The sequence below is a fragment of the Mesorhizobium sp. L103C105A0 genome, assembly GCF_000502215.1.
Taxonomy (GTDB): Bacteria; Pseudomonadota; Alphaproteobacteria; order Rhizobiales; family Rhizobiaceae; genus Mesorhizobium.
The window spans coordinates 969,750-1,025,343 of the sequence record NZ_AYXF01000001.1 but is presented as its reverse complement, the minus strand read 5'-3'; the positions used below and the strand labels follow the sequence as shown (position 1 = coordinate 1,025,343).

Here is a 55,594-nt window from a genome sequence, read left to right as displayed (position 1 = left end):
ACCCAAGCAATCGCCGCGCTCGTTCCCCGATCCGTGTGTCGGCTGATCCCAGCACCATGACACACAGCAGAGCGCCCAGCGCCAGCTCCCATATGCGGGTGTGGGTGACAAAATAAGCCCGCGCCGGGTCGACAAGCGTGAGCCATACCGAGGCGGCAATCGAGATGATGAAGATTGCGCCTAGGACGGCGACGAGCAAGGGCCGCCAGGGCCTGCGGAACTTTCGAGAAAGCCACAGGACGCCGATGATCAGTCCCGGCCAGACAACGTAGAACTGTTCTTCGATCGACAACGACCAGTAATGTTGGACGGGGCTCGGCGCGCTCGTCATCGCCAGGTAATCAATCGCCTTCGCTGCGAGCCGCCAGTTCTCCAATTGAAAGGCGCTATGCACCAGTTCATTCGTGCCGTCCCTCCATAGCGCGGAGGGTAGATAGAGCGGGGTCGCCAAGCCCACCAGCAGAAGCACAAGCATCGCGGCAGGCAAGAGGCGCCGCGCCCGGCGAACATAGAAACCAAGTAGGTCGATTCTTCCGGTGTCCTCCACCTCCCGCAGCAAGACGCCGGTGATCAAGAACCCAGAAATGACAAAAAACACGTCAACGCCGACATAGCCGCCGGGGACCAGCCACGGCCAGACATGGAACAAAGCGACTGAGCAGACAGCGATAGCACGCAGCCCCTGGATCTCAGGCCGGAAATTCGACTTGCTCAAATACTTGCTTCCGGTTGCTGCTAGGCTCGCGCTTATACAGAATGAAACGAATGGAACAAGTAGCCCCCAATAACAACCTCATGGCATCGGCTGGGACCAGAAAAGCGAAAAGCCCCGGACACCGTTAGGCGCCGGGGCGAAGTCGGATATTGGTTTCATGTCGTCGCCAATCAGCCGCCGCGCAGCGCCCGCCAGATATCCGACCAGTACGCGGTGACAAGGGAGGCTAGCGCCGCTGCGGCCATGCCGGTCACACCAAGCGCCCCGAGCCCCATCAGCTTCCACCGGGTGACCTCCGCTGTCACGGCCTTCACCTCGGTCATGTCTTCACTGAGGGATTTCACCGAGCCTTCGGTCTGGGAAAGACGCTCCACCAACTCGTCGGTCTTGGCGTACATCTTCGATCGGCTGGCGGCGGCGCGCTGTTCGGATTGCTCGTAGCTCAGCGCGGCCCGGGCGTCGCTATCTTTGATATCGCGCCGGATCTCGGTGACGTCCCGCTGGACGCCCTCCATAGCGGCGACGAGGCCGCCTACCATCATCTCTAGGCTCTTCGTCGCCGATGTTGGCATGTCAGGCTTTCCAGCCGCAGAGCTGGGCGCCCTTTTCGTTGTGGGCCAAGACCTGATTCACCTCGCCGTCCGAAAGCGCCGCGATTGCTTCGGCGGACAGGCGGATCGGGTGCTCGACCGCGCAAAACGAGCCGCCTATCGTCGTGCAGCCGGCAATCGCCATGAAAACCGCAAGAGCTATTGCTTTGGTGACCATTTGCCCAGCCTCTCCCGGTTGACGTCCGGCGCGCGGCCGGCGACAGCATCATCGATCTTCTGGCCTTCGGTTGCCGCAGCTGCGTTGTCGGCCGCCTGCTTGTTGCGTTCGGCCTTGGCGCCGGCAAGCCGCTGTTGAAAGCCGAAGGCAAGCGCGCCGATGATGGCCGCGCCAATGGCTAGGACGGTCGGGTTGCTCAGGAACCATGCGATGACCGCGCTCATAGCGGCCACCAGAACCAGACGGCAAACCCGGCGATGATAGCTAGGCTGACAGCGCCGACGGTGCGCAGCAGCCGATCGAATGCCGGGATGAGCAGTTCGCGGAAGCCCTCCATCACTCAGCCACCTCTTCCTTGATCTGGCGCACCGCCGCGACGATCTGGGAGCGCAGCAGGAGCAAGATCAGGATGAAGACGATGAGGACGCCGCCGCCCGCAAGAACGGCCTTCCAGTCGATGCCGGCAAGCCAGCCAAGACCAAGCGCACCGGAGCCAAAGAGGCCAGTCAGCCAGGACAGGAATCCGGATTTCTCCTTGACCTTCTGCTCCACCTTTTCGGGGACAACAGGCTTAGGGACCTCTACCGGCACCCTGATCGGCGGCGGCGCTGCGGGCAGTGTAGAGATCAGCATTGCATCGCGACGCACGGCTGCCATGCGGGCCGTCCAGCCTTTGCCGAAGGTCGGCCACAGCAGTTTGCCGGTCTTCTTGTTCTTGGCCCGCCTCATGAAGGCCAGACGCGCATCGCAATAGGCGTCGATGATGACGCCGGCGGGCTTGGCGCTGATCGCCTTGAGGCTGTCTGGTCCCAGTCGGCCGTCAACCGTTGCACCAGCCACGCGCTGCAAGTATTCGGCGGCGCGCTTAGGGCCGGAATTCACCGCGAAGTCAAATGCGGCATAGTCGACACCGCCCGGAAGCTCGGATCCGTGCACCGCATCCCAGAACTGCCGGCGGTAGACCGTCGCTATCTGGGCATCGGTGATAATCTTCAGGTCGGCCTTGGTGCCGGCGGGTTTGATGTAGGCGCGGAAGGTCGCCAGCGTCACGCCCTTCATGGTGGCGCCGCCCGGATCGGCCGGATTGTCCGACCAGCCGCCTTCGGATTTTAGGACGAGCGTAAGCGCCCGCGCGAAATTGCGGTCCATGTGTAAGCCTCTTGAGGTTGCATTTGAAAGAAGGTAACCGCTATTTAGCGGCAGGGCGGGATGTCTAAATGTCAGTATTTTCTAAGTGGTTCAAAGACGCGCGCGCGAAACTGCCCGATAATGTGTCCGTCGGCCGCCACACCTATGGCGTCACTTGGCGGAAGGTGCTTTTCCCGACTAATGAAGCCCCCCTAAATGTCGGTAGCTTCTGCTCTGTTGCTGGCCAAGTGCTGTTCATGTGCACCGGCCAACACCAGACGAAGAGTGCCACTTCATTCCCGATCTATAGCCGCGTCCTGAAGCAGCCTGAGCCTTTACCCAACGCTGGGAAGCCTGGGGGCATCACGATCGGCAACGATGTTTGGATTGGCCACGGTGCCATCATATTGCCAGGCGTGACAGTCGGCGACGGCGCTGTTGTGGGTGCCGGCTCCGTCGTCGCCAAGTCTGTCGAGCCCTATGCGATAGTGGCCGGCAATCGCGCGCAAGTTGTCCGCAGCCGGTTCCCTGCTGATACCGTTGTGCAATTGCTGGAAATACAGTGGTGGTTGTGGGACGACGATAAGATCAAGAGCGAGGCAGCTACTCTCAGCGGTCCGATCGAGACTTTCATTGCAAAGCACGCCACTCGATGAGGGACGTTTTCGGTTATATCGCGTATGGCGAAAACGAATTGTACCATCGCGGCGCGTTGCTGAGCGCACTCAAGCTTTTGTATCATTGTCCAGAAGCAAAGATCATTGTTGCGACGGATAGGCCCGAATTGTTTGTCGGCTATCCCATGGAGACGTTGCTTCTGACTGACATGCAGAAAGAGGCTTGGTCCTTCAGCGGTCAATATCATTTTGGCATCAAGGCCCGGGCGCTGATCAAACTGCTGAGGATGACCGACCGCCTCATCTTCATGGACTCAGACCACTACCCAGCAGGATTTCTATCCCTTGGCTTCGAAAGCATTTCGCCTAAGCATTCAGTGATGCGACGCCTAGAGAAACCCCACAAATGGACGCCTGTGCTGGAAGGGGAAGGCCTTCGAATCGGCGAACATGTTATCACGGGCCGCGAACCTATGTGGCAAAGTGGCATTCTCGGAGTGCATCGAGACAATCTTCCCGCTCTGATGGACGCGTATCCACCGATGCTTGCTGTGCATCAGATATCGAAAATTGACGCTGCGGAGCAGTTCTGCATCGGCATAGCCTTGTCCTTGGGGGGGCGGACGATCAGCCCGCATAAGCTCAAGATCAGGGACTATAATACGCGAGGGAAGAAGGCGTTCGCAGAACCTCGTGTACATCGCTTCTTCGATGCATACGCTGCCGAGCCCGTTGCACGGCAAATCGTCGAAGCTGGCCGATATCGAGTGTGGCGGACGCCGGTGGATATCATTCGCCAAAAACTCAAGGCGCGAGGATGACTGCAGGATCAAGCCCAAGAGCACGGACTAGCCCGACTGCGTCAGGATCGTCGCTGTAAACTTCCGGCCGATCCGGCGCGAACCAGCGGGCAAAATAGATTGGGTTGCCCGCCAGGGCGGCATAGGCCTGCGACATCTTGCCAGCCTCAATAATCCGAGCCTGCACAACCGATTTTGGCACCATGCGACGCTCAGCAGGCGGCGCGCTCCACGCTTTGCCATCCCAGAGTTGGCGGGCATCTGCCGGGGCCTCCAAGACCTCAATGCCATTTTGAGGCAGACCGACGTTTTCACCGTCAAAGCCGCCGAGATAGACGCCATCCGCGTCGACGAAGAATTTGGTCATATCTGCCGATCCCTTTACTCAGAATTTGTGATAGGTGTATGCCTTCGCCAAGCATGGTTTTCGCCGTGAGGCAGAGATGTTTTATTTGGGGTTGGCGGTCGGCTTTGCGTTGGGCATCGTGGCAATGTCAGCTGCCGTTTATTATTGGACGCACCATGATGATTTTGAGATCAGGCGGGGGGAAGAGCGTTAGCAGCATAGGCCTTCCGCCGGCTAGCGGCGCACGCTTTGAGCTTTGGCGAAGTATTTTGTCATGGGAAACCTCCGGTTTGGGCATTGCCGCCCGTCCGGAAACTTACGGAAGCGTTTCGCCGTCAAGAACGCGCTGGTAGAGGGCCAGGTAGGCTTTAGTGGTCTTTTCGATTGGGAATCGGTCAGCAGCCGATTCGCGGCAGCGGAGTGCGGACATCCCGCTGATCTCGTTCAGGCCGGTCGCGAATTCATCGTTACTGTCGAAAAAGCGTCCGGTCTCTGCGTTAACTGTTTCAGGTAGCGCGCCGCGTCGAGTAGTCAGTACTGGAGTTCCGCATAGCATTGCCTCGACCGGCGCCATGCCGAACGGCTCATCCCAAGAAATCGGGTTGAGGAAGGCTTTTGCCTCGCCCAACAGCCGCAGCTTTTCGTCACCGTCGACAGTCCCCGTGAAATTGAAACGACGCGAAAGGCTTTTGAGGAACACGCCCCGAGTCTTGCTACGCCCGAGCAACTTCCAGCGAGAGCCGCCGGCAACGTCGAGATCGAAGTCAAATCTCTTGGCGAGGTCGACGGCGCGACCGAGACCCTTTCCCGCTCTTGCGATACCGCCGAGAAACAACAGCCGACCGGTCTTCTTGTCGGTGAGCCGGTAGGCATCCACCGGGAACCCGTTGTAGACGAATGTCTGCCGGCCCTGGTGCCGGGCGTGGCTGGCGCTAACGAAACTCCAGTTCAGCCCTTCCCTTGGCGTATTCGGCACATAGCCGTGCAGCGTGTAGAGCGCTCGGTGACTGGTCTCGGCCTCGTACCAGCCGTTGAAGTGCACAATGTCGGTATCTGGCGGGATTGCCGCCACGCTTTCGGGCGCAGATGCAGCGTGTCGAACCTCACAGAGGGGATGTGTAGAGCCATGGGCGGCAATCAGCGTGACCCGATGCCCCAGACCGACCAGCGTGGTGGCCAGCCAGTCTACTTGGCGCTGAGTGCCACCGTAGCCTTTGCAGGGTATTTCGCCTTGAACCACGACAGTAGCATGCATTTCGCAGGTTTAGACGGATTCCTATTCAGCAAGCTAGGCCCACGCCCTGAATACCAGCCTCCAGCTTGTGTTCGTTATGTTGGTAAGGCTTGCTCCGCTTTTGGCCATAATTCGAAGTGAACTGGAATTGGCGCCAATTCGAACATTCAAATTGGTTGTATCCGGAACCATGCTGATGGCCTGCACGGTAGCGTCAGTAGTGTTCAGCATAGGATTGATGGCGACTTCATCGCCGATCGAATACGCCAAGTCCGCAGTCGTGCACTGGATGACGGCGATGTAGAGCTTCGGCTTCACCCCTAGCCCATGCGCCAGCGTCAATGTGCCGCCGGCCGTGATGGTCTGCTGGGCGCTCTCGTAGGCTTTCTGCAGAAGCGCCGTGCTCGACTGAACGTAGCGGGCGTCTTGCTCGGCCTGAGACCACTGGATTTTAAACCAAGCACCCCACACGCCGCCGTTCTGGTAACGGCGCCAGATGGTGGTGTTGGCCGCCGTGGCATTCACAAAATCGTAAACCGTTTGGGTTCGGTAGCCGGCCGCCCCGTGTGCCTCGACCGTGCCGATATTCCACCCGGTGTTTGCCGCAGGGGCGTTGGCCGCCCCACTGCCCATATACCAGCCGTTGTCGAGCGCAGTGTTCCAGTCGGTGATCGTCTTAGCCACCACACCGAGGCGCGCGGGGAGGTTGGCATCAGAGATTACTGCGACTGGTTGGCCAGACGCGCGGATGTAGGATCGAACACGCCAGTTGCCACCACCCAGGGACTGCGCCACGGCGGTATCACCGGCTGCGGCAACGATGTTGGCGGCCCCCGGCAGGATGAGCGTGGCGGCATTATGGGTAAGCGTCGCCGCTCCGGAGAAGGTCAGGAAACGCAAGACGCCGCTGGGCAGCACGCCCAAAGCGGTGATCACCGCCGCGCCCGACACCGTGACGGAGACACCGGTTGCCGCGGCCAGATCAGTCGTCGCAGCTGATGCGATGACACTGCTGGTCGTGTGCAGAGCATCATTGCCACCGACCGCCGAGCTCGCGCCCGTGCCGCCCATCGTGATTGGGCGCGGCGTGTTCATGATCGACAGAAGATCGGCCAAGAAGGCGTTGTACTTCCCGCTCTCGATCGTCGTGTTCGGAATCGCCGTTGTGTTCGGCGGCCATGACGTGACGCCGGCTCCATTCATAGGCATTGGCAGCACCTTTTAATATTTGGGGTTTGCTCGTATGTTCCGCGCCTATGCGCGTCAGAATTCTTCAGATCATCGCCGCCGTCGTCACGATCGGGATTATGGTCGTGCTGCACGACGTGATTGGAGGGTTTCTCCGAAGCTTGGAGCCCCAATTCGTCATCGGTCTTGCCGTTGGCGTTATGGGAACGACGGCGGTTTTCGTTGCGCTATTGCTGTGGGAGCGCCGATCGCTGGCCTTGCGAGAGGAGCAGAGAGCGCGCGACCTTATCGACCTCTGAGCCTGACACACCGGAACCACGCCCAGCACGAAGAAGGGCTTCAAGCACATCCGGATTGTTGCTGGTCAGGATGCGGGCCATGGCGGTGCGCGTAGACTCATCCTTTATTCCTCGAAGAGCTTCGACAACGGCATCAACACCCTTCATGGCAGTGGCCCGGGTCGCTCCCGCTACTCCGCCAGCCATGAATGCTTGCGGCACGCCAAAGGCTTCGGCACCTGAGCCGGTAAGCTCTTGCTGGGAAGCCTGGCGGGCGGCGGTGAGTGAATTCCGCGTCACGATGTCCGTGGTATCGGCGAAGTGTTTCTCGCGATCGAGAAGACCGATGATGCGGTCGGCTCGGTCCTTACCGAAAAGCGTTGCAAGACGACTGCGGTTCCAATCGCCTTCGCCCTTGATGAGGCGCTGAAGGGCAACGCGGTCATTTGCGTTAGTCCCCACGATGCGCTCAATCTCGGCACGCGCCCCCTCGCGCAGCCGCATAGGGACAGCAGACGGGCCGATCTGCATGCCTTGCGGCAACGCACCTTCCTGCACTTCTTGGGCGAGCTCGGCGGGCCTCGGCGCTTCCCGGCCGCTGGACAGCACCTGTTGGCCGCGTCCGACCGCCTCCCGCTGGCGGGCCAGCTCGGCAAATTTGCTGTCGACTTCTTTGATGCCGGGCACGGAAGCGCGCAACTCGTCATCAACAGCCTGTCTGGCCGTCTGAAGCGCGTTGCGGGCGTTCGTTTCCACCGTCGTTTCCAGCATGCCATCAATAGCCTTGCGGGTTTCAAGCAACGTAACGGGATTGCTTTCCAGTTCTTGGGTGCCGGTGCGGTTCAGCATCGTGCGAACACGCTGTAGACCGCGCTGCGCCTCACCGCGAAGGGTCTGGAGTTCCCGATCAAGATAGGTGGCGATCGGTCGCGGATTGGCCGGCGAAGCGTTGGCAAAGGCCGCCCGATATTCCGGTGACAGGTTGGCCTGGTTCACGTCGATGCCGGCATTGATGCGCGATGGGATAGGGGCTGGGCCAAGTTCCTGGTCGATCGTGCTGGTGATGCGCTGGTTTGCACCGGCATTGCGCGCGTCGACGGCCCCGCGAACAATGGCTTTGCCTTCTCCGGGCAACGCTGCCAAGCCGCCGGCCTGCGAACGAAGATTTTCGCCCAGATCCATGATCATTCCGCCGGGGCCGAGCTTGTCCATCTGACCCAGCGCGCCGGCATCGAGCGCGTCGCGCCCTGCCGCCCTTGACAGCATCGCCGCGGCAACCTTGTCGATGCCAAGTTCCTTGGCTGCACCGCCGAGGTTCCAGCCATCGGCAACATACTTGACGCCTCGGCCGACGAGAGGCCCGATAGCCGGGGCGAGCACACCGAGGCCGGCTCCAGTAACCGCGCCAATGCCTGTTGCCGTAGGATCTCCACCAGAACGGATTGCCGCATCGGTTCCGTTGATAAGTCCGCCGGTCAAGGCACTGGCGCCGAAGCGCAACGGCGCCGACGCCACGCCAATACCGAAGGCCCCAGGCGCTGCCGCCATCGCCGGGATAGTGCCCGCGACAGCGCCCGTGACTTGTGACGCCTTGTCGAGGTTTGGGTTCATCGACTTTTCGGCGACGGTGCCCGCTTGGATGCGCTTCAGAACTTGGTCATAGGTCTCGTCAGACGCTCCCGCGATTGTCGCAGCAGCTGCACGATCGACGCCGCCCCGGATCATTGGGCCCAAGATCGGGATGCCCTCCAGAATCCCGCCCGAGGTGGTGCGCAGTTTGCTCAGAGCATCGTCGCCCTCGATCCTGTCGGTGAGCGCATTGTAGCCAGGTGGTGCGAAGGCAGGAACGCGGTTCGGCTGCAACGTCTCTTGATCGACCCCGGCAATCGCGCGCTTTTGCTCGGGTGACAGCGCATGCATCTGTTGGGCGAGCCCAATGCCCGCTTGAGCGCGGGCATCCGGACCCGAGGATGCGCCCGCCTGTCCGAGGGCGCTCAGTGCGGTCTTCTCGTCGGGCGCATCGACTTCGTAAGTCTTGCCGTCTGCGCCTTGAATTTCGAATGTTGCCATTATGGTTTCACCCTGATCCGCACGCCGTTTCCTACATCTTTCCAGCCATCCGGATTTGACGATGGTGCCGGAGCGTTCGGCTCGGCCGTCGTCCGGTCGACGGAAGCCTTGATGCCTTCCAGCATGCGCTTCAGCTCTTTGACGCTGTTGGCCGCCCTATCACCAGCACCGCCAATTGCGGCGGTGTAGACCTGGCTCGGAAGGTTCCATGCGCCGCCGTCCTTGGTCACGTCGACAACCGGGTCGTAGATCATGTTTTCCATCAACTGGAGATCAGGCCCGTTGAGGACGCCCAGATTGAAGAGTTCCTTCATCTGCAACATGATGCCCTGACGGACGGTGTTCAGATTGTCCTTGGACGCGCCGGGCATTACCTCGATGCCGGTCTTGGCGACCAGCTCCGAATAGCGGTCGAGTTCGCCGGTGATGGCATCGAACGCCTGGTTGACCGAGGAAACCCGGTTCCGCTGTGTTTCTGTCGGCTTCATTGTGCCGGGGATGACGGCTCCTGCAGAAGGAGCGGCCGAAGGCGGCGCAGCGACGGCGGGAGCCGGTGCCCCAGCAGCAGGAGGCGCTACCTGAGCGGGCGAAGTCACTCGTGGTGCGGCTGGTGCGGCAGGCACGGCACCACCACCGGGAGCCTGTAGCCATGCCGGAAGGTTGGGCGGCACCTGAATAGGCACCATGCCATCAGGCGTCTGCACCATCTGCGTCTTTGGCTGCGAAATGATGGCGTAGGCAGTCGCATATTCTCGCGAAGCGGGATCGGCGGTCGAGAGGATGTTCCAAGCCTGGGCATCGAGGCCGTTGCCTTCGAACTTCGTCGGGCCGCCGCCTGAAATGCTTTTCGTCTCGCCGCTGGCCGCATCGAACAGAGTGTCGTCGTCCAGCTTCTGCCACTGCTTCGGCGGGACGGCCAGAGACTTGCGCGCAGCCTGAATTTGCAGCTGCCGCAGAGGATCGGCATCCTGCATTTTCTGCTGGAGCATCATGTTGGCCATCGCCTTTTGTTCGGGCGATGCCCAAGGGTCAGCGGCAACCTGCATGATCTGCTGAAAAGACGGACCGCCCTGACCGGGCTGGATAGCGCCGCCAGTGCCGCCAGCCTCTACCGGGATGCTGGACAGGTCTTCCTGCGGAGACATCGCCTGAGCGACCTTCTGGACGCCGGGAGAGGCTGGTGCAGCCTGCTGGGGCTGCTGAGCGCCGGCGAGAGCCGCAACGACCGGCGACGGGGCCGCTGCCGCCGGACCGGGCTGCTGAGCCGCGCTGAGGGCCTGCACGACGCCACCGCGACCGCTGAGGGGCTCCGAGCTCATCATCGTTGACAGGACGCGCTGGCCGGCCGGCGTGGTCGCGGCAGGATCACCGGGGCCGGGATTGGGCAGCGGCGCATCGGCATTGACCGGGATCCATCCCTGATCACCAGTCGCGCCGGCCATGCCGGTCGTTTCGACAAACTGATAGGTCTTGCCATCGGCGCCGCGGCGAACTTCACCAGCTTTTCCAGATCCTTGCGGAGCGCCGGGATAAGTCGGACGCGTTGCGGGTGCCATCGGGTCGTTAGGATCGAGCGGAGGAAGGCCGCTGGGATCATACGCAGGAGCCGTGGTGCCGGGCGACATGGTGGCGAGGCTCGGGGCCGGTGTCATACCAGCGGAGCGATCGAGCGAGGCAACCTGAACTGGGTCTTGTGACTGCTCCTGCTGGGCCGCCTGCGTTGCCTGTGCGGGCGTAGCGCCGGCGCCAAGCGCCTTCTGATAGGTCGCAACGAACCTGTTCGTGTTTGTCCCCTGTTCGATACCACCGGGAAGGCTCGTCCACGTCCCGCTTAAGACCTGGCCGACGTTGGCGATTGCGTCAGGATCGCCGGACTGAAGAACGTCATCAAGCACTTGGCCCGTCCTGGCCTTGTAGGTCTTGGCGGCGAGGTTCCATGCCGCCTTGTCCTGGTTGACTGGCGAGAAGTCGGGCAAGCCAAGTTCCTTCGCCTCATCGTCCCATGTGGAGCCCAGAAACTGATATTTGCCAGCGGCCGACGAGGTGCGGCCAGCATTCGGCCCTGTTTGGATGCGCACCGCCTGGTTCGGATGGTGGGAGAAATCATCGAATTTTCCGCCGCCATAGATGACGTTGTAGCGACCGCCGCTTTCTGGGCCGGAAATCGTGTTGAGCAGCGCCTTCTGGTAAGGCTTTGCGTCCTGCCATGCGAGTTGGTCGCCGCCGTAGTCGGCCGCGCCGCTCGCGGAGGCCGCAACTGGAGAGCCCGGAGCCGCCGGGAATGTGCCAGCGTTGATCATGCCGCCAAAAGCATCGGTCGCATGGGCTTGTCCAGCGGTCTCTGCCGCGTCGGCGCGCCTGTTGAGCACATTCTGCACGATGCCATCGCCGAGCGCATTCAAGCCCTCGCCGATGTTCTGCGGCGCGCGCTGAGAAGACATCAGCGCCTGGACAATTGCCCGCTTCTTGGCGACTGACGCAGGCGTCTCGCCCTTCTCGGCATCGAAGATGAATGACAACGCCATGTCTCAGGCCCCCAGCGACAGAGCTTTGCCGTAGTCGACCTGGCGATAACCGTCAGGCCGGCGCGAAACAGCATCGGGTCGGACCTTCTCGACTTCGCTGGCCATGAGCCCAAGCCGCATCGGAGCGCCCTTCGCCTCGCCTTTGTAGTGGAACTTCCACAGCCCCATTTCCGGGGTGATGTCGGCGAGCCGTTCCTTGTCCTTTTTTGCGTCGTCGTCGGACAGTCCGATGAGCTTGCTGCCGAGACCAAAAAGACCACCGACCAAGCTTCCGGTCTGCGCGTTTTTTGCATTCACTGCGTCGACGCGCTGCTGGTAATTCTGGTTGATCAGCCCAGCGTTGTCGGTTGTCGGAATGGTGCTGCCGGTATAGCCGGCGGCCTGTGGCGAACTGACCTGCGATCCGGAAAGCAGCGCCGTGATTTCGTTGATCGGCTGGTTGCGGATTGCCTGGCCCTCCGCGAACGCCTGCCCATGCCCCGAAAGGATTAGCTGGTTGTTGGCGTCATTGACGTTCTGGCCCTGCTGGGCCATCGCACGGTCATAGGCGGCCGAGCCGAGCTTGATGCCCTGATTTGAGAGCTTTGTTGCCAAGGCATCCTGTTGTTGAGCCAAGATCGGATCGAGGCGCGCTTTCCCAAGCTGCAGCAGCCGTGCTTCGGTGGCGTCGTTCGAGCCGTCGAACGGCTTCGACATATAGTCTTGCAGGAACGCGGATTGAGTATTGGCCAGCGTCCCAAGGTTCAGCTGGGCCTTGTCGGTTTGATCCTTGATCGCCTGCTGCGCGGCGGAAAGCGTCGTCGTCGCGGTGCGCGTCGGGATTTGATAGGTCTTGCCCGTATAGGGGTCAGTGATCGATTGCGTGCCGCTGTTCGTATAGGTGATCGTGCCATCAGGCCCGACCTGATTGGCATTGTTCAAATATGAGTTGGCAATAGCGGTCGAGATGTTCGTCCCGGTCGACGCCGCGGAAGTTTCCTTGGGATCTGGCGGCTTAGGTGCTGAGGCTTTACCCATTTGTCTTCCTCGTGAAACGGCCGTTGCGCCAGTCTTCTTCAGTGAGCGTGAAAACGTAGCCGTCTTCGTCGCGGCCGCGCATGCGCTTGATCAGGTAAGGGGTGAAGCCGAAGGCCTTCGCGATCCGAACCATGCGCTCGTTCTTTGCGGAAACCTGCAGAACGACCATCTGGCAACCGATCTGGTCGAACGGATACGAAAACATGATGTGGCGGACATCCGCCGTCAGCCATCGCGGCGTTTTCGAAGCGCTCGAAATCTGGATCAGGCCCGGTCCTGGTTGAAAGTCATGAAACACCATGCCGGCGACTAGTTCGCCGGTTTCGTCATCGCCCACGCCGATCGCCTGGCATTTGCCGAAGCCGGTTTCGCAGCCCGGCGTCATGTCGGCCACGAACCGAGCGATCGCTTCGCTATGGCCGAAAATCAGTTTCAATCGACCACCGAACCGACTTCATAGGTCATGTCGATCGCGACGAGCTCGGCATCAGGGGTCGGAGTGATACCGCATGTGACCTGCACCTGAGGCGCGATGGCAAAGCCCGTCAGGCCGACAGAGACCCATTTCGTGGAAACCGTCTTCGTTGCGCTGGCGTCCCACTTCGCAACATCCCAGAGGCCCAGATCCCATTCATCGAAAACGACATCGTCGGCAACCGACGACGGCGCCGACGGCAGCGAGACCTGATAGTCCTTCGAGACTGAAAGCTTGGCGATGAATTTGCGGCTGGCCAGAAAGACCGTCCGCGCCATGTGAACGATCTTGCTCCGCGCCGGCGACTTCATGTGATCGAACAGGCCAACATAGGTGCAGGTATAAGGCGAGCCATCATCACTGCCGCTGACCTCGCACTGCATGATCTTGCCGTCCGACGTCCCGAAATACGCCCAGCCGTCATGCAGGACTAGGCATCGCGTATCCCAGCCTGTGTAGTCCGCCCATGCACCGGTTTGCAGGTTGACGACGAAGCACCTCGCATCCTGTCCGACATCCGCCGGCAGCGAGACGATTGCCATGTTGAACAGCGGCCACTTCAGGATTTCCCAAGGCAGGTTGGCGCGAGCTGCAGCTTCCCTGCGCCAGTCCGGCTCGATGTTGCGCGAAACGCTGATCATCGAAAGCGCCGCACGGTCTTTCTGGATAGCTTGGGAAATCGGAATGATACCATCATCCATGCCGATCAGCAGTTCGCCACCGGCTTGCATCACTGCGCGCTTGCCGCGAGGCGGCGACATGTCATAGCGGCCGACGAGCGACCAGCCATTCGGATCGGCGGGGTTTGCACCCTCGTAGACCGCTACCTCGCCCTTGGTTGAAACGAATACGCATTTGTCGTCGACGCCGTCGCCGGCATCAAGCGACCAGGTGCCGCCAAAAAGCAGCGATCCGCCCTTCTGGAAGACACCGGCAAGTGAGAGATCGACGGCGGCGCCGGCAATGGTATCGACTGGTAGGAACCACGCCGTAAGGCTGTTTTTTTGGATGAAAAATTCGCGGTTGCGATAGGTCCAGACGTGCGAGAGCTTGTTCGTGGCAATGGTGCCCAGCGCGGCCACCGTGGTCCATGCCGTGCCGTCGAATTGGCGCATGCTGTCCGTGCCGTTCACCGCCGACAGATAGTCGCCGCCAGCGGTCTCGAACTGCACATAGGAGAAATAGCCGCTGGTCAGCCCGGAAACGACGGGAGCCGGCGCTACATTGGGGTTGGCAGGGTTCGTGACATCGAAAATCTTCGTGCCATCCGCCGCGAACATGAAGCGGCCCGGCGACGCGTCATAGGACATCATGCTGACCACTGCGGTAGTGCCGATCGTCGCCTTCTTCTTCTCGCCGCCACGCAATCGGATGCCGGTTGTCGTAGGAAACCAGTTCTCGAGGACGCGGGCACCCTGCGGCTTCGACGCAGCGAGGTTTTCGTTCGAAATCTTGCCCCGGATCGGTGCCGGAAATGTGAGCGTGCTGTGACGCTGCTGCGATTGGGCAGCAACAGGAACGCGCCTGAAGCCGGCCCTCATGGCGTGATTACTCCCGGAAAGGCAAAGTCGGCGTCAATCGTCGAGCGGCGCCGACCGACGGCCAGGATGTTGGAGCCCTTGTCGGCGCCAGCTGAGACCGCGATGGCATCCTCGTAGGTCGCCATGTCCTCGGAATAGGCTTGCCCTTTGTTGGCCTTCCATTGCCAAATGATGCCGAGCTTCAAAACGCGCTCATCGAGGCGGAACACGTCATCGTCAGCCGTGAAAGCTGCCTTTGTGGCGCCGTCCTTGTCCTTCACGATTTTGTTGGTCAGGTAATAGAATTGCGCCGTGGCCAGGTTGGGGGTGGCGGGCTTGATCTGGATCTGATCCCCGATCATCGTCCATGCGCCAACAAGGATTTGAAAATTCTGCACCGCCAGGCCCAGCCACTCGTCGCTGTCGGGATAGTGCGTGAGCGACGTGTAAGGGCTTGCCGACGGCCAGACACGCGCTTTCTTCAGCATGCGCTGGTAATCGGCCGGGAGATTGAGGCCGGTCGAAACGCCGTCGCCAGTGAGCGTGGCAAGCGTCTTGAGTTTCGTCCAGTCCCGTGTGTCGAATGCGATCCTCTGCGCCATCTCGTTCGCGAGCGACTGCAATTCGATATGCTCGCGGTCGGTCGACGAAAAGACGGCGGTCGGCACGGTCAAGCCGATGACCGTGCAGACATCCTTGATGACGCTGAGGATCGTCATTGCGATCAGTCCACCATCGCCAGTTCCTTGGCCGCAGCGACCAAGGTGTCGTGGTTCGGATTGCCGCGTGGCCGGGAGCCGGTTTCCTTGGCGATGTAGACCTTCAGGGCTTCATCATCCATCGCCTCGATCTCGGCAGCGGTTGGCGGCGTGGTCTGCTCGGTCTCTTCGTCGCCGTCCTCGTCCTCGCTGGTTTCCTCATCCTCGTCGCCGGGTTCATCGTCGGCGGCGGTATCTTTGGCCGTCGCAGTGGCGCCCTCCAGTGGCTTTCCTGCCTGCATGAACTCCTCGCGCAGCCGGCGTTCATCCGCCAACTGCTGGGTCAGGGCCGCGACCTGGGCCGCAAGGTTGACGATGTCGGCGCTGCCGGCCGCATTGTCGAGATAGGCCTGCGCCTGGTTCTTCAGTTCGCGGCCGCCCATGCCGAGCTGCTTGAGCGGGGTGCCGTCCAGCGAAGCCAGCTGCTCGACTGTGTGGACGCCGAGAGCCTTCAGTTCGCGGCGCTTGCCTTCCTTCAGGAACGGCGCTTCGGAAAGCGGCGTGCCGGAAAGCGGCTGAGAGGTGCCGTCTTTGAAGGCGAGATACTGCTTGTTGTAGAGCTGCGCATAGGTGATGAGACCGCCGCCGGCCGCGATGCTCTCGCGCGTGGCGTTCGGTTCGGCATCATGTGCCGGATAGGTCGCCTTGGTCTGGCGGTTTGCCGGGAATGAAAGGTCGCAGACCTCCATATCGGTGAAGATCGGCCGGCCGGCGGACCTGCTGGCCTGTTCGTTGGGAATGACGTGATTTCGGAAAACGACGTTGACGATGTTCTGGTTCGCGCTCATGGCGAAACTCCTGTCTGAGAGGGTGCAAAGAAAAACGGGAGCCGAAGCCCCCGTTTCAGTGTCCTGTTGGAATTGGCCGGGTTACGCGGCCAGAGCGTCGTCCACGTACGGTCGATCGATCTCGAACTCGGCGAGACCGGCAGACGGTACGCCGACCGCAGAAGCGCCCTTGGCGTTCTTGACGCGGTCCCCCGCGACAACAGCATCGTCAACGCTGCCGGCGGTTGCCGTGGCGTAGACGTTGGCATTGTCGAGGAAGCCGACCAGAGCCTTGCCGATCGCCTTGCCCTTGATCTGATACCACCCGAACTGGCTGGCGACATTCGCGGACATGGCGACAGCAACGGAACCGATCATGTCGGGGCCGAGGAGCACCGTCGACCAATCGTCAGGATTGTAGAGCACCCACGAGCCGAGACCGGTGGTGGCGACGCCAGCGAGATAGATGAACTCGCCGACGCCGTAGACCGGATCTTGCGCCTGGATGATCTGACCAAGCCAAGGGCCAGGAGTGGAGCGCCCGGCCGCCGTAGAGGCCGGCAGCGTTGCGGCGATCGGCGGAAGGCCGAGATGCGGAGTGTGAGGAACGTAAGCCATTTTTCTGGATCCTCCTTTACGCGGCCGGGTTGCTGTCGATGAGCTTCCACTGGAACAGCGGATTGTTCATCGTCAGTTCGCCCATGAAGCCGATGTACTGGACATTCGCGTCCTGATTGATCGGCATCATGGATTTGCCGATCTTGTTGAAGTTGCGTTCCGGGTGGTAGCGGAGCCAGAGCGTGTCGGTGTCCAGACCATAGGTCGTGTTCGCCGGCATGTTGGAGCCGATGCCGCCTTCCTGGACGATTTCAGCGGAGCGACCGGCGCCGAAGTATTTCAGCGACGTAAAGCCGAGCTTGCCGAGCCCAGAGACATCGTTGACGCGCTGGATTGCCACGGTGGCCGCGTCATAGGCCGCGTAATGCTCCGGCGACATCAGCAGGAGATCGGCGGCCCTGGTGCCACGCGAGCGCTGCGTCATGATCGAGTTGAGCATCGGGCGGATGGTGGTCGCCGTGACCTGCGTTCCGATAGCCGGGAAGGCAGAATTCGCGTCGAACACCGAAGTGCGCCAGATCGCATTGGCGCCGCGATCGATACCGGCATAGACGCCGGAATTGACCACAGTCGGAACCGCCAGCTGGAGGCCGCCCAGTTCCTTGCCGCCGAAGCGGGTGCCGTTGCCGTGGAGCGAGATGTCGACCTCGTCCTGCAGCTCACCTTCCGCAGCCTCGATATGAGACTCCAGAATGTCCATGAGCTGGTTTTCGCCCTCGTTGTTGAGGATGTCCTCGTTTGCGAGAGTGACGGCGACGGCGCACATTTTCGGCGAGTATTCGGCGTCGTTGAACAACTCGGCCGGAACCGGGTTGAGGAAGTCGAAGCCGTTATACCAGACCGCCGAACCCGTCTTGGTATAGAGCAGGCGCTGGCGGATCTTCGGGCCGGAGTATTCCTTGAACTTGCCCTTGCGCTTCAGCACGTTGAGCAAGGCGTTGGAATTGGAGACCAGGTCCTGGTAGCCCGAGGCTCGATCCTCAAGCGCCAGAGACAAAATCTCCTGGTTCTTTTCTACGGAAGTAAGAGCCATGTCGGCCCTCCTTTATGACGGGGATCACCCGGCCTGAGCGACAGCTCGGCGGAGCGAATCCTTGATTGAGGTTGAAGCCCGCTTCGTTGCCGGGTCTGAGCCAGCCGAGGGCGCGCCTGTGATTGATTTCTGGCCCTTCAGGGTCTGAGCCTGGGGGTCTTGAGCGGTGCGCGTCTGAGGCGCTGCTGAAACTGTGGTGGTCGATGCGGCCGGGTCGGGATTGAGCATTTCCGCAAGCTTGTAAGCTTCGGCCAGATCGGCGGTTTTGCCTGATTTCAGGAAAAAGGCGATGTCTTCGGCCAGGTCCTCGAAACGGGGATTGTCAGCCGCGAACTTCTGCACCTGCGCATCGATCGTTGCGACGTGCTGCTGTTGCATCGTGTTGGTGACGCCGCCGACGCTATGCTTCAGCGTCTCGATCTCGCGCTTGAGCTGCTGGATCGTCGCGTCATTCTGGCCCTGCACCTCGTCGGGCTTCTGGCCCATGACATGCGCAGCGAGCTGGCGAAGCGAGATGCCTGCATAGTCGCAGACGGCCTCAATGCCCTTCAGCGGGTCCGAGAGTAGCGTCCGCTCCAGATTGGTGTAGCGCGTCATCGCATCGCGCATGGTCGTGTTGTTCTTGGTGGCCAGTTCGTGGAAGTCCCGGACCTTCTCGAATTCCTCCGCTGGCACGCGGTGCTTTTCGATGCCGGCTTCAAGCTCGCGGATCGAGCGGTGAACGGCCGCCTTGACCGGGTCGGGAGCCTTCTCCCATTCGGCCATCGCAGCGGCGTCGCTCTTGAAGCGCGCGGGAGCCTCGGCATGGCTGGTTTGAGTGGCAGGCTTGCCGGGCTCAGTCTTGGCCGTCTCTGCCGTCTTGGCAGGCTGCTGGGTGGTGTTCGGGTCCTTGGTCGGCTTCGGATCGGGAAGCGTCTTGTCGGTCTTGTCAGCAGCCTTCTCGCCCGGCTTGGGCTGGGCCTCCACTGGTTTCTTGCCGGTGTCGGTCTCTTCGGCCTTGGCCTTCTCATTGACCTTTTCGGCCGCAGCCTTCAGCGCTTCGCGAGCGGTCGGCGCCTTCTTTGCTTCCGGTTCGGGCTTGGGCTCGGCGGTGTTGGGTTCGGTGCTGATCGGATTCGGCGTCTGCGCGTCGTCGGCAACAGTCGAGATTTCGGCGGGCGCCGAAGCGCCTCCGTTCAAGTCTTCCATGGGATTGCTCCGTCTGAGGGATTGCTGGTTACTGGTGGTCCTGGCGCATCAATTCCAGCGCCTGGTCGATGTGCTCGCGCGTGATTCCGCGCAGCAATTTCTCTTCCATCTTCGCCCGAATGTCGTTCGGGATGATGAGGGACAGCGCGCCCTCAAGCATGGCGACACACAAGACAGCCTGCTGGCCAATATCGAGGCGACTGGCTTTGAATGATGCCTCGATCGCGTTGGCGAGGCCGGCGCTAATCACGGCGCCCGGACCCGTTCGCCGCGGTCAAATCGGGCTTTTGCTTTCAGCACTGTTTCCTTGATCGCCTTACGGTCGATCTTCGGACGCTTGCGGGGCCGCAGCCGTGCCGGATCGTTGCCAACTTCCTCGAGCCCGGCGGCGCGGTAAGTCGCGCGAAGAGCCGATTTCGAGGTGTAGACCTTGCCGTCGTGCATCGACTGGACTTCGGACATGGTGTCCGAATTGATCATTGGCGCCGATAGATGCGAGCGCTTCGGCTTGGCGGTATCCACCTTGTGGAAAACCTGCCGGCCGTCGCCGAGATTGATCCACGTGTAAGCCATCACAGGCCGCTGGTCCGCTTCAGCAGAGTTGCAACGCCCGGGTTCACATTGCTTAAAGCAAGCTTGTGCGCATCGAAGACACCGGCGTTGATCTGCTTGGCCAGTTCCTTTGCCTGCTCGCCAGGCACCCCAACGGACATAAGCCGGTCGACGTTGCCATTGGTGAGGCCCGCGTTCATCTGGCGGGCAACCTCGATTGCCACCGGATAGCTCATGCCGCCCCGGCAGAGTTCATCAGCACTGACTGGCATGGCATTGTCCTTTTCAAAGTTGAGCAGCAGCTGGCAGAGGCGCGGCGTTCTTCTGTGCTTGGCCGAGCACCTGAAGGCGCAGCTTTTCGATTTCGAGCTGACCCTTCTGCATGTCCTGCTCGTGCTTCTGAGCTGCGGCGGCCGCGTTGGCCTCGATCTCGCGGATGCGGATATCGGCCTCGCGCTGCTTTTGCGCGGCATCAGCGTTGATCCGGGCGATATCGGCCTCCGCCTTGGTTCTGGCGATTTCCGCGTCGCTTTGTGACTTGGCCATTGCGGCGTCAGACTTGGCCTTTTCCACCGCCATCTTGCCTTCGTTGGCCTTGGCGTCAGCTTCCGCTCTGCCGGCACTGGGATCTGGCCTAGGCTGGGAACCCATCGCCTTCATCTGCTCCGCAAACTCGTCAATCGTCGCATCCATGCTGCGACCGGGACGGAACGGCGCCATGGCGAATTTCAGCACCTCGGCAGCGAAGGGAGCCGTCTCAGGTTGTGCCTGCACCATCGGGCCAAGCTGGGCGAGCGTGCCAGCAAGCGCAGTCAGGAACTCGCTGCGGCGCTGCTTCTCGGCATTTTCGTCGGGCTGGATGGTGCTGTCGGTCTCGATGTCGAGACTGAACGGCCGGATTTTCTGATCGTGCAGGAAGTCCATCACCTGGTCGATGGTGACGGTCTTTTTCAGCTCCTCGATCTGCTTCGTGATCTCGGCAATCTGGCCCTGAGCCTGCTGCATTATCTGCTGCGCGGCTTCCGGGTTCTGCTTCGCCATCGCGGCGATTTCGGGATCACGCGACGCGCCCTGCAATTCCTTCTCGATGCTTTTGGCTTGGGCCTCCAGCGGCTTTACCTGCTTGGCGATATCGGCCTCGCTCGGCAGTTCCATCTGGCTCATTTCCAGCAGCGTCTTCGACTGGAAATTCTCTGCCATGACCTCGGCGATGATGCGCGCCGCGTCGCGAGCGATGCGCACCAGCTCGTTCTGCCGGTCGCGAATGCGGACAGAGCCGTATTGCGTCTTGATCTGCTGCGCGCCGAGCGTTTCGTTCGGGTTGCTCTCGCCCCGCATGATGTCCGACAGGCCGCTGATCTGGTAAATGTCCTCGATGAGCTGCTTGCGAAGCGCGATCAGCTGCGTGATGGTCGACGCCACCATGTCGGTCGGCAGCCAGACAACCGTGTCCTTGGCCGATCCATTGCCGAACGCGGCCCAATTGCTGACCGGGACCATGATCTGGCGCGGATCGCGCGTCTTAACCGCGGCCTCGATCGCATCGCCGATTTCGCCGGCGCCGGCCGGATAGAAACCACGCACCTGAAGCGCTTCGGTCAATGCCGAAATGCGGTTGGTGATGTCGTTGATTTCCTCGATCTGGTCTTTGTAGAAGACGTAATCGGGAACCGGGATAAGGCTCTCCGGCTGCAACGTGCCATAGGCCGGCTGCGGACACGGGAAGAAGTTTTCCAACGTGAGGTGCGGCGCGCCCTCGTCCAGCACGACATCAACGCCCGGTGACAGCCACACCACCTTGTTTTCGGACTTCGACCACAGTTCCCAGACCCGCGCCTTCAGCTTGCCGTCGGTGTTGTTCTTGTCGTCCTTGCGCTTGGCGAACTCGGCATCCTGATAGGCGTTGCCTGACGTCGCCTTGAAGCGCTTGCGCATCTCTTTGCGCGTCATCCATGCGCCGCCCGCGACCCAGTCCACTTCCTTCCAGTTTCGGGCGGGATCATGCACGAAGTCGCGACGGTTCTTGTGCTCGATGCAGACGGTTTCGGTGTAGCCGTTCTCTCGGCTCTTGGTCTCGTACCGGATCCACATGCAGCCGCGCGCAATCGTGGCCAGGTCGTCTCGCACCAGCCGCATCACGCCGTCAATGTTCTGCCGATCGAACGTCACCGCCGTCGAGCGCTCGACAAGCTCCGATGCCGTGCGCGGGAGCGGCCGACTGTCCTGAAAGCGCGGCGCGACCACCGGAACCGGTGGGCGGGAATACATGGAAGGCTTCAGGACTTCGATATTGGCCCAGAAGATTTGAAACTCGCGGTCGCGGGTGACGTTCGCCAGGCGCTCCAGATCGGCATACCGCTTCTGGATGTTGGTGCACCGTGTCTGATAGTCGGCAAAGCCGGCCTTCTCCTGATCCGTGATCAGCTTCAGCCAGCCCTTGGAGGCCTTCGGCTTCAGCGACGGGTCGACCGCATCATCTGCGGTGTTGTCGATCTCGTCTTCAGTGTCGTTGATCATATGCGAATCCTTCGACGCCCGTTGCCGTCGTCAGGCACGCCGGGAAGCTGGACATGGCCCTGGGGCACCTTGGGAGCCGGCGTCTTGGTCTTGGCCGCCCATGGCCGCGACATGCACGCGTAGCGCGTCTCGTCGGCCGCATGGTCTTCCTGGTCGCTGTTGAGGTCTTCCGGGTTCGCCTCGTCGTGCTGCAGCGCCGGCAGGGTCCGAATCGTGTGTATGCAGGTTTCGAAGAAGAACAGCATCGCCCGGCCGTCCTCGTCGCCAGTCAGTCGGCCGCGCAACTGATCCCAGCCGCCCATTGCGCCGCGTCCAGCCGTTCGCTTGTTGTCCGCGCGCCGGAAGGTCGATCCGTTAGCGTTCGTCCCGTTCGCCATCCTCTCGGCCAGCGATGGCCCGCCGTCCTGGCTGAACGCAGCAGGGTCAAGGACGCCGTAACTGATCGTGTCGTCATAATCGCGCTGGCGGACACCGGCCCCGACCGCTTCTGCATGCAGCTTCAGACCAGTGTTGGGCAGATAGCGACCCGATTTGTCGATCTTCACGCCATACCATTCGCGGTACTTGATGAGCGCGCCGCGTGGAATGACGATGCCGGGCGCGCCAGCCACGCCAGACGGCACAATCGTATCGTCGGACGCCACCGCATACCAACCAAAAGAGAACGGCTTGGCGCTGCCCCAGTCGCCCGCCCTGAAGCGTGCCCAGTGGTCTGGAATGGCGAATGGTTTGACGACGTGCCGGCGTCGTTCGAAGTTGTCGAAATAGGCGCCCTCAACAACGTCCCAGTCGCCATAGCGCATTGCGCGCACCAGGCTCTCCGAACCGAGACCCATCAGCCGGCTTTCATAGCCGGGATCGTTGTCGTTCATTGATGGGTTGTCTTCGAGCTGCGCAGGGATGAACTGCCGCTGCATGCCGCCTTCGCTGACTTCGGCCTTGTACACCTTCAGCGGCAGGACGCCGTCAATGAACGTTGCCTTGACGAACTGGTGACCGATCCCGCCCGGATTGGCTCCACAGAGGATGCGCGGGAAGCGGCCGGCGTATTGCGGCGGAACCTTGATCCCGACCATGCGCACGCGGTTGCGGAGGAACCGGTAAATCACTTCGGTGAAGTGGGTCAGCTCGTCGATCAGCAGCACATGGATTTCAGCGCCCTGATATTTGAAACGGTCCTTCTCGTCTTTGCAGTGGCAGAGATAGATCCTCGATCCGTTCCAGAACCGAATTTCATCCTCTACGATGGTGACGAACCCGCATTCCACCCAGCCGGCGAGCATCTGGCGAAAGCCTTGGGGGCCTTCCATGTGGTTCTTGATCAGGTCGTCGCGGATGCGGCGGAAGAGATAGACCTGAAGGCCTGGGATTTCCGCGCACCAGGTTATGGCGGCCGCGCGCATCAGGTGCGACTTGCCACCGCCGGCAGCACCGCCATAGAGCGCTTCGGTTGCTTCCGTCTCGAATGCCAGCGCCTGCTTGTCGTGCAGGTCGAGATTGATTTCAGCTGCGGCTGCGGAGGCGGACATTGACCACCGGGACGAGCGCGGCGCCGTCCTTGCCAGTGAGCTCGACGCGTTCCTTGAACATGCCAAAATGCTTGCCCAGGTCGACCAGCGCCGATTTCTTGTCGTGCATCTTGATCTTGATGCCCGTCTGGGTAAGCGAGACTTCAGAGACCGCGGCGGCCGTGTCGTCGTCAATCTTGTCGCTGCCGACCAACTCGACCGGATAGATGCCGAGACCATTCGGCTTGGCGTTCTCCGATTCCGTGTCGATCGGGCTGCGGCCCCACTGCACCGCCTTGCGAATATCGGAAAAGGCAATCTTCGCCAGCTCGGCCACGATGCGTTCCTGAGTGACGCCGAGCTTTTCAGCGATGGCTGCTTGCCGCGCTGCGATGGCCTCGCCAACCATAACATTCGATAATAGGCGCGATCCTTGCACCTGGGCTGTCAATTCGCTGTAGCCGGCCCGCTTTGCCGCCTGTGTGGCGTTCAGGTCGATCATGAATTCTTCGATGAAGCGCGCTTGCTTCGGGGTCAGCTCTGTTGCGGGCATTGAGGCACCTTGCGGTCTGAGCGCATGCGGAATTATACGTTTGAACCTTGCGACTGAAATGGTTCGTTGGGGCTCGTGTTTGGGAGTGGCGACCGTGGACGAGAGTACAAATGGTGTTCGTGTCGAAAGGATCGACGGCCAATGGGCGGTGCAGATCTTTGAGAACGGCGAAACCACCCAGCATCTTTTCGAGAACGAAGAATTTGCCAGGAATTTTGCGGCCGGTCAGCTGATAAGGCTTAACTCCCCGCCTATCCAGCCAAAGCGCAGGCAGGAGCTACCCAGCGATTCGTAGGTGCGCCGCACCTCTAAAGCGAAAGCCGCCCGGTTGGACCCGAAGCGGCTCTAAATAATATGCAGTTTCTGCGCTTTTCGGTTGCGCGATGCGCAGTTTCTGCGTCTATTCATTTCGCCGAAGCAATCCCGCTTCGGCAACGGACTGGAGGACACCATGAGCTTCAAGCTCACCTTCCACGTCCGGTTCGGCAGATGGAGATTGGCTCTCTCCATAGGCCGGTAACACCGGAGCCGGGTGGGGGTCCAAACCTCACCCGGTCCCGATATAGCGCAACGCAGGGCTCAATTCAATGGAAGCGATGAACGCACAACAATTGGAATGGCTCCGCAATGATCTTGGCTTGACGCAAACACAGATGGCCGAAGAGTTGGGTTTGAAACTGCGTGCCTACCAAGAAATCGAGGGGGGCAAGGCGACCCTTCGTAGGATGCATATCCTTGCTGCAGAACGGGTTGCATTGGCGCACGGCGCGAAAGGAAAGATCGGGGAAGGATCGATGTCGGATATTGTGTCATTCGACTGGTATGAACAGCTGATGGCAGACGCGAAGGCCTTTACCGATCCGCTTGTGTGATAAAAACCGATGCGCAACAAAAAACCCGCCTCATTCGGGCGGGTTCCGGCGCAAATCGTCACCGTGCCCAAATCTCTACCATACGTGACGGCACGTTTCAACTGTTGTGACGGGTTGCGGACTGCGACCCGTAGTGAAAAACGAGACGTTCCAGACCCATGCGCAAGAGCTGGGCCGGAATGTCTCGGACCACGTTCTCCCGCTGCGCCACTTCCTTGATCGACATCCCGAGACCGCATACCGCATCGATTACAGCCAGGATCTCGGGATAGACCAGAGCTTGCCGCGCCCGCGCCATCACCGCGTGGTTGTCGATCAGCTTGGCCGGGACACTCGCACCGGATCGGCCGCCGTCGACGCGCTCGCCCATGCCCATGGTCTTCAGGCCCTCGCGCGTCGCCAATTCGAAGTCAGCGCGATAGCGAGTACCCGCGTCCCGCTGCTTGTATGTCAGGCTCGAAATGCCCTTGAGGGGATCGACATTGCGAACCCGGGCTATGCCACCCGTGCTGATATAGCCGCCATTGCTGACATCGTAGACGCGCCTTGCGTCGGCGGTGCCGGCAATGAGCCGGTCGCGACCGTGATCGTCCTTCTGGACAGCGAAGTCATGGCCAAGGTCTCGCCGAATCTTCGCCTGTTCCGCTTCGCCTTTCCGCATCTTCGGAACGGTCAGCTTGCTGTTCCTGCTTTTCGTCATACTGGTTGTTGCTCCGGGTTGCGCTTCCATAGTCTGTCCATCAGTTGATCGTACCGCTCCGGCCCGAGGTGCTTGAACTCACATTCGTGGAAAGCTTGCGCCAGCATCTCGTGCAGATCGTTGCGGATCGTGTCCCAGAGGATCGGGCTTACACCCTTCCATGCCATTTGCTCTTGCCGCAGCTTGAAGGCGCGACGGATGTAATCGGACAGCGCCTGGTCACAGTCGAAGATCGCGTGATGGTACGCGTCATCAAGTTCAGCCTGGGAGAGCGTTTGCATCATGACGCCTTCCGCTTGCCGAAGGGCAGAACGTTCGAGCCAGGATTATTCTTACCGGCCCCTTCTTTCCTTGGGGTACTATCTGAGGGGTACTTGTCTGCAATGGTTGCAGTGACAGGACTGCAAATTTTGCAGTGACAACCGGGGTTATGTCCCTGCAATGGTTGCAGTGACACATCGCTTGTTTGCGACGTTATCTTCTTCAGCCGAGATTTGGCCTTTTGTTGCCTCAAGCGCTCTCGATGGAAAGCCGTCATGGCCGCGACGTGCTCGATTGCTTCATCCCGCCAGGGATTGATCAGCTTGAACGCGTCAACGGTGCCGGAGCCGCCGGCAGCGATCATGTACGGCCTTTTGGCTTCATTCTTGCCGGCGAGACGCGTTCGGCTTGTCCAATATTGCCGTTCGCTCAGTCCGGTTTTTGCGCAACCCAGCGTGATGGAAAGCCATGCTTTACCCGAAGGCCATTCCATGACCGACATATATGCCGCCAACAGTTTCAAGTCGGCAGCAGTCATCACCGGGTCCGCGTTGGCTGTCTCGATGAGGTCAAGTTTGAAAGAAGCTTTCGAGGTGTCGAGTTCCTTTTTCATGAAGTGCCTTTCTTGCGCGCTGCGTTCGCCATGACGGCTGTCAGGGCTCGCTGCACGGCAAAGATGCTTGATCGTTGGTGAAGGTCGTTGAAGTCCGTCCCGATATCGGGCGGCATGCCAAAGGGCAGCGACGTTTTGCGGGCGTAGTATTCGCTGGCGCCGAGGCCATCGAACTGCTTCAGCGGCTTGTCATTCTCAGCCGCGATGAAAACCCGCCCGCCGCTGTGGCCAGCTACAGTGACGATATTGGCGGCCGAGAAGCAGCAGAGGACGGTCGGTTTGATCTTCATCCCCTGCAGAGCGGCGCGGACGGAGAGGCCCGTTGCATAGCCTTCACAGAGCCAGGTATCGACGCCGGTGCTGATCCGGTGGGCAGCGCCCCATGTGGCCCCGCCGAAAAGAAACTTCTTGGTGCCGTCTTCCCAGATCAATTGTGCAGACGCCACTTGGCCGCCGATGCGGGCCGGTATGACCATCGCGGAAGAACAGCCGGCATCGGGCACGAGGTAATCGCCGCCGATCCGACGCACATCTTCCACCCGGATCACCATGGCCTTTTCGTCACGAAACCCTTTCGCGGCCAGGTAGGGGTGCGCGGCGATCTTGGCCGTGGCGATCATGTCCGACGCTAGTCGGGCAGCGCGTGCCGCGTCGGCCTGCTTCTTGCGCTTTGAAAACTCGATTTGCTTTGCGATTTTCTGCCGATCGCGTTTCTCGACCTCCCCACCCATCCCGACGGTTACAGTCTCACCGGTTTGCCAGTTGAAGGCCGTGACGTGTGTTTCGTTGATGATGACGCGCCCGTCGCCCTTGCCGTTCTTCCCGGACAGCGTGTCGGTGTGAAGCCACTTGCCGTAGCTGCGTTCCTTTGGCGGAATGATGCCGACCGAAGAGCATGCGTCGTCGATCGCGTCTTCGATGCTCATGCGGCGCGCCTCGGCTTGTTGCGGAACTGTTTGATTTCGCGTTCGACAAGCTGCCACTCGTCAACCTTCACCTGGCTGTGTTCGCAGGCCGCATCGAACAGGCCATAGGGCAGCTTGCTGCCGGGGTAGATGCCGCGCCAAACGCCATAGGCCCACTTGCGAGACGATTCCTCCCCCTTGCGCCCATTGGACAGGCAATAGGCCAGCGCCGTGTTCCAGATCGACTTCGGATCTTCCAGGCATTTCGCGCGCAGACCTTTGCGCGGCGTGAAGGCGTTCTTGATGCTGAAATCGACATCGATCAGCTCGCCTTCAACGACTTGAATTTCGCCATACTTCGGCCGCTGCCAGCCGCAGGAAACGCAAGCAGCGTGGTGGGGCTCCATTTGAAGCCCGCACTCGCCGCAAAAGTATTTCTGTTTGACTTTCTGGTTGGGCTCCCGAGCCTCGCCGTCTTTCTTTTGAGCGCTCGACAGGCTGTGGACGCCATGTTCGAACAGCCAGGCAGTGTCTTCAGCGAACGTGACGCAGTTGCCGGAGTGATCCAGCCACAGCCCGAAATCTTTGCCTTCGGAAATGCGCATCACGCGCCCAAGCTCTTGGATATGGGACGAGAAGGATTTTCTGTAGGGCCTGCAGGAGATGCCGCACATCACGTCCGGCACGTCGAAGCCCTTGGTCAGTACCGCGCAGGAAACGAGCCCGTGGATCGCGCTGTCCGGCTTGCGGAATTCTTCGATTTTGTCGCGCCGCTCTTTGTCCGAGGCGTCCAGGTAGCTGATTTGTTGAAAGTTGAAGCCAGCCGCGGCGAACTGCCGGCAAAGCTCTTCACCGTGGGCAACGGACGGTGAGAAAACGAGGGTCTTCACCGGACCCCCGAAATGCTTTTGTGTCTGTTGAACCCATGTATGGATCACGTCGCCAATGATTGTTATCCCGCGTTGGCCGGCGTCGGTTTCGTCGTACTCGCCGGTGAACGCCTTCTTCGCGCCCTTCATGTCAGGCGCGACGCACGCTTTGATCTTGAGCGGGGTCAGCCAACCATCCGCGAGAAGCTGATTGGTCGTCGCGCCGTTGACGAGGGCGTCCCAGTGGTCGGCCATACCGTCGGTGAAAGGCGTCGCGGTCAAACCGACGACGATGGCGTCTTTGGCGCGTTCGACCAGCTCAAGATTGGATTGGTATTCGCAATGAGCCTCATCAATGATGATGAGCTTCGGCAGCTCGCTGTCCAGATATTTGCGCCGTCCTAGCGTTTGCGCCGATGCCACCTGCACAGGCTTCGTCGGATCGGTCAGCCAGTGATCGGCCTGGATAATGCCGTGGTCGATGCCGTATTTTGTGAAGCGCTCGCTGGTCTGGTCGATCAGCGTGACGCGATCCACGATGAACCAGGCTCGAGAATTCTTGGCTTGGTTTTTGGTCACGAGATCGATTGCGGTCTCTGTCTTCCCGAACGCCGTCGGCGCCACCAAGATGATCCGGCGTGCGCCTTCGCGGATACGCTGCCGCAAAAGCTCTTCCGTTCTGATCTGGTGAGGACGGAGCGATATCTGGTGATGGGCTGGCGGAAGCGCGTTCATACCGCTACCCCCGGCGCTTCGTCGATCATGCGACCGCACGTCGTCAGGAACCAGGACCAGTCCATTTCCGAAACCCCGGCCGGCTTGGTCAGGGACAGATAGCGGGCGAACTGTTCGGCCCATTCGCGAGGCGCGCCAGCTTCAAACTCGACGATCGCGGCACGCTCTTCGAATTCGATGTTCTCGTCCGAGCGCAGATATTCGGCGACGGCCTGACTGTTCTTGGTGATGTACGTTTTCGCGGATGCAGGCAGCTTCTTCGGGTTCACGATCCGCAGGGAGTTGCCGTCCAGCACGATGTTTGCGCCAAACGACCGCACTCTGCTGAAGAGATCGGCCACGTCAGCCAAGGGAAATGACCTCATCATCCGAAGATCGCGGATCAAGGGGAATGACCACGTCGCCGGACCAGCCGAGATCAGTGGCGCGCTTCTGCCACCCCTTTGCCCGCTTCATCCATCCGGCCTTGTCTTCGCTCTCCTGGATCAGCCGGGCGTTGAGGGTGCGAATTTCTTCGTCCTTCCCAGCGATCACAGCTTCGAAGCCGCCTTGCTGATACTGCACCCACATGTCGGCGAACTTTGCGTTTTCAGCCTTGAGCGATGCGTTGTCCGCTTCCAGGCCGCGCACCCGTTCTTCCAGTTCAGACACACGGTCTACAGTCTCGACATTCGAGCCGTCGGCTTTGGTCTTAGCGACTCCGCGAGTGGTAACGTGCTGCTTGACTGCATCGGGCAGGGCAGCGCGGGATTGTTCCCGTTGGCGGTCATGGTCGACCTTCGCTTTATCCTTCGCGGCGCGCTTCTCCGCTATGACATCGGTGGCGGCCTTTGCAGGCTCAGCACCCCTATCGATGCGTGCGACTATCTCGGCCTTCACAGCCGGCAAATCGTCCTTGATCGCAGCGGCGTCGCGCTGCGTGATTTGTGCCGCATGCGGCACAAAATCTTCGATCTCGCGGACGACGCGGCCGAGGTCGAGAAGCCGGTAGGAATTACGCCGAGACATTGCGAATTCGGCCTTTACATAGGCTTCCCAGGTCGCATGGCGCAGCGCCTTCCATGCCTCGCGCTCCTGCGCCTCCAGGAGAAGCGCCCACACATTGTCAACGGCTTTGCGGATGCGGACTGTAAGCGCGGCGGCCTCCCGTTCGGTAAGTGAGCGGGTCGCCGGAGCTGTCTTCGCGGTTTTACGGATCATCATGCGGCATCTTTCATAGCGAGCAGTCGGCGAAGTTCCGCCAAGGCTTCGTCAACGGTAAGGGCGGATGCCGTGATCCCGGTCGACGGGTCGCAGGCGATCACCGTGCCGTCGCAGGTGCGAACAACAGTGAACGCTTTCTCGCGGCAGGTTTCAGCTGGTGCAGCAAGCGGCGATGGGCGCCGTCGATTGCGATCTTGCCATTTTCCATGCGCCAGACGGTCGTGTAGTTGCAGCCGAGGTAGGCCGCCAGGTTCGAACGCTTCCAGTTCCGGGCGTTGCGGATCGCCACGATGTCGGACGGCGTTATCGGTGCTGCTTCTGCGATGTCGGGCGTTTCGGTCATCAACGTTCCTATGCGTTCGGCAGCTATCAATGCGTTAAGCATAGCACATCATCGGCAGAAAACAATGCAGCGCGCATCACTCTTTTCATGCATAATGCATCGGAATTCAATTTTCATGGGGATTTTCTATGCCGTCCGAGGATAATCGCGCCAGCCGCCTACGCAGTGCGCGCCTATACGCTGGCTACAGGTCAGCCACTAAAGCAGCGGAGGACCTCAAGGTGCCGGTCGGCACCTACGCCGGCCATGAAAACGGCTCGCGTGATTTCGACACCGAAACCGCTAAGCTCTATGCGTCATTTTTCAATGTCCGGCTTGCCTGGCTAATGCTCGGCGAAGGACCACGTTCGGACGCCGGCCTGAGAGAGCCAGAGCGGATTTCGATTGATGAATGGGACCCAGCCGAGCCTGACCACGTCAGCCACATCGACAGCGAGAATATTGGCGATGACGGCGGCGTCCTGTCAGGTGCGCAGCGCTACACGCCAAAGACGCCAGGAGCTACGCCGGAGATTGATGTAAGGCCCGGTGCCGGTCACGGACAGGCAGGGGCCGAGGTGGTGGCCATATCGAGCGCAGGGACGGTGACCGGGCACAAGGTCGTGAATGAATGGCTGATTCCGGACAGCTTCTTCAGGCACGAGCTGCAGGCGTCGCCCGCCGGCTCGATCTTCATGGCGGTCGTCGGGGATAGCATGGTTCCGACGCTCTATCCCGGCAACCGGATCATCGTTGACACCAGGCAAAGCAGCTTCGGCGCCGACGGCATTTATGTGTTCGATGACGGAGACGGCGAGCCCAGAGTAAAGCGGCTGTCGAAGGTACTGTTCAGCCAGCCGCCGGCGGTCACAATCCTTTCCGACAATCCTGCTCACCCTCCGCAGAACGCATTGCTTGAACATGTCCGAATCATCGGTCGCGTCGTCGGACAGGTCTCGCGCCTATAATTTTTTTCTGCGCGCGATCGCATAAATCAGTGCGCAATGCATTGACTTGGTTAATGCAGAATGCATTAATAGCTTCATCGATAGAGGAGCCATCCCATGCACACAGCCGCTCATTCAATCTTCGCCGATCTCGCCCGCCCGCTCAATGTCGATTCGGACGGCTCGTGCCGCCGGCTATAACCCTGGACGATCTGCCGATGTTCGCGACCGATTTGCAGATCGCAGAAGCCATCGTCGGCAGGGAAAAGGCTGAAAAATGGACACGCGAGCGCCTGCCAACCCTTGCCAACAAGCCCGGTTTCCCGGCTATTGATGAATTTCACGGAGGGCGCCCGGTCGCCTTGGTGCGCAGGTTCTACGAAAACTATCTCGGAACCGGCCCAACCACGGCAACGGCGCCACCCGGCAAAGCGGACGCAAGCCAATGGAAGTCGAAGACCAGACAAAGGCCCCAGGCCTGAAATGGATCAAGCGCGCCGGCGGGCGCGTACCGCACTGGATTGCCGATGAGAACGACGTCAAGAACGGCTATATCCCGAAGACGGTGAACCTCTACTACCTCGCCGATCAGCCGGAGATGCTCAAGGCAAAGTGCGATGCGCTGCAGGCCGAGATGCTGCTGTGGCGCACCGGCTATCGCGCCGATCCGCTGAAATTCGATGGTGCCATCAAGTCACTGCTGACCATTTACGAGACCCACAAGCGCAGTCCCTATCGTAAGCTGAAGCCTGGGTCGCTCCGGCCTTACAATCACTACCTCAAAAACCTCAAAGCCCACGTCGGCAGCGTCCGCCTCGATGAGACAACCGGGGTTGACCTCATAGACTGGCACGACGTGTGGTCTGAGAACGGGCGATACCTCGCCGCAGCGTCAACTGCCCGTGCCGTGCTCTTCGCTGCCGTCAGCTTCGGAATCATGATGCGTCTGCCCGGTTGCTCGGAACTGGCTGTTGTCATGCGCGAGACAGCGAAAAAACTCCCCCACCCAAAACCCCGCAAGCAGTCTGCCACCGCCAACCAGATCATTGCGGCGCGCGCAGCTGCGCATCAGGCCGGACGGCCTTCGTCGGCACTCGCCTATGCCCTGTGCTTCGAGACAGTGCTTCGCCTGTGGGACGTGATCGGCCAGTGGTGGCCGATGGACATGGGCGGAATTTCCGAAGTGCTCGACGCCGACCGGGATCTGAAATGGTTCGGTCTGCGCTGGGAAGATATCGACGCCGCCATGGTGCTGCGCTACACGCCATCCAAGACCGCCGACAGCACTGGCATCAGCATTTCGTATTCGCTGAAGAAGGCGCCGATGGTCATGGAAGAACTGCAGCATTGGCCGATCGAGAAGCGCAAGGGGCCGATCATCGTGGCCGAGGAAAACGGGTTGCCCTGGCGCGCCAAGATATTCGCGCAGCGGTGGTCGGTCGATCGCAAGGTCGCGGGCCTTCCCGTGGCCCTTTGGGCTCGAGACTTGCGAGCTTCAGGCATTACCGAGGGCAGGGCATCCGACGCCAGCCTGGACGATGCCAGCAAGGTCGCCGGCCATAGCGCAACCAGCACCACCAAGCAGTATGATCGCGCCGTGTTGGAGGCCGCCGACCGCTTTGCTGACGCGCGCGTCAAGCGCCGTGAACAGAGCGGTAACGGCAGCGGTAACGCGCGGTAACGGATTAAGAAGTTCGTAAGGAATTTCAACGGCCTGCACGAGCCCTGCTTTAACGCGCCCTTAAACCGCCGCATCTACCCTCCAACCCGAGCGCCATTGACACCGGGAAGACAGCGCAACGCATGGCGAACCGCAGAGACAGTCGCATCGAACCCAGCTTCGAGGGATCGCCAAAGGCGAAATCCGCGGCCGGTTTTTCGGTGAACGAGGAGGATCGGGTCGTGCCGGCCAATCGCAAATCATCTTCGGCGCGCAAAACCTCCAAGGCAAAATCATCGTCACGCGGCAAGCGCGGCAAACCCCGGCGCGGGCTGTTCGGCGTGATGGCGCGGATGTTCTACTGGTGCTTCGTGCTCTGCATCTGGGGCGGCATCGCCGTGGCCGGCATTGTCGTCTATTACGGCGCCAAGATGCCGGCGGCCACCACCTGGTCGATCCCCGACCGCGCGCCCAACATCAAGATCGTCTCGGTCGACGGGCAACTGCTTGCCAACCGCGGCATGAGTGGCGGGGAGGCGGTCGGCCTGCACGAAATGTCGCCCTACATTCCGGAAGCCGTCATCGCCATCGAGGATCGCCGCTTTTATTCGCATTTCGGCATCGACCCGATCGGCCTATCGCGCGCCATGGTGACCAACGTTCTGGGCCGGCGTTTCTCGCAGGGCGGCTCGACGCTGACCCAGCAGCTGGCCAAGAACCTGTTCCTGAAGCCCGACCGCACGCTGGAGCGCAAGGTGCAGGAAGTGCTGCTGTCGCTCTGGCTGGAGCACAAGCATACCAAGGACCAGATCCTCGAAATGTACCTCAACCGGGTTTATTTCGGCTCCGGCGCCTATGGCGTCGAGGCGGCCTCGCGTCGCTATTTCGGCAAGAGCGCGCGCGATGTCACTCTGTCGGAGGCGGCCCTTCTCGCCGGCCTCTTGAAGGCGCCGTCGCGACTGTCGCCGGCGCGGGATCCGAAGGCGGCGGAGGAGCGCTCGCAACTGGTGCTGGCCGCCATGCGCGACGAAGGCAAGATCAGCGCCAAGGAACTGGCCTCGGCGATGAGCGCGCCGGCAACGCGCGCGCCATCCTATTGGACCGGCTCGGAAAACTATGTCGCCGACACCATCATGGAAGAATTGCCCGATTTGATTGGTGACGTGCGCAGCGACATCGTCGTCGACACCACCGTCGACCTCAACCTGCAGAAGCTCGCCGAACAGTCGATCCGCCGGCTGATCGACGAGAGCGGCAAGAAGCTCAATGTCAGCCAAGGCGCGCTGGTCTCGATCGACAATTCCGGCGCCGTGCGCGCCATGGTCGGCGGCTACGACTATTCGACCAGCCAGTTCGACCGCGCCTCCGAAGCACGCCGCCAGCCGGGCTCGGCGTTCAAGCCGTTCGTCTATATGGCCGCGCTGGAAGCCGGCCGCACGCCCGACAGCGTGCGCAACGACGCACCGATCAAGATCGGCAAGTGGACACCGGACAATTACGGCGGCAAGTATTTCGGCAAGGTGACGTTGGCGACCGCTTTGGCGAAGTCGCTGAATTCCGTCGCGGCACAGCTAACCATGGAGGTCGGCCCCGACGCGGTGGTCGAGGCGGCGCACCGCATGGGCATCCAATCCGATTTGATCGCCAACACCTCGATCGCGCTCGGCACTTCGGAAGTGACGCCGCTGGAGCTGACATCGGCCTATGTGCCGTTCGCCAATGGTGGCTACAAGCCCGACATCCATTTCATCCGCCGCATCACCACGACCGAAGGCAAGGTGCTCTATGACGACAATGGCGGCAGCGCGCCGCGCGTCGTCGTCAAGCAGAACATTGTCGGCATGATGAACTCGATGATGACCGGCACGGTCGAGATCGGCACGGCGAAGAAGGCGGCCTTCGCCTGGCCGTCTGCTGGCAAGACCGGAACCAGCCAGAATTCGCGCGACGCCTGGTTCGTCGGCTACACCGCAAACCTCACCACCGGCGTGTGGTTCGGCAACGATGACGGCACGCCGATGAAGAAGGTCACCGGTGGCGCGCTGCCGGCACAGGCCTGGCACGAGTTCATGGTGGCCGCGCATGAAGGTGTGCCGGTCCGGCCGCTGCCCGGCACCTGGAAGTCGACGCCGCCCGACACCATCGTGCCCGACGATATTCCGTCAGTCGATAACAATCAGGCGGCGCCGTTGCCTGCCGTGGCCGTCAGCCGTTCTGAGCCTGCTGCCGCGCCGGCACCTGCTGCTGTACCCGCACAAGCACCGGTCCGCCGTCCGGCCGAAACCGTCGATGCCGACGGTTTCGACATGCCGGGCGACGGCGGCACCACGGCCTCGATCAAGCATCCGGTACCGCCGGGCAGCGTCGGCGGCCCGACCAAGAAGCGGAAAACCTCAATCCTGGATATTCTCGGCGGCGGCTGAGCGGCTCGTCATTCTAGCTTCGAATCAAATGCGAGCTGGCAATCCGTTCCTCATATGAGAGCTGCGGTGACAATTCGGCCTCTCGCCACCTTCGCGGCATTCGGCTACATCTCCGGCCGGAGTGACAGACATGGCTGAGACCGACATCAGAAAAACCATCGTGCTGACCGGAGCCAGCCGCGGCATCGGCCATGCCACGGTCAAGCGCTTTTCGCGTGAGGGCTGGCGGGTCATCACCTGTTCGCGCCAGGCTTTTGCCGAGGATTGCCCGTGGCCGGCCGGCCCGGAGGACCACATCAAGGTCGATCTCGCCGACCAGGAGGATGTCGGCATCGCCGTCTCGGAGATCCGTCACCGGCTGGAAGCGCATGGCGGGCAATTACACGCGCTGGTCAACAATGCCGGCATCTCGCCGAAGCTCAAGGACGGCAACAGCCGCATGGATTCGATCGACACGCCGATGCATGTCTGGCGCGATGTGTTCCAGGTGAATTTCTTCGCGCCGATCATGCTCGCGCGGGGCCTCTTCAAGGAGCTTGCTGCAGCAAAAGGCTCGATCGTCAACGTCACCTCGATCGCCGGCACGCGCGTGCATCCTTTCGCCGGCACCGCCTATGCGACCTCGAAGGCGGCACTCGGCTCGCTGACGCGCGAGATGGCGCATGATTTCGGCCCGCACGGCATCCGCGTCAATGCGATTGCGCCGGGCGAGATCGACACCGCGATCCTGTCGCCTGGCACCGACAAGATCGTCGAGACGATCCCACTCAGGCGCCTTGGCGCCACCTCGGAAGTCGCCGACATCATCTTCTTCCTGTGCTCGCAGCAGGCGTCCTATGTGACGGGCTCGGAAATCCACATCAATGGCGGCCAGCACGTCTGAGCACTGACAGACTGCTCATCCGGCGATGGTGAGAACAGCCTTGCCGCTGAAGCTGCGCTGTCTGAGCGCATCCAGGGCCTGAGCAATGTCTGTCCACGGCAACGTCAAGTACACGCGGGTTTCCAGCCGGCCAGCCGCGACCAGAGCGAGCAGCGAGGCGATGTCCGCGCCAATGGCTGGACCGGATGTGTAGTAGGCGAAAGTCTGAAGCCTCGCTCCCTCATGGCCCGGAACGAACTGTCTGAAGCCAACCGGCGTGAGTTCGCCGCTGCTCGAACCGAACATGACGATGGTGCCGCCGGGGGCGACGCGTTCGATGGCATGGGCGAGGCTTTGGCCGCCGACCGACTCGGTGATCAGAGAGAATGGCCCTTCGGCCAGTTCGATCGACTCGACGACTTCGTGAGCACCAAGACCGCGGAGATCCTCGGCGTGCCGGGCGGCGGCGATTGCAGTCACCGCGGCGCCTTGCTCGCGGGCGATCTGGATCTGGAAACGGCCGACCGCGCCGCTGGCGCCGGTGATCAACACCTGCTGTCCCGCGAGGTCGCCGCCATGGCGCAAGACCCTGAGCGCCGTCGTGCCCGCGACCGGAAGCGTGGCGGCGGACCCGAAGCTGACCTCGTCCGGGATGACGGCGAGGCGGTCGGTCGGAACGGCGACCTGTTCGGCCCAGCCGGCCTCGTCGACCAAAGCCACAACCCGGGCGCCGACGGCAGGCCCGGAGCCATCGGCTGCCGCCCGCTTGATTACTCCAACCACGTCCTGGCCAGGTATCCAGCCTTCCGGGCGTATGGTGAGCAGGCGCAATTCACCGCGGTTCAAGGAGGTTGCGTGGACGCAGACAAGCGCTTCGTTGGGGAGGGGCCGAGGGTCCTCGACCTCGGCGAGACTGATCCGGGTGATGCTCTCGGGAGAGATGACAAGCGCGCGCATGGGAAGCCTTCCTGCCGGTTTGTGACATGCCAGCCACGAACCAGAGTCTATCGACTCCCCGCATCAAAGAATTTAGCTATCATGGCGAATAGTCGCTAAAAGCGGTCAATTGTGAGACAGCCTCTCCGCTACCCCTGGGTCGATTTCGATGTCGATGATGTGCAGGCACCTGCGATTGCCGTGCGCGTCGAGGTTACCGAGACTAGGGCGGAAGTGGCGACCCATTGGCACCGCAAGGGCCAGCTCGTCTTCGCGCTCGGCGGTGGCGTCACATGCCGGGTGCCCAGCGGTCTGTGGATGGTGCCGCCGCATTGCGGTGTGTGGATCCCCAGCAGTATGGAACACAGCAACATCGCCACCGCCAATGCGCGGATTTTCTTCGTCTATATCGAGCCGGGAGCCGCCGATCTGCCGGACCGGTGCTGCACGCTGTCGATCTCGCCGCTGCTGCGCGAACTGATCGTCGAGCTGGCCGATCGCGTGGAGGAGGATGAGGCGAGGGACGTGCTGCTGACCACGATCCTGCTCTCCGAACTGCCGCGCATGCCGGTCCAGCAGCTGCATCTGCCGATCTCCGCCGAGCCGCGCTTGCGGCGGATCGCCGATGCGTTGGCGCAAGACCCTGCCGACCGCAGCACGCTTGCCGAGTGGGCCAGCCGCGTCGCGCTCTCAGAAAGCAGTCTCGCCCGTCTTGTGGTGAAGGAGACCGGACTGAGCTTCGGCCGCTGGCGCCAGCAATTGCACCTGATCGTCGCCATAAGGGAGCTGGCCTCCGGTGCGAGTGTCCAGCAGGTTTCGGGCGATCTCGGCTACGCCTCCGTCACCGCCTTCATCACCATGTTCAAGAAAGCGCTCGGCAAGCCGCCGGCAAAGTATCTCAGCAGTGTCGCATACAATGGCGGCTCCGCCTTCGTGGCGTAATCAACGCGCCTGTGGGCAAGCCTCAGGCCGGGGAGGGCTCAATGGCTTCGGCGGCATCGGCTTTTACTCCAGCACTTCTTGCACGATGCCGCGGGCGATCTCGCGTTCGCCCATGATGACGGTGTCGGCGCCGAGGCCTTTGAGATGCTCGACCCCGGCATCGGAATGGGCCCTCGCTATGACGTTGATGCCGGGATTCGCGGCGCGTGCCCTGAGCACGATCTGCCCGGCCTCGAACGCGTTGGGGATGGCAAGGATCAAGCGTTTGGCCCCCTGCGGATTGGCGGCGGCAAACACGCCCCCATTGGCCGCATTGCCGGAGACGATTTCGACGCCGTCGTCTCTGAGCCTCGCCAGCGTCTTGTCGGCGTCCTCGATGACCAGGAAGGGCAGCGATGCCTGTTTCAGCGCCGCGCCGACCAGGCTGCCGACGCGGCCGTAGCCGATCAGGATGGTGTGGCCCGAAAGCGTTGTGCGTGGCGGTGGGCCATTCTCTTTTGCCGCGGCGGCCACCGAGGCCACTTGTCCGGGCTGCGTCGCCGGGCCGACCGGCTTGGCCTCTTCCGGTGGTGCTGCCTTGGCGGCGCGCGCGTCCAGCCATGGCTTCATCCAGTCGAGGGCGAGGAACATCAGCGGATTGACCAGGATCGACAGGATGGCGCCTGCCAGGATCAGGTCGCGTCCCTGTTGCGGCAACAGCTTCAGCCCGACGCCGAGCTCCGCCAGGATGAAGGAGAATTCGCCGATCTGCGCGAGGCTGGCCGAGATCATCAAGGCGGTTCCCAGCGGATAGCGGAAGGCGATGACGATAACGAAGGCGGCCAGCGACTTGCCGATGACGATGATGGCCAGCGTCGCCAGGATCGGCCAGCCATTGCTCATCAGGCTGAACGGATCGAACAGCATGCCGACCGAGACGAAGAACAGCACCGAGAAGGCGTCGCGCAGCGGCAGTGATTCCTCCGCCGCGCGGTGGCTGAGCTCGGATTCGCTCATGATCATGCCGGCGAAGAAGGCACCGAGCGCCAGCGAGACGCCGAACAGTTTGGCGGCGCCGAATGCGACGCCGAGCGCGATCGCCAGCACCGCCAGCCGGAACAGTTCGCGCGAGCCGGTATGGGCGACGTAATGCAGGATCCACGGAATGACCCGGCGGCCGACCACCAGCATGACGATGACGAAGGCGGCGACCTTGGCGAGCGTGAGGCCGACGACGCCCCAGATGCCGTAGCTGGCCGGCAGCGACAAAAGGCTCGCATGGTCATCGACCTGCGGCTGGCCGCCGAGCACGCCGGCCAACGCCGGCAAAAGCACCAGCGCCAGCACCATGGCGAGGTCCTCGACGATCAGCCAGCCGACGGCGATGCGGCCGCGCTCGGTCTCGATCAGCCGTCGCTCCTGCAACGCGCGCAACAGCACCACTGTGGACGCGACGGAAAGCGCCAGGCCGAAGACCAGGCCGGCGCCCATCGACCAGCCGAGCATCCAGGCAAGGCCGGCGCCCAGCGCGGTGGCAAAGCCGATCTGGACGATGGCGCCGGGTACGGCGATGGCGCGGACGGAGAGAAGGTCCTTCAGCGAGAAATGCAGGCCGACGCCGAACATGAGCAGGATGACGCCGATTTCGGCCAACTCATTGGCAAGGCCGGCATCGGCGACGAAACCCGGCGTGTTCGGTCCGACCAGCACGCCGGCGACGAGATAGCCGACCAGCGGCGGGATGCGAAAACGGTTGGCGAGCGCCCCGAAGATGAATGCCAGCCCCAGACCGGCGACGATGGTGGCGATAAGGGGCGTGTCATGCGGCATTGTCTATGGAGCGCCTTTCGGGAAATGTCGGGTGTGCGCCGCCCGCAGCCGCCGCCTTTGCAATATGGTGGAGGGGGTGCGGGCGACGCAACCCGCGAGACGTAAATTGGTGGCCAGAGGCGCCGAAAAACGAAAGGCGCGCGCAGCGAAAACGCTGCGCGCGCGAATGATCTATGAGATAGCGTCAGGCTGCCTGCTGCAGCATGGCCTCGATGTCGATCAGCGGGCGGTTGGTCAGTGTCTTTGGGATCTCCGCCTGCACCTTGTCGGTGACTTCCTTGTGCAATTTCTTGCGCATGGTGCCGAGCACCAGCGGCGGCGCGACCAGCACGATGTCGTCGAAGATGCCGTGATGGGCGAGCTTGTAGAGCCGGTCCGCGATCTCTTCGGCAAAGCGTTCCTTGCCCTGCCGGTGCCAGTCGGTTTCCTCAACCGCGCTGCGATGCACGGAGGGGCCGTCATTGTAGCGGCCGGGACTGTCGCTGCCTTGTTCGCGCGTTGCCGGATTGTCCTGGTTCATCTCCTGGAAGAGCTGCAGGTGCGGATAGAGATTGTCGCCCTCGTTCTTCAGGAACAGCGCTTTCTCGCCATCGGCCACCATGACCAGAAGGCCATGTTTCAGGTTGATCTTGCTCATTTGCGGGCTCCTGCTTGAAGGTTCAAATCCAGCCGACGATTGTCTGTTACGGCAGGGGCAGAACGCGTGGTGAAGCGGGAACGTTCCACTTCGTTCGCCGAGATCGCACGCAGCCATATCCAGCCCGATCTAACGTCCATCGGAGCAATGTCCGAGGTGACGGCTTTAATCTACTAAATTAGTAGAATTTAGAAAAAACAATTTTGCAGCTTGGCCGCCTGCCGGATAAAAGAGCCGCAGAACAAGGCCTGCGGCAGCAGCTTGAATCCGCCTGATATGCGGATGTGGAATATTTTTCTCTTGGCCCTTTGGCTTGCGGAAAACCGATTGCCTCCCGTCAGGGGATGCGCGAGTGGGTTCCTTCAGCTTTTTCGCGTCCGCGCCTAAAACTGCCGAATTGTTCCGGAATGTGTTCGTCATGCCGCACGCCAATCCCAAGCTCACCGCGTTCCCGGTCTTCATGCGGGTCGAAGGCGAAGCCGTGGCCATCGTCGGCGGCGGAGGCGAAGCATTGGCCAAGGCGCGGCTGCTTGATCAGTCAAGCGCGACACTGCGCATCATCGCGGATGTTGCCGACGCCGAATTGCTGAGCTTCATCGCCACGACCGGCGCCATCCGTATCGACGCCCCCTACGACGCCGCGCATCTCGAAGGCGCGATCCTGGTGTTTGCCGCCAGCGGCGACGAGACGCTCGACCGCCGCGTCGCCGACGATGCGCGCCGCCTTTGCATTCCGGTCAATGCCGTCGACCGGCCGGAGCTGTGCGATTTCTTCACCCCGGCGCTGGTCAACCGCGCCCCGGTCGCCATCGCCATCGGCACGGAAGGCGCCGGTCCGGTGCTGGCGCAGATGCTGCGCAGCCGCATCGACCGCATGCTGTCGCCGTCGCTCGGGCCGCTGGCAGCGCTTGCCGCCTCGTTTCGGGGTGCCGCCGAAAAGCTGCTGCCGAAAGGCAACGCCCGCCGCCAGTTCTGGAGCAGTTTTTTCCAGGGTGCACCGGCGCGCGCCGTCGAAGCCGGCGAGCTTTCGCAGGCGCATGACGCCGCCGCCGATCTGTTGCTGTCGAAGGCTCCGGCTTCGGGCCATATCGCCCTGGTCGGCGCCGGGCCAGGTGCTGAGGATCTTCTGACGCTGCGCGCGCATCGGCTTTTGATGGAAGCCGACGTCATCGTCTATGACGCGTTGGTGCCGGAGGCGATCGTCGCCATGGGCCGCCGCGACGCCGAGCGGCTGCCGGTCGGAAAACGCAAGGGATGCCACACCAAGAGCCAGGCCGAGATCAATGCGCTGCTGGTCGATCTTGGCAGGCAGGGCAAGCGCGGCGTGCGGCTGAAGTCGGGCGACCCGCTGGTGTTCGGCCGCGCCGGCGAGGAGATGGCCGCACTGCGCGATGCCGGCATCGCCTATGATGTCGTCCCCGGCGTCACCGCCGCCTTTGCCGCCGCCGCCGATTTCGAGCTGCCGCTGACGCTGCGCGGCGTCTCCTCGTCGATGGTGTTCACCACCGGCCATGATCTGAAGGGCAATTCGCTGCCGGATTGGGCCAAGCTCGCCATTTCCGGCGCCACCGTCGCCGTCTATATGGGCCGCTCGGTCGCCGCCGAAGTCGCCGGACGGCTGATCGAGGCCGGCCTGTCGCCGGACACGGCGGTTGCCGTGGTCGAGAATGCCAGCTTGCAGAACCGCCGCCGTTTCCACGGCACGCTGGCCGATTTGCCGTCGCTGGAAGCGCGCGCCGATCTGACCGGTCCGGTGATGACCATCATCGGCGACGCGGTTGCCGGCGCCAACTTTGAACGTTCCGAGCCGCTCGCGGCTCATAGTCATGAGGGCGCCGCCAACGCGGCCGACGCAGAGGTCGAGCCATGAAGATACTGACCGCAAACCGCCTCTCCGACGGCATCGCCGTCTGGTACGCCGATGGTGGCTGGGCCGAGACGGTCGAGCATGCCGACCTTGCCCATGACCAAGCGGCAGAGGACAGGCTGGAAGCAATCGGCGCCAAGGCCAACGCCAACAATCAGGTTGTCGACGTCAATCTGATCGACGCTGAAGTCGTCAATGGCATCGTCGTGCCGGTGCGGCTGCGCGAAAAGATCCGCGCCGCCGGCCCGACCATCCGGGAAGATCTGGGCAAGCAGGCTGCGCGGGCAGCGTAACAAAATACGGGCGGACGCGCCCTGAAAGACGAAACATGTACCGCTACGATGAGTTCGACCACGATTTTGTCCAGGCCCGCGTCGCCGAGTTCAGCGACCAGGTCGAACGCCGGCTGTCCGGCGAGATCACCGAGGATCAGTTCCGGCCGCTGCGGCTGATGAACGGCGTCTACCTGCAGCTGCACGCCTACATGCTGCGCATCGCGGTGCCCTATGGCACGCTGAACAGCGCGCAACTGCGCATGCTCGGCCACATCGCGCGCAAATACGACAAGGGCTACGGCCACTTCACCACGCGCCAGAACATCCAGTTCAACTGGCCGGCGCTGTCCGACATTCCGGCGATCCTGGCCGATCTCGCCAGCGTCGAGATGCATGCCATCCAGACCAGCGGCAATTGCATCCGCAACGTCACCGCCGATCACTTTGCCGGCGCCGCCGCCGACGAGGTCGCTGATCCGCGCCCCTATGCCGAGATCCTGCGGCAATGGTCGTCTGTGCATCCGGAATTCTCGTTCCTGCCGCGCAAGTTCAAGATCGCGGTGACCGGGGCCGAGCGCGACCGCGCCGCCATCCAGACGCATGATATCGGTCTGCATCTGAAGAAGAACGCCGCCGGCGAGCTCGGCTTTGCCGTCTATGTCGGTGGCGGCCAGGGCCGCACGCCGATGGTGGCGCGCAAGATCCGCGACTTCCTGCCGGAAGCCGACCTGCTGTCCTACTGCACGGCGATCCTGCGCGTCTACAACCTCTATGGCCGCCGCGACAACAAGTACAAGGCGCGCATCAAGATCCTCGTCCACGAGACCGGCGTCGAGGAAATCACCCGCCAGGTCGAGGCCGAATGGCAGGAGCTGAAGGACGCCGAGCTGAAGCTGCCGGAAGCCGACATCCGTGCCATCGACGCCTATTTCGCGCCGCCGGCACTGACCGCCCGGCCGGAAGGCGACGCGGCGATCAAGCTGGCGCGGCTCGATTCCAAAAGCTTCTCGGATTGGCTCGACCAGAATGTCGTGACGCATCGCCATCCCGACTATGCCGCGGTGACGATTTCGCTGAAAGGTATCGGCGAAGTGCCGGGCGATGCCACCGACAGCCAGATGGAAGCGGTCGCCGACATCGCCGAGAAATACGCGTTCGACGAACTGCGCGTCAGCCATGAGCAGAACCTGATCCTGCCGCATGTGGCGCGCGCCGATTTGAAAGCGGTCTACGACGCTTTGGTCGACATTGGCCTCGCGACGGCCAATTCCAACCTGATCAGCGACATCATCGCGTGCCCTGGCCTCGATTATTGCGCGCTGGCGACAGCGCGCTCGATCCCGATCGCGCAGGAGATTTCGCTTCGCTTCGCCTCGCTTGAGCGGCAGCGCGAGATCGGCGAATTGAAGCTGAAGATTTCCGGCTGCATCAATGCCTGCGGACATCACCATGTCGGCCATATCGGTATCCTCGGCGTCGAGAAGAAAGGCTCCGAACTCTACCAGGTGACGCTTGGCGGATCGGCCGACGAGAACACCTCGGTTGGCGAAATCATCGGCCGCGGCTTCTCTTCGGAAGAGATCACGGACGCCATCGAGCAGATCGTCGACACCTATCTCGGCCTTCGGCTCGGTCCCAGTGAACGTTTTATCGACGCCTACCGCCGTGTCGGTCCCGCGCCGTTCAAGGAGGCGCTCTATGCTGGCGAAACCAAGGCCGCTTGACCGCATCGTCGACGTCGACGACAGCATCGCCGCCAAAGCGGCGGGCTTCGACGCGCTGTATGGACATCTGAGCCCGCTCGACATCATCGAACGCGCGGCGAGCGAATTGTTTCGTGACGAGATCGCCGCCGTGTCGTCCTTCGGCGCGGATTCCGCCGTCCTGCTGCATATGATCGCCAAGGTCGACCGCACGCTGCCGGTCATTTTCCTAGACACCGGCAAGCATTTCGAAGAGACGCTGGGCTATCGCGATGCGCTGGTCGCCGATTTCGGGCTGACCAACATCAGGGTGATCAAGCCCGAAGACGCGGCGCTCGAGCGGGTCGATCCGACCGGCAATCTGCACCAGAGCAACACCGATGCCTGCTGCGACGTGCGCAAGGTCGAGCCGCTGGCGCGCGGCGTCGCCCCCTTCCGGGCCTGGCTGACCGGCCGCAAGCGCTTCCAGGCGGCGACGCGAGCCGCGCTGCCGGTGTTCGAGGCGGTCGGCCCGCGCGTACGCGTCAATCCGCTGGCGCACTGGACGACATCCGACCAGGCTGACTACATGCGCGCGCATGCGCTGCGCGAAAATCCGCTGGTTGCGTACGGCTATCTGTCGATCGGCTGCTTCCCATGCACGCAGCCGGTGCAGCCGGGCGAGGATGCGCGAAGCGGACGCTGGGCCGGTCATGCCAAGACCGAGTGCGGCATCCATCTGTCGGGACTGGAAGTGTCGCTGACCGACGCATCCCTTTAAGCTATGGTGATATTCAGGTGAGGCTGGCCTGCAGCGGCGGCTTCCGCTCGGAGGCCGCCGGTTTCGTGTGGACCGGCTTTCGCGGACTTTCGATTTTTAGGGCTTTAGGAATTTTCTATGACTGAACAGACCACAGCGGAGACCCGCCTCTGGACCCCGACGGGTTTTCGCGAAGACGAGTGGACACATGCCGAAAGTGCGGATGCACCGGCGGGCAATGGCCGCTTCATCCTGCCGTTGCAGGCATTTCTCGGCCTCGATGCCGAGGTGCGGCGCTCGGCCAAGGAGCGGCTGGGCGTCGCACTGCTGCCGGGCGACCAGCTGGAAAAGATCGTGGATCTGCTCGACCAGCTGTCGCTGGTGGCGCTGGCCTTTCCGGCCTTCAGCGACGGCCGCTCGTTTTCCAAGGGCGAATTGCTGCGCAACCGCTACCATTTCGAGGGCGCGGTCCGCGCCACGGGCCAGGTGCTCGTCGACCAGCTGCCGCATATGCTGCGCCTCGGCTTCGACGAGTTCGAGATCTCCAACCCGGTTCTGCTGAAGCGCCTCGAAGAAGGCCGCACAGGCGGGCTGGGCCTTTACTATCAGCCGACCGAAGCGTCGGAGCCGAAGGGGCCGAAATACTCCTGGCGGCGCGTTCGCAACAGCTGACGCAGCGGTAATTTCGCCTGTCTTTACAAAGACTGTGATCGGGCCTTCTCCTGGCTGTCCGGACGGAAATATCCGCCGGGCGCGAGGGAGGAATCGGCGCTCATCGGCGGCAACACCAATGCACCGTCCATCATGATCGCCGAAAAGGCGCCTGACATGATCAGGGCTGCAAGGTCTGGATGCGCGAGGANTTTGTCTTACGGCATTCCCAAGCGAAAGCCCGGAAAACCGCCTCACACTTTGCTGGAATTGCTTTTAGGCCAAGGCCCGCGCTTCGCGAAACGAGATCAGCTTGCGGCGGTTCTCGTCCCACAACGCCAGCTTGACGCAGCGCAGGCTGTCGAGAAGCGTGACGCGGCCGATGCCGCGCAGTTCGGGATAGTCGCGCAGCACTTCCTGCAGCCGGTAGCCCGGCACCTTGGCCGAGAGATGGTGCACGTGATGGACGCCGATATTGCCGGTGAACCAGTTCAGCACCGGCGGCAAATCATAATAGGACGAGCCGTGCAGGGCGGCACGCTGGAATTCCCACTCTTCGTCCTTCGCCCATTCCGTCTCCTCGAACTGGTGCTGGACGTAGAACAGCCAGATTCCGGCCGATCCGGCCAGGATCACGATCGGCAAATGGACGATCAGGAAAGCGCCGGGGCCGACCAGCCAGATAAGCAGCGCTGCCGCGACCGCGATGCCGAGATTGGTGGTCATCGACGACACCCAGGGCGTCAGGCCGCCGCGCATCATGCCGACCGGCAGCCTCTGCTCGAAGATGAACAGCCAGATCGGGCCAAGGCCGAACATCACCAGGGGATGGCGGTAGAGACGATAGGCAAGGCGTCCCCGCCAAGACAGCTGCCGGTATTCAGCAACCGTCAACGTCCTGATATCGCCCATGCCGCGCTCGTCAAGATTGCCGGCGCTGGCGTGATGGGTGGCGTGCGCGCGCCGCCAGCAATCGTAAGGGGTCAGCGTCAGCACGCCGAGCGCGCGGCCGATCCAGTCGTCGGCAGTGCGGTTGGCGAAGAAGGAGCCGTGGCCGCAATCGTGCTGGATCATGAAGATCCGCACCAGAAAACCGGCGGCGGGAAGGATCAGGATCAAGCCCCACCAGTGGCCATAGGAATAGGCTGCCGAAGACAGCGCCCACAGCGTAACGAAAGGAATAAGGGTGATGGCGAGTTCAAGAGTGCTGCGTCGCCGGTCGGGCTTCTTGTAGCGCGCCAGGATCTTCAACCAGGCGCGCTTGCTGTTGGCGGCCGTCTCGGGGGAAATCATGTTCATCAGGAAGCATAGGCGGGGCGTCCCGCTGCCGCAAGGAAAAGCTCACGCAAAATTACTGCGCGTAATTGTCGCGCGATAGCATCGCTATTGACGGCGTTGGCCGCCGGCCATGCTGGCTTCTATGCCGTCCAGCCGGTCGAGCAGGTCCCGGAAACGGGCGGGAATGTCGGCCTCGGTGCGGAAGGCCGGCAAGGTGCGCAAGAAGCGCGTCGTCGCCTCGGTGCCGAACTGGCGCCTGATGTCGGCGGCGAGCTCTTCGCTTCTGTTGCCAGTATTGCGGTCCATTGTCTCAAATCCTGTGTCGGTTTCAAAACTCCTCCAAGCTTTGAATGGTTCCCCATAGCGGGGTATTGGCAAGCAAAGGCTGCCGTTACGGTAAAGTTTGAATTAATTTTGAACGTCCTTGCGTCCCGCACCAAGTCCGACGGGCTGCCCGCAACATTGCCTGCTGTGGGGCGTCCTCCTGGGCTTGCCCCTTGATTTTTGGCCGCCAAACCTCGATATCGGGCGCAAATCCAAACCATTCGAATGACGGGAAATGGCGATGAGCGACCAGACAAAAGACGAACGCGCGCCCGAGGATATCGAAACGGCCGAGGCCGAGCGCACGCAAGGCGGCATCGACGGCGACTATGAAGCGCTGGTGCGGTTGCTGAAGGAAAACGAGGAGCTGAAGGACCGCGCGCTGCGCGTCGCAGCCGAGATGGAGAATCTGCGCCGCCGCACCGCCCGCGACGTGCATGATGCGCGCGCCTATGCGGTGGCCAATTTCGCCCGCGACATGCTGTCGGTGTCGGACAATCTGCGCCGCGCGCTCGATGCTATCCCCGCCGAGGCGAAAGCGGCCGGAGATGCCGGCTTCAAGGCGCTGATCGACGGCGTCGAGATCACCGAGCGCGCCATGCTGTCGACGCTGGAACGGCATGGGGTGAAGAAGCTTGAGCCGGAAGGTGAGAAGTTCGACCCGAATTTCCACCAGGCGATGTTCGAAGTGCCCAATCCAGATGTGCCGGCCAACACCGTCGTCCAGGTCGTGCAGCCGGGCTATTCGATCGGCGAGCGCGTGCTGCGGCCGGCCATGGTCGGGGTCGCCAAGGGCGGCCCCAAGATCGCGGCCACCGAAGCGCCGGTCGAGCCGGGGCCGGTGAACGAGCAGGCCGAGAAGGATGCGTGAGTAGGGAATAGCCAGTAGGGCATAGGGAATAGGGAATAGGGAATAGGGAATAGGGAATAGGGAATAGGCAGGCGTATCAATCGCGCGGCTTCGTGTTATTCATACTTTCCCTAATTCCCAATCCCTACTACCTCATGTCCCTGACACCCATCGACCTCCTCGACTATGCCGGCGTCGCCGTCTTTGCCGCGACCGGGGCGTTGGCGGCTTCGCGCAAGCAGCTCGACATTATCGGCTTCCTGTTTCTGGCCAGCGTCACCGGCATTGGCGGCGGCACGCTTCGCGACGTCATCCTCAACCTGCCCGTCTTTTGGGTCGCCAACTCCGGCTATGTGCTGGTTTGCGCGGCGGTTGCGGTGCTGGTCTTCTTCATCGCTCACCGCGTCGAATCCCGCTGGAAATGGCTGCTCTGGCTCGACGCCATCGGATTGGCGGCCTTTTCCGTAATGGGCGCGGCCAAGGGGCTGGCCATCACCGGCTCGCCGGTCGTCTCCGTTGTTATGGGCGTGCTGACAGCTACGTTCGGCGGCATCCTGCGCGATCTGCTGGCCGGCGAGCCATCGGTGCTGCTCAGGCCCGAAATCTACGTCACCGCCGCACTCGCGGGCGCCGGCCTCTACACACTTGGCGATCTTGCCGGCCTGCCACCGCTCGCCTCGGATGTCGCCGGCTTCGTCGCGGCTTTCCTGGTGCGCGGCGGCGCGCTGAAATTCGGCTGGACCTTTCCGTCCTACAAGAGCCGCCCGGGACGGCGACCGGAGGATATTCCGTAGGGAGAGGGATTAGGGAATAGGGAATAGTCGGTAGTCAGCAATTCGCGGCAGCCTTCACTACTGCCTACTGCCTACTGCCTACTGCCTCACGCCGCAAAGCGCTGCACTTCCCCGCCATAATAGTTGACGTAGCGGGCGCCGATTTCCTTGACCGGCATCACCACGAACACATCGACCGTGGAGAACTCACGGTCGATGACGCAGCCGTCGCCGATGCGGGCGCCGACGCGCAGATAGCCCTTGACCAACGGCGGCATGGCCGCGATCGCCGCCTTGGCGTTGACCGCCTCGATCGGCATCAGGTCCATCGAGCAATAGCGCCCGGAGACCGCCCGCACATCCCAGGCGGAGTTGGTCCGGCAGTGATGGGCAAGGTAGGTGAGCGCCTCGGCATGCGCAGCCGGCACCGTGCCAGGGAACGAGGCACAACCGGTCATCACGCCGATCTCATAGTGGTTGATGTAGGCCCAGATGCCTTGCCACAGCGCCTCGATGGTGCGCTTCGAGCGGTATTCCGGCAGCACGCAGGAGCGGCCGAGCTCAAGGAAGCGCTGGCCGGGATGGCGGGCGATCAGCTTGGTCAGTTCGAACTCGCCTTCGGAATAGAAGCCGCCGGCGGTCGCCGCAATCTCTTGCCGCAGCAGGCGGTAAGTGCCGACGATGCGGCGATGCTCGGGGCCGGAGATCGAGGTGTCAAGCACCAGCAGATGGTCGCACAGCGGGTCGAAGCGGTCGGCGTCGCGCCGGTCCTGCGCCTGGAACAGGTCCTTCCTGGCGCCAAGCTCGTCATAAAACACCCGGTAGCGCACTTCCTGCGCGGCGGCGATCTCGGCCTCATTGCGGGCAAGCCGCACTTCGAGATTGCCGATACGGCCCAGCGGTGCGCCTGTTGCGACGGCATCGGCGTTCCGCGCGGCGAGCAAAGCGCCGCCTGCGCTGGGCCGAGTGTCACATTCCGGCATAACTGTATGCACGAGTGATTCTCCTTCGAGCCATCCCTCTTGGCACGGGGATACGGTGTAGGTGCAACAGGATTGTGACAGTACCGTGATACGGCGCGACGGGCAATACTTCGTCGGCTGGCGAAAACCCTCATTCGGCTACCTACGTGACGCGAGGATTGCGCCAGCGTCGCGTCGCGCTGGGACGATTCACGCGACGCGCTTCTGTCTTTGTTTTGTGCATGTCGTCTTCTCAAAACCGGGGCCACTTTTGAGGGACATGAATTCAGGCGGCCACCTGGCCCTCGACGGCATGGACCAGCGCGTCGGGATCGAGCGGCTTGGTGACAAAGCCGCTGGCGCCATGGGCGAGCACGGTGTGGCGGGTCTTTTCCTGGCTGTCGGCCGAAAGCACCATGATCGGAACCGGCGGCACAGCCATTTCCTCCTCGTGGCGGCGGATGGCGGCGATCGCGTCCAGCCCGTCCATGACCGGCATGTGCAAATCCATCAGCACCACATCGAAGCGATTTTTCAGCCCGGCTTCGGTCACCGCCTCGACCGCGGCCTTGCCATTGCCGACCACTTTCACGCGATGTCCCGCCTTCAAAAGCGTGGCGCGGGCAAGCATGGCGTTGATGTCGTTGTCTTCGGCGATCAGCACCGACAAACCTTGCTGGCGCCCGCCATGGGCACGAAGCGAGGACGCGCCGGTCTTTTCCGGCTTGGGCGGCGGCAAGGCAGGGGCATGACTGGTCAGCAGCACGCGCAGCAGGGTTTCGCCGCGCACCGGCCTCGCCAAGAAGGTGGCGTAGCCGCTGGTGCGGAATTCGCCAAGCATGCCGCGGTCGGTCGGCGCGATCAGCGTGATCGCCTCGCAATCGGCAAAGCCACTCTGGCGCAGGCGCTTGAGCAGTCTGCCGTCGCCGTCCTCCAGGGCCGCGTCGATCAACAGCACATCGCAATGTTCGGCGAAGGGCGTCGCCTGGGAAGCGGTTGCGGCGACGTCGACGGCGCCGCCATGGGCGCGGATGGTGCGGGCGATGGCGTCCGCCTCGACGGCGTTCTTCGACACGATCACGGCGCGCCGGCCGGCGAGGATGTTCTGCCGGTTCTGCGGTGCTTCGGTTGCTCCTGCGGCCGGGATCTCGAAGACGAATTCCGATCCCTCGCCAAGCCGGCTCGACACCGAAATGGCACCGCCCATGGCGGCGACCAGGCGCCTCGATATGGCCAGACCGAGGCCGGCGCCGCCATGGGTGCGGGTCGAGGTGCCGTCGGACTGTTCGAACTCCTCGAAGATGCGCTCCATATCCTCTTCGCGCAGGCCAGGGCCGGTGTCGGCGACGGTGAAGCAGATGCGGTCGCTGGTCTCGGTGCGGGCCCGTGCAACCGAAACCAGCACGCCGCCGGTGTCGGTGAACTTGATCGCATTGCCGATCAGGTTGAGCAGCACCTGCCTGACTCTTCCCGGATCGGCCATGATCATCTGTGGCACGTCGGGCTCGACATGACAGCCGAGGCCGATGTTCTTGGCGAAGGCTTTCGCCGCCATCAGTTCGATGATGTTGTCGGCAATTTCACGCAACGATGTCGGCTGCGGTTCCGGGTCGAAGCGGCCGGCCTCGATCTTGGAATAGTCGAGCAGGTCTTCGATGAGCGCCAAAAGCGCGCTGGCCGAGGTCGAGACGGCGCCGACATAGGTGCGCTGCTCGGGCGACAGATTGGTGTCGGCCAGTAGCTTGGCCATGCCCATGATGCCGTTCATCGGCGTGCGGATCTCATGGCTGACGGTGGCGAGGAAGCGCGACTTGGCCTGGCTGGCATATTCGGCGCGCTCGCGCGCGGTGATCAACGAGGATTCGGCGCGCTTGCGGGCGGTGATGTCACGGGCAATCGCCCGGTGCGAGACGGCGCCGCTATCCTTGTCGCGCACCGACAGTTCGATCCACGAGAACCAGCGCGGACCGTTCGGCGTGCGGATGGAGACGTCGGTGGAACTCAGGCATTCGTGATCCGAAAAGGCGGCGTCGGGAACGATACCGACATCGATGCCGAGGTCGGCCAGAGTCCTGCCGGCAAGGTCGCGCTGATCGGTTCCGACGAGGCCGGCGAAAACCATGTTGGCATAGACGATGTGGCCGTCGCGGTCGCGGTGGACGACGAGATCGCCGAGCGCATCGATCAGCCCGCGAAAACGCTCCTCGCTCTCCTGCATCTCCCACATGCGGTCGGCCAGCGTCTCGATCTCGGCGCGGCTGCGCGCGGCGGTTTCGTCGAGCAAGGCCGTCGCGCGGTGGACGGTGCGGCGGTTGCGCAGGTGCATGGCGACGCCGGCAACGCCTGTCGCCAGCAGGCCGAGGGTGATGAAGATCGGCGCACCGGTGAGGTGGGAGAGGCCCGCCAGCACGACACTGGCGACCACCGTCAGGAACGGCAGGCCCTCGGACGTGGGGCGCGGCAAATCCGGCGCCAGCGGCGGCGCGGCAACATGCTGCCGCTTGGGCGTCGCCGGGTTCGGCCCGTCGATGCTTTCGGCGCGGCTCTTCTCTTTCCTGGCGGACTCCGCGATCATGCGGAACTCCTTGCCAGATAGAGATTATGGAAAAGCGCGGCGGATCGTTCGAATTTTAGCGGTCATGCATTTTTGCCGCCCGTTCTGGCGGCTTCGGGGCCTCACATATCCACGACCATGCGCCCCCTGATCTTGCCCTCGACGATGTCGTGGGCGGCGGCGATGATGTCGTCGAAGCCGATGGTCGTCGACAGGCCGGCGAGCTTTTGCAGATCGAGATCGCTGCCGATGCGGCGCCAGGCTTCGAGGCGCACGGCCTTGGGCGCCATCACCGAATCGATGCCGAGCAGCGAGACGCCGCGCAGGATGAACGGGGCGACGCTCGACGGCAGATCCATGCCACCCGCCAGGCCGCAGGCGGCGACCGCGCCGCCATAGGCGGTCATCGACAGCACATTGGCCAGCGTGTGGCTGCCGACGGCATCGATGCCGCCGGCCCAGCGCTCCTTGGCCAGCGGCTTGGCCGGCTGGGAGAGTTCCTCGCGCGAAATCACTTCGGCGGCACCGAGGTCGATCAGATAGGAGCTTTCGGCGTTGCGGCCGGTCGAGGCGATGACGTGATAGCCAAGGCTGGACAGGATCGAGACCGCGACCGACCCAACGCCGCCGGCTGCACCCGTCACCACCACCGGGCCGCGATCCGGCAGGATGCCGTGCCGCTCCAGCGCCATGACGCTGAGCATGGCCGTATAGCCGGCGGTGCCGACCGCCATCGCATCGTGCGCGCTGATGCCGTCGGGCAACGGCACCAGCCAGTCGCCGTTGACGCGGGCGCGCCCGGCATAGGCGCCGAAATGCGTCTCGCCGACGCCCCAGCCATTGAGGATGACCTTGTCGCCCTTGCGCCAGTCGGCATGCGATGAGGAGAGGACGGTTCCGGCGAAATCGATGCCCGGCACCAGCGGCCAGCGGCGGATCACTGGCGCTTTCCCAGTGATGGCCAGCCCGTCCTTGTAGTTGACCGTCGTCGCCTCGACCGCGACGGTTACGTCGCCTTCCATCAGATCGGCTTCGCCGAAATCGACGACCTCCACCGACTGTTTCTTTTCGGCGTCGCGCGAAACGAGGATGGCTTTGAAGGTTTCAGGCATCTCTTCTCCTCGGCTTCGCAAAGGCTGGCGGTCGGCATTGGCTGGCTCTGGCCGAACTGTGCGGCGACCGTCCGGCGAGGTCAATTGGTCAAAAGAGTCGGGCCGTCAGGCTTCTGGGCCTTGCGGCTTGGCCTCGCGCCGCCAGCCTATGAACTCGTCGAAGACGACCAGCGCCGCGCCGACCGAAATGAAGGCATCGGCGAGGTTGAAGACGGCGAAGGACCATACCGGCGTGTGGAACAATATATAGTCGATGACGTGGCCGTAGACGGCGCGGTCGATCAGATTGCCGATCGCACCGCCGATGATCAATGCAAAGCCGATGCGGGCCAGCACATGGCCGGCGGGGGTGCGCGTTGCGAGGTAAAGCACAAAGGCAACGACCACGACCGCGATGACGACCAGGCCGGTGTCGCCGAAGGACGAGAACATCGAGAAGGCGATGCCGGTATTGTAGGTGCGAAACAGCGCCAGGAATGGCACCAGGTCGAGCTTTTCCTGGAAGACGAGGCCGGTCTCGATCAGATGCTTTATCCACTGGTCGAGCGCGATTGCCACCACCACCAGCAGCGCATAGGGAGACCATGATTTCACGATGTGGCGTCCTCGGGGGCAAGTTTCAGCGCGCCGCGCCGGATCTCGAACAGCATGATTCCGGTGGCGACCGCCAAATTGAGTGAATCGGCGCGGCCGGCCTGCGGAATCCGCAGCAGCCGGTCGCAGCTTTCCGCCAGATTGTCGGGCAGGCCCTGCTGCTCATTGCCCATCATCAAGAGCACCGGTCCTCGGGAGAAATCGACCGAGCGGTAGTCGACCGAACCCTTCAGATGGGTGCCGACCACCAGGCCCGAGAAGCTGTTTCGCCAAGCCAGAAATGCTTCCGGCGTCGCCTTGGTCACCGGCACGGCGAAGATCGAGCCCATGGTGGCGCGCACGGTCTCGACAGAAAAAGGATCGGTAGTCTCGCCGACCAGGATGACGCCCTTGGCGCCGACGGCATCGACGGTGCGGATGACGGTGCCGAGATTGCCGGGATCGCGCACCCGGTCGAGCGCCACCCAGACGTCGCCGTCGTGAGCGCGGATGTCTCTTAGCGGCAGCAGTTTTTGCCGGAAGACGCCGACAACCATTTGCGGATTGTCACGGCGGGTGATGGCGACCAGCACTTTTTCGGACACTTCCAGCACGGTGCCGCCGGCGGCAACCGTGCGCGCCGCCACCTTTTCGACCGCCGCATTGCCGCGTCCGGCCTTGGCGAAAACCAGCGTCCTGATCGACCAGCCGAGGTCGAGGGCGTCGATGACCAGCTTCAGCCCTTCGGCCATGAAGGCGTTCTGCTGGTCGCGGAATTTCTTCTGGGCGAGCGCCTTGATGTCCTTGATCAGCGGATTGGCAAGGCTGGTGACTTCCTTGACCTGCCCGGGCGCACCTGCGTGCCGCTCATTCATTCGGGACTCCCGGGCATTCAGGTCTCCCGGGCATTCAGGCCACCCAGCGCGAAAACAGCGATGTCGACAGCGCCCGGCCGGCGGATTGCTCGCGGATGATCAGTTCGCCTGATTCAACCGTGCCGCCCATGCCGGCAAAGGTGTCGCGCATCAAGGCATGGATGGCGAAGAAGGAGGCGCGGATGGA

General features: G+C 62.2%; 61 protein-coding genes (2 of these 61 only partly in view). 17 read left to right on the top strand and 44 right to left on the bottom strand.

The features are described from left to right. From X727_RS159680 to X727_RS159700, 5 genes are all read right to left on the bottom strand, one after another. Positions 1 to 715: the start of an acyltransferase family protein gene (locus X727_RS159680; protein WP_023831643.1), read on the bottom strand. The gene continues 1,289 nt to the left of window position 1, outside the view; only the first 715 of its 2,004 coding nucleotides appear in the window; the start codon lies at positions 713 to 715; its stop codon lies off the left edge, out of view. A gap of 170 nt (positions 716 to 885) precedes the next feature. Beyond that, on the bottom strand, positions 886 to 1,287 hold the full coding sequence (locus X727_RS159685; RefSeq protein ID WP_023833701.1) for a DUF1515 family protein: 402 nt from the start codon (positions 1,285 to 1,287) through the stop codon (positions 886 to 888). Between the two features lies 1 nt (position 1,288). Continuing rightward, positions 1,289 to 1,450, bottom strand: a complete 162-nt coding sequence (locus tag X727_RS159690) for a hypothetical protein (RefSeq protein WP_023831645.1) — start codon at positions 1,448 to 1,450, stop codon at positions 1,289 to 1,291. 14 nt (positions 1,451 to 1,464) lie between these two features. Continuing rightward, entirely contained in the window at positions 1,465 to 1,707 is a 243-nt protein-coding gene (locus X727_RS159695; RefSeq protein ID WP_023831646.1) for a hypothetical protein, read from the bottom strand. Positions 1,708 to 1,819: 112 nt separating this feature from the next. Next, positions 1,820 to 2,632 (bottom strand): glycosyl hydrolase 108 family protein, encoded by an 813-nt coding sequence (locus tag X727_RS159700; RefSeq protein ID WP_023833700.1) that lies wholly within the window; start codon positions 2,630 to 2,632, stop codon positions 1,820 to 1,822. Between the two features lie 68 nt (positions 2,633 to 2,700). Between X727_RS159700 and X727_RS1000000169540 the strand changes: the two genes are divergently transcribed. Continuing rightward, entirely contained in the window at positions 2,701 to 3,267 is a 567-nt protein-coding gene (locus X727_RS1000000169540) for a CatB-related O-acetyltransferase (protein WP_023807183.1), read from the top strand. Next, positions 3,264 to 4,049, top strand: a complete 786-nt coding sequence (locus X727_RS159710) for a hypothetical protein (protein ID WP_023833699.1) — start codon at positions 3,264 to 3,266, stop codon at positions 4,047 to 4,049. Before X727_RS1000000169540 ends, X727_RS159710 begins: the two co-directional genes overlap by 4 nt. On the opposite strand, the gene X727_RS159715 is transcribed toward X727_RS159710, so the two are convergent. The 19 genes from X727_RS159715 to X727_RS159795 form a co-directional block, all read right to left on the bottom strand. Next, the gene (locus X727_RS159715) at positions 4,033 to 4,395 is read right to left on the bottom strand and encodes a hypothetical protein (protein ID WP_023831649.1); all 363 of its coding nucleotides are present in this window, start codon (positions 4,393 to 4,395) and stop codon (positions 4,033 to 4,035) included. The two genes, X727_RS159710 and X727_RS159715, sit on opposite strands and share 17 nt — an antisense overlap. A 295-nt stretch (positions 4,396 to 4,690) precedes the next feature. Further along, entirely contained in the window at positions 4,691 to 5,614 is a 924-nt protein-coding gene (locus X727_RS159720) for a glycosyltransferase (protein ID WP_348524518.1), read from the bottom strand. Between the two features lie 48 nt (positions 5,615 to 5,662). Continuing rightward, complete coding sequence (locus X727_RS159725; RefSeq protein ID WP_155923523.1) at positions 5,663 to 6,817, bottom strand: pyocin knob domain-containing protein; 1,155 nt, start codon at positions 6,815 to 6,817, stop codon at positions 5,663 to 5,665. A gap of 206 nt (positions 6,818 to 7,023) precedes the next feature. Next, complete coding sequence (locus X727_RS0133360) at positions 7,024 to 9,144, bottom strand: hypothetical protein (protein WP_023833696.1); 2,121 nt, start codon at positions 9,142 to 9,144, stop codon at positions 7,024 to 7,026. After that, positions 9,144 to 11,669 (bottom strand): glycoside hydrolase family 104 protein, encoded by a 2,526-nt coding sequence (locus tag X727_RS1000000165495; protein WP_023833695.1) that lies wholly within the window; start codon positions 11,667 to 11,669, stop codon positions 9,144 to 9,146. The genes X727_RS0133360 and X727_RS1000000165495 overlap by 1 nt, the downstream gene beginning before the upstream one ends. 3 nt (positions 11,670 to 11,672) lie before the next feature. Further along, the gene (locus X727_RS159735) at positions 11,673 to 12,686 is read right to left on the bottom strand and encodes a hypothetical protein (RefSeq protein ID WP_023807192.1); all 1,014 of its coding nucleotides are present in this window, start codon (positions 12,684 to 12,686) and stop codon (positions 11,673 to 11,675) included. Continuing rightward, entirely contained in the window at positions 12,679 to 13,122 is a 444-nt protein-coding gene (locus X727_RS159740; RefSeq protein WP_031195509.1) for a GNAT family protein, read from the bottom strand. Before X727_RS159740 ends, X727_RS159735 begins: the two co-directional genes overlap by 8 nt. Next, complete coding sequence (locus X727_RS159745) at positions 13,119 to 14,702, bottom strand: hypothetical protein (RefSeq protein ID WP_023833694.1); 1,584 nt, start codon at positions 14,700 to 14,702, stop codon at positions 13,119 to 13,121. The genes X727_RS159740 and X727_RS159745 overlap by 4 nt, the downstream gene beginning before the upstream one ends. Beyond that, positions 14,699 to 15,400, bottom strand: coding sequence for a hypothetical protein (locus X727_RS159750; RefSeq protein ID WP_023807195.1), 702 nt, complete (start codon positions 15,398 to 15,400; stop codon positions 14,699 to 14,701). Before X727_RS159750 ends, X727_RS159745 begins: the two co-directional genes overlap by 4 nt. A 5-nt stretch (positions 15,401 to 15,405) precedes the next feature. Next, on the bottom strand, positions 15,406 to 16,227 hold the full coding sequence (locus X727_RS1000000165490; RefSeq protein WP_023833693.1) for a hypothetical protein: 822 nt from the start codon (positions 16,225 to 16,227) through the stop codon (positions 15,406 to 15,408). 81 nt (positions 16,228 to 16,308) lie between these two features. Continuing rightward, positions 16,309 to 16,824 (bottom strand): hypothetical protein, encoded by a 516-nt coding sequence (locus X727_RS159755; protein WP_023831660.1) that lies wholly within the window; start codon positions 16,822 to 16,824, stop codon positions 16,309 to 16,311. A gap of 16 nt (positions 16,825 to 16,840) precedes the next feature. Next, a complete protein-coding gene (locus X727_RS159760; protein WP_023831661.1) occupies positions 16,841 to 17,857 on the bottom strand; it encodes a phage major capsid protein in 1,017 nt (338 codons plus the stop codon). A gap of 24 nt (positions 17,858 to 17,881) precedes the next feature. Next, entirely contained in the window at positions 17,882 to 19,045 is a 1,164-nt protein-coding gene (locus X727_RS159765; protein WP_023831662.1) for a hypothetical protein, read from the bottom strand. Between the two features lie 28 nt (positions 19,046 to 19,073). Continuing rightward, entirely contained in the window at positions 19,074 to 19,295 is a 222-nt protein-coding gene (locus X727_RS159770) for a hypothetical protein (protein WP_023831663.1), read from the bottom strand. Continuing rightward, a complete protein-coding gene (locus X727_RS159775) occupies positions 19,292 to 19,618 on the bottom strand; it encodes a hypothetical protein (protein ID WP_023831664.1) in 327 nt (108 codons plus the stop codon). Before X727_RS159775 ends, X727_RS159770 begins: the two co-directional genes overlap by 4 nt. Continuing rightward, a complete protein-coding gene (locus X727_RS159780) occupies positions 19,618 to 19,833 on the bottom strand; it encodes a hypothetical protein (RefSeq protein WP_023831665.1) in 216 nt (71 codons plus the stop codon). The genes X727_RS159775 and X727_RS159780 overlap by 1 nt, the downstream gene beginning before the upstream one ends. A gap of 49 nt (positions 19,834 to 19,882) precedes the next feature. Continuing rightward, entirely contained in the window at positions 19,883 to 22,114 is a 2,232-nt protein-coding gene (locus X727_RS159785; RefSeq protein WP_023833691.1) for a hypothetical protein, read from the bottom strand. Continuing rightward, a complete protein-coding gene (locus X727_RS159790) occupies positions 22,111 to 23,643 on the bottom strand; it encodes a terminase family protein (protein WP_031203923.1) in 1,533 nt (510 codons plus the stop codon). Before X727_RS159790 ends, X727_RS159785 begins: the two co-directional genes overlap by 4 nt. After that, the gene (locus X727_RS159795; protein WP_245274121.1) at positions 23,618 to 24,124 is read right to left on the bottom strand and encodes a terminase small subunit; all 507 of its coding nucleotides are present in this window, start codon (positions 24,122 to 24,124) and stop codon (positions 23,618 to 23,620) included. The genes X727_RS159790 and X727_RS159795 overlap by 26 nt, the downstream gene beginning before the upstream one ends. 145 nt (positions 24,125 to 24,269) lie before the next feature. Here X727_RS159795 and X727_RS24755 point away from each other — a divergent pair, with 145 nt between their 5' ends. Next, positions 24,270 to 24,470 (top strand): hypothetical protein, encoded by a 201-nt coding sequence (locus tag X727_RS24755; RefSeq protein ID WP_245266144.1) that lies wholly within the window; start codon positions 24,270 to 24,272, stop codon positions 24,468 to 24,470. A 292-nt stretch (positions 24,471 to 24,762) separates the two neighbouring features. Then, positions 24,763 to 25,047, top strand: coding sequence for a helix-turn-helix transcriptional regulator (locus X727_RS159800; protein WP_031195517.1), 285 nt, complete (start codon positions 24,763 to 24,765; stop codon positions 25,045 to 25,047). 97 nt (positions 25,048 to 25,144) lie between these two features. On the opposite strand, the gene X727_RS159805 is transcribed toward X727_RS159800, so the two are convergent. The 8 genes from X727_RS159805 to X727_RS159840 all read right to left on the bottom strand — a co-directional run bounded on the left by X727_RS159805 (position 25,145) and on the right by X727_RS159840 (position 30,676). Beyond that, positions 25,145 to 25,777 (bottom strand): DUF6456 domain-containing protein, encoded by a 633-nt coding sequence (locus X727_RS159805; protein WP_245266145.1) that lies wholly within the window; start codon positions 25,775 to 25,777, stop codon positions 25,145 to 25,147. Then, a complete protein-coding gene (locus X727_RS159810; RefSeq protein ID WP_023831670.1) occupies positions 25,744 to 26,031 on the bottom strand; it encodes a hypothetical protein in 288 nt (95 codons plus the stop codon). Before X727_RS159810 ends, X727_RS159805 begins: the two co-directional genes overlap by 34 nt. Further along, on the bottom strand, positions 26,028 to 26,621 hold the full coding sequence (locus tag X727_RS159815) for a hypothetical protein (RefSeq protein WP_023807207.1): 594 nt from the start codon (positions 26,619 to 26,621) through the stop codon (positions 26,028 to 26,030). Before X727_RS159815 ends, X727_RS159810 begins: the two co-directional genes overlap by 4 nt. After that, the gene (locus tag X727_RS159820) at positions 26,618 to 27,547 is read right to left on the bottom strand and encodes a hypothetical protein (RefSeq protein ID WP_023807208.1); all 930 of its coding nucleotides are present in this window, start codon (positions 27,545 to 27,547) and stop codon (positions 26,618 to 26,620) included. Before X727_RS159820 ends, X727_RS159815 begins: the two co-directional genes overlap by 4 nt. Further along, positions 27,544 to 29,130, bottom strand: coding sequence for a DEAD/DEAH box helicase family protein (locus X727_RS159825; RefSeq protein WP_081726042.1), 1,587 nt, complete (start codon positions 29,128 to 29,130; stop codon positions 27,544 to 27,546). Before X727_RS159825 ends, X727_RS159820 begins: the two co-directional genes overlap by 4 nt. Continuing rightward, the gene (locus tag X727_RS159830) at positions 29,127 to 29,480 is read right to left on the bottom strand and encodes a hypothetical protein (protein WP_023831672.1); all 354 of its coding nucleotides are present in this window, start codon (positions 29,478 to 29,480) and stop codon (positions 29,127 to 29,129) included. Before X727_RS159830 ends, X727_RS159825 begins: the two co-directional genes overlap by 4 nt. Next, the gene (locus X727_RS159835; protein ID WP_023833686.1) at positions 29,473 to 30,333 is read right to left on the bottom strand and encodes a hypothetical protein; all 861 of its coding nucleotides are present in this window, start codon (positions 30,331 to 30,333) and stop codon (positions 29,473 to 29,475) included. The genes X727_RS159830 and X727_RS159835 overlap by 8 nt, the downstream gene beginning before the upstream one ends. A gap of 97 nt (positions 30,334 to 30,430) precedes the next feature. Next, positions 30,431 to 30,676: a transcriptional regulator gene (locus tag X727_RS159840; protein WP_023833685.1), complete on the bottom strand. Its 246-nt coding sequence runs from the start codon at positions 30,674 to 30,676 to the stop codon at positions 30,431 to 30,433. Positions 30,677 to 30,804: 128 nt separating this feature from the next. Between X727_RS159840 and X727_RS159845 the strand changes: the two genes are divergently transcribed. From X727_RS159845 to X727_RS159865, 5 genes are all read left to right on the top strand, one after another. Further along, positions 30,805 to 31,623, top strand: a complete 819-nt coding sequence (locus X727_RS159845; RefSeq protein WP_023831675.1) for a LexA family transcriptional regulator — start codon at positions 30,805 to 30,807, stop codon at positions 31,621 to 31,623. Between the two features lie 197 nt (positions 31,624 to 31,820). After that, entirely contained in the window at positions 31,821 to 32,084 is a 264-nt protein-coding gene (locus X727_RS159850; protein ID WP_023807215.1) for a hypothetical protein, read from the top strand. Then, a complete protein-coding gene (locus tag X727_RS159855) occupies positions 32,048 to 33,283 on the top strand; it encodes an integrase (protein WP_023833683.1) in 1,236 nt (411 codons plus the stop codon). Before X727_RS159850 ends, X727_RS159855 begins: the two co-directional genes overlap by 37 nt. A 122-nt stretch (positions 33,284 to 33,405) precedes the next feature. Then, complete coding sequence (locus X727_RS159860; protein ID WP_023833682.1) at positions 33,406 to 35,685, top strand: transglycosylase domain-containing protein; 2,280 nt, start codon at positions 33,406 to 33,408, stop codon at positions 35,683 to 35,685. A 130-nt stretch (positions 35,686 to 35,815) separates the two neighbouring features. Further along, positions 35,816 to 36,568 (top strand): SDR family oxidoreductase, encoded by a 753-nt coding sequence (locus tag X727_RS159865; RefSeq protein ID WP_023686590.1) that lies wholly within the window; start codon positions 35,816 to 35,818, stop codon positions 36,566 to 36,568. Between the two features lie 15 nt (positions 36,569 to 36,583). Here the strand turns inward: X727_RS159865 and X727_RS159870 are convergent, their stop codons facing one another. Continuing rightward, positions 36,584 to 37,504, bottom strand: coding sequence for a zinc-binding dehydrogenase (locus X727_RS159870; RefSeq protein ID WP_023833681.1), 921 nt, complete (start codon positions 37,502 to 37,504; stop codon positions 36,584 to 36,586). A gap of 111 nt (positions 37,505 to 37,615) precedes the next feature. On the opposite strand from X727_RS159870, the gene X727_RS159875 reads away from it, so the two are divergent. After that, complete coding sequence (locus tag X727_RS159875) at positions 37,616 to 38,425, top strand: helix-turn-helix transcriptional regulator (RefSeq protein ID WP_023833680.1); 810 nt, start codon at positions 37,616 to 37,618, stop codon at positions 38,423 to 38,425. Between the two features lie 63 nt (positions 38,426 to 38,488). Here the strand turns inward: X727_RS159875 and ybaL are convergent, their stop codons facing one another. The 3 genes from ybaL to X727_RS1000000167755 form a co-directional block, all read right to left on the bottom strand. After that, positions 38,489 to 40,234 (bottom strand): YbaL family putative K(+) efflux transporter, encoded by a 1,746-nt coding sequence (ybaL, locus tag X727_RS0133345; RefSeq protein WP_031203914.1) that lies wholly within the window; start codon positions 40,232 to 40,234, stop codon positions 38,489 to 38,491. A gap of 184 nt (positions 40,235 to 40,418) precedes the next feature. After that, entirely contained in the window at positions 40,419 to 40,871 is a 453-nt protein-coding gene (locus X727_RS159880; protein ID WP_023686586.1) for a host attachment family protein, read from the bottom strand. 165 nt (positions 40,872 to 41,036) lie between these two features. After that, the gene (locus tag X727_RS1000000167755) at positions 41,037 to 41,291 is read right to left on the bottom strand and encodes a hypothetical protein (RefSeq protein ID WP_155923522.1); all 255 of its coding nucleotides are present in this window, start codon (positions 41,289 to 41,291) and stop codon (positions 41,037 to 41,039) included. On the opposite strand from X727_RS1000000167755, the gene cysG reads away from it, so the two are divergent. The 5 genes from cysG to X727_RS159905 all read left to right on the top strand — a co-directional run bounded on the left by cysG (position 41,290) and on the right by X727_RS159905 (position 46,127). Further along, positions 41,290 to 42,741, top strand: a complete 1,452-nt coding sequence (cysG, locus tag X727_RS159885) for a siroheme synthase CysG (RefSeq protein WP_023833679.1) — start codon at positions 41,290 to 41,292, stop codon at positions 42,739 to 42,741. The two genes, X727_RS1000000167755 and cysG, sit on opposite strands and share 2 nt — an antisense overlap. Beyond that, a complete protein-coding gene (locus X727_RS159890) occupies positions 42,738 to 43,031 on the top strand; it encodes a DUF2849 domain-containing protein (protein WP_023833678.1) in 294 nt (97 codons plus the stop codon). The genes cysG and X727_RS159890 overlap by 4 nt, the downstream gene beginning before the upstream one ends. 35 nt (positions 43,032 to 43,066) lie before the next feature. After that, a complete protein-coding gene (locus X727_RS159895) occupies positions 43,067 to 44,737 on the top strand; it encodes a nitrite/sulfite reductase (RefSeq protein WP_023683051.1) in 1,671 nt (556 codons plus the stop codon). Then, positions 44,712 to 45,476: a phosphoadenylyl-sulfate reductase gene (locus X727_RS159900; RefSeq protein ID WP_023833677.1), complete on the top strand. Its 765-nt coding sequence runs from the start codon at positions 44,712 to 44,714 to the stop codon at positions 45,474 to 45,476. Before X727_RS159895 ends, X727_RS159900 begins: the two co-directional genes overlap by 26 nt. A 117-nt stretch (positions 45,477 to 45,593) precedes the next feature. Beyond that, positions 45,594 to 46,127 (top strand): DUF934 domain-containing protein, encoded by a 534-nt coding sequence (locus tag X727_RS159905; protein ID WP_023833676.1) that lies wholly within the window; start codon positions 45,594 to 45,596, stop codon positions 46,125 to 46,127. Between the two features lie 255 nt (positions 46,128 to 46,382). Here X727_RS159905 and X727_RS159910 read toward each other — a convergent pair whose 3' ends face one another. After that, on the bottom strand, positions 46,383 to 47,405 hold the full coding sequence (locus X727_RS159910; RefSeq protein WP_023691976.1) for a fatty acid desaturase: 1,023 nt from the start codon (positions 47,403 to 47,405) through the stop codon (positions 46,383 to 46,385). A gap of 84 nt (positions 47,406 to 47,489) precedes the next feature. Then, complete coding sequence (locus X727_RS159915) at positions 47,490 to 47,690, bottom strand: hypothetical protein (protein ID WP_023669766.1); 201 nt, start codon at positions 47,688 to 47,690, stop codon at positions 47,490 to 47,492. A 259-nt stretch (positions 47,691 to 47,949) separates the two neighbouring features. Here X727_RS159915 and grpE point away from each other — a divergent pair, with 259 nt between their 5' ends. Both grpE and X727_RS159925 read left to right on the top strand, forming a co-directional pair. Further along, a complete protein-coding gene (gene grpE, locus X727_RS159920; RefSeq protein WP_023691975.1) occupies positions 47,950 to 48,579 on the top strand; it encodes a nucleotide exchange factor GrpE in 630 nt (209 codons plus the stop codon). A 140-nt stretch (positions 48,580 to 48,719) separates the two neighbouring features. Then, the gene (locus X727_RS159925) at positions 48,720 to 49,352 is read left to right on the top strand and encodes a trimeric intracellular cation channel family protein (RefSeq protein ID WP_023744087.1); all 633 of its coding nucleotides are present in this window, start codon (positions 48,720 to 48,722) and stop codon (positions 49,350 to 49,352) included. Positions 49,353 to 49,438: 86 nt separating this feature from the next. Here X727_RS159925 and X727_RS159930 read toward each other — a convergent pair whose 3' ends face one another. From X727_RS159930 to X727_RS159955, 6 genes are all read right to left on the bottom strand, one after another. Then, the gene (locus tag X727_RS159930; protein ID WP_031203911.1) at positions 49,439 to 50,326 is read right to left on the bottom strand and encodes a GNAT family N-acetyltransferase; all 888 of its coding nucleotides are present in this window, start codon (positions 50,324 to 50,326) and stop codon (positions 49,439 to 49,441) included. A gap of 253 nt (positions 50,327 to 50,579) precedes the next feature. Next, positions 50,580 to 52,868: a response regulator gene (locus X727_RS159935; RefSeq protein ID WP_023817162.1), complete on the bottom strand. Its 2,289-nt coding sequence runs from the start codon at positions 52,866 to 52,868 to the stop codon at positions 50,580 to 50,582. A gap of 101 nt (positions 52,869 to 52,969) precedes the next feature. After that, positions 52,970 to 53,959 carry an MDR family oxidoreductase gene (locus X727_RS159940; RefSeq protein ID WP_023740833.1) on the bottom strand — a complete coding sequence of 330 codons (990 nt, stop codon included), beginning with the start codon at positions 53,957 to 53,959 and terminating at the stop codon, positions 52,970 to 52,972. A 105-nt stretch (positions 53,960 to 54,064) separates the two neighbouring features. Next, positions 54,065 to 54,553: a signal peptidase II gene (lspA, locus tag X727_RS159945; protein ID WP_023817163.1), complete on the bottom strand. Its 489-nt coding sequence runs from the start codon at positions 54,551 to 54,553 to the stop codon at positions 54,065 to 54,067. Further along, on the bottom strand, positions 54,550 to 55,407 hold the full coding sequence (locus X727_RS159950; protein ID WP_023817164.1) for an RNA methyltransferase: 858 nt from the start codon (positions 55,405 to 55,407) through the stop codon (positions 54,550 to 54,552). Before X727_RS159950 ends, lspA begins: the two co-directional genes overlap by 4 nt. 34 nt (positions 55,408 to 55,441) lie before the next feature. Continuing rightward, positions 55,442 to 55,594 carry the final stretch of a class I SAM-dependent rRNA methyltransferase gene (locus X727_RS159955; RefSeq protein WP_023833675.1) on the bottom strand. Its footprint extends 930 nt past the window's final position, so the window shows 153 of its 1,083 coding nt (coding positions 931-1,083); its start codon lies beyond the right edge, outside the window — the gene reads right to left on this strand; it ends in the stop codon at positions 55,442 to 55,444.

Bases quoted from the DNA above. Each gene is read 5' to 3' on its own strand.
- X727_RS159685 (WP_023833701.1), bottom strand. From the start codon at position 1,287: ATGCCAACATCGGCGACGAAGAGCCTAGAGATGATGGTAGGCGGCCTC.
- X727_RS159690 (WP_023831645.1), bottom strand. From the start codon at position 1,450: ATGGCGATTGCCGGCTGCACGACGATAGGCGGCTCGTTTTGCGCGGTC.
- X727_RS159695 (WP_023831646.1), bottom strand. From the start codon at position 1,707: ATGAGCGCGGTCATCGCATGGTTCCTGAGCAACCCGACCGTCCTAGCC.
- X727_RS159700 (WP_023833700.1), bottom strand. From the start codon at position 2,632: ATGGACCGCAATTTCGCGCGGGCGCTTACGCTCGTCCTAAAATCCGAA.
- X727_RS1000000169540 (WP_023807183.1), top strand. From the start codon at position 2,701: ATGTCAGTATTTTCTAAGTGGTTCAAAGACGCGCGCGCGAAACTGCCC.
- X727_RS159710 (WP_023833699.1), top strand. From the start codon at position 3,264: ATGAGGGACGTTTTCGGTTATATCGCGTATGGCGAAAACGAATTGTAC.
- X727_RS159715 (WP_023831649.1), bottom strand. From the start codon at position 4,395: ATGACCAAATTCTTCGTCGACGCGGATGGCGTCTATCTCGGCGGCTTT.
- X727_RS159725 (WP_155923523.1), bottom strand. From the start codon at position 6,817: ATGCCTATGAATGGAGCCGGCGTCACGTCATGGCCGCCGAACACAACG.
- X727_RS0133360 (WP_023833696.1), bottom strand. From the start codon at position 9,144: ATGGCAACATTCGAAATTCAAGGCGCAGACGGCAAGACTTACGAAGTC.
- X727_RS1000000165495 (WP_023833695.1), bottom strand. From the start codon at position 11,669: ATGGCGTTGTCATTCATCTTCGATGCCGAGAAGGGCGAGACGCCTGCG.
- X727_RS159735 (WP_023807192.1), bottom strand. From the start codon at position 12,686: ATGGGTAAAGCCTCAGCACCTAAGCCGCCAGATCCCAAGGAAACTTCC.
- X727_RS159745 (WP_023833694.1), bottom strand. From the start codon at position 14,702: ATGAGGGCCGGCTTCAGGCGCGTTCCTGTTGCTGCCCAATCGCAGCAG.
- X727_RS159750 (WP_023807195.1), bottom strand. From the start codon at position 15,400: ATGACGATCCTCAGCGTCATCAAGGATGTCTGCACGGTCATCGGCTTG.
- X727_RS1000000165490 (WP_023833693.1), bottom strand. From the start codon at position 16,227: ATGAGCGCGAACCAGAACATCGTCAACGTCGTTTTCCGAAATCACGTC.
- X727_RS159755 (WP_023831660.1), bottom strand. From the start codon at position 16,824: ATGGCTTACGTTCCTCACACTCCGCATCTCGGCCTTCCGCCGATCGCC.
- X727_RS159760 (WP_023831661.1), bottom strand. From the start codon at position 17,857: ATGGCTCTTACTTCCGTAGAAAAGAACCAGGAGATTTTGTCTCTGGCG.
- X727_RS159765 (WP_023831662.1), bottom strand. From the start codon at position 19,045: ATGGAAGACTTGAACGGAGGCGCTTCGGCGCCCGCCGAAATCTCGACT.
- X727_RS159775 (WP_023831664.1), bottom strand. From the start codon at position 19,618: ATGGCTTACACGTGGATCAATCTCGGCGACGGCCGGCAGGTTTTCCAC.
- X727_RS159780 (WP_023831665.1), bottom strand. From the start codon at position 19,833: ATGAGCTATCCGGTGGCAATCGAGGTTGCCCGCCAGATGAACGCGGGC.
- X727_RS159785 (WP_023833691.1), bottom strand. From the start codon at position 22,114: ATGATCAACGACACTGAAGACGAGATCGACAACACCGCAGATGATGCG.
- X727_RS159790 (WP_031203923.1), bottom strand. From the start codon at position 23,643: ATGTCCGCCTCCGCAGCCGCAGCTGAAATCAATCTCGACCTGCACGAC.
- X727_RS159795 (WP_245274121.1), bottom strand. From the start codon at position 24,124: ATGATCGACCTGAACGCCACACAGGCGGCAAAGCGGGCCGGCTACAGC.
- X727_RS159800 (WP_031195517.1), top strand. From the start codon at position 24,763: ATGGAAGCGATGAACGCACAACAATTGGAATGGCTCCGCAATGATCTT.
- X727_RS159805 (WP_245266145.1), bottom strand. From the start codon at position 25,777: ATGGAAGCGCAACCCGGAGCAACAACCAGTATGACGAAAAGCAGGAAC.
- X727_RS159810 (WP_023831670.1), bottom strand. From the start codon at position 26,031: ATGATGCAAACGCTCTCCCAGGCTGAACTTGATGACGCGTACCATCAC.
- X727_RS159815 (WP_023807207.1), bottom strand. From the start codon at position 26,621: ATGAAAAAGGAACTCGACACCTCGAAAGCTTCTTTCAAACTTGACCTC.
- X727_RS159820 (WP_023807208.1), bottom strand. From the start codon at position 27,547: ATGAGCATCGAAGACGCGATCGACGACGCATGCTCTTCGGTCGGCATC.
- X727_RS159825 (WP_081726042.1), bottom strand. From the start codon at position 29,130: ATGAACGCGCTTCCGCCAGCCCATCACCAGATATCGCTCCGTCCTCAC.
- X727_RS159835 (WP_023833686.1), bottom strand. From the start codon at position 30,333: ATGATGATCCGTAAAACCGCGAAGACAGCTCCGGCGACCCGCTCACTT.
- X727_RS159840 (WP_023833685.1), bottom strand. From the start codon at position 30,676: ATGACCGAAACGCCCGACATCGCAGAAGCAGCACCGATAACGCCGTCC.
- X727_RS159845 (WP_023831675.1), top strand. From the start codon at position 30,805: ATGCCGTCCGAGGATAATCGCGCCAGCCGCCTACGCAGTGCGCGCCTA.
- X727_RS159850 (WP_023807215.1), top strand. From the start codon at position 31,821: ATGTTCGCGACCGATTTGCAGATCGCAGAAGCCATCGTCGGCAGGGAA.
- X727_RS159855 (WP_023833683.1), top strand. From the start codon at position 32,048: ATGGAAGTCGAAGACCAGACAAAGGCCCCAGGCCTGAAATGGATCAAG.
- X727_RS159860 (WP_023833682.1), top strand. From the start codon at position 33,406: ATGGCGAACCGCAGAGACAGTCGCATCGAACCCAGCTTCGAGGGATCG.
- X727_RS159865 (WP_023686590.1), top strand. From the start codon at position 35,816: ATGGCTGAGACCGACATCAGAAAAACCATCGTGCTGACCGGAGCCAGC.
- X727_RS159870 (WP_023833681.1), bottom strand. From the start codon at position 37,504: ATGCGCGCGCTTGTCATCTCTCCCGAGAGCATCACCCGGATCAGTCTC.
- ybaL (WP_031203914.1), bottom strand. From the start codon at position 40,234: ATGCCGCATGACACGCCCCTTATCGCCACCATCGTCGCCGGTCTGGGG.
- X727_RS159880 (WP_023686586.1), bottom strand. From the start codon at position 40,871: ATGAGCAAGATCAACCTGAAACATGGCCTTCTGGTCATGGTGGCCGAT.
- cysG (WP_023833679.1), top strand. From the start codon at position 41,290: ATGCCGCACGCCAATCCCAAGCTCACCGCGTTCCCGGTCTTCATGCGG.
- X727_RS1000000167755 (WP_155923522.1), bottom strand. From the start codon at position 41,291: ATGACGAACACATTCCGGAACAATTCGGCAGTTTTAGGCGCGGACGCG.
- X727_RS159890 (WP_023833678.1), top strand. From the start codon at position 42,738: ATGAAGATACTGACCGCAAACCGCCTCTCCGACGGCATCGCCGTCTGG.
- X727_RS159895 (WP_023683051.1), top strand. From the start codon at position 43,067: ATGTACCGCTACGATGAGTTCGACCACGATTTTGTCCAGGCCCGCGTC.
- X727_RS159900 (WP_023833677.1), top strand. From the start codon at position 44,712: ATGCTGGCGAAACCAAGGCCGCTTGACCGCATCGTCGACGTCGACGAC.
- X727_RS159905 (WP_023833676.1), top strand. From the start codon at position 45,594: ATGACTGAACAGACCACAGCGGAGACCCGCCTCTGGACCCCGACGGGT.
- X727_RS159910 (WP_023691976.1), bottom strand. From the start codon at position 47,405: ATGAACATGATTTCCCCCGAGACGGCCGCCAACAGCAAGCGCGCCTGG.
- X727_RS159915 (WP_023669766.1), bottom strand. From the start codon at position 47,690: ATGGACCGCAATACTGGCAACAGAAGCGAAGAGCTCGCCGCCGACATC.
- grpE (WP_023691975.1), top strand. From the start codon at position 47,950: ATGAGCGACCAGACAAAAGACGAACGCGCGCCCGAGGATATCGAAACG.
- X727_RS159935 (WP_023817162.1), bottom strand. From the start codon at position 52,868: ATGATCGCGGAGTCCGCCAGGAAAGAGAAGAGCCGCGCCGAAAGCATC.
- X727_RS159940 (WP_023740833.1), bottom strand. From the start codon at position 53,959: ATGCCTGAAACCTTCAAAGCCATCCTCGTTTCGCGCGACGCCGAAAAG.
- X727_RS159950 (WP_023817164.1), bottom strand. From the start codon at position 55,407: ATGAATGAGCGGCACGCAGGTGCGCCCGGGCAGGTCAAGGAAGTCACC.